Genomic DNA, 56,863 nt, shown 5'->3' on the forward strand with positions numbered 1-56,863 from the left:
CGGGCGCGTCGGCGGCATCCACGCCCGCGCCCACCATCGCGGCCTGGTGGCAGACCAGGTCGACACCGCGCAGGAGCATTACGCGCTGGCGTGGTCGGAGTCGACGGGCGGCTCGGTCGTGGCATTGCGCTACCACAACGTCTACGGTCCGGGCATGCCGCGCGACACCCCCTACTCCGGCGTGGCCGCGATCTTTCGTTCATCGCTGGAAAAGGGTGAGCCGCCAAGGGTTTTCGAGGACGGCGGCCAGATGCGCGACTTCGTCCACGTCGACGACGTGGCCGCCGCCAACGTGTCGGCAGCGTCGGTTTCGGCCGGCGGCTCCGGCTTCACCGCGGTGAATGTCTGCTCGGGACAGCCGATTTCGATCCTGGAGGTCGCCACGGCACTGTGCGATGCGCGCAGGGATTCCGGTGGCGCGGTCAACCCGGTGATCACCGGGCAGTACCGCAGCGGCGACGTGCGCCACATCGTCGCGGATCCCACCCGGGCCGCCGAGGTGCTGGGATTCCGTGCGGCCGTCCACCCTCGCGACGGGCTGCGCGAATTCGCGTTCGCCCCGCTGCGCTAGCGGCCGGCCGGCGGCCGGAAGATCTTGGGTTTCGGGACGGGGATCTGGCGGGTGCCGGAGTCGTCGCCGCGGAAGATCCGGGGCGCCTCGGACCCGCCGCCGACCCGCACACGCGTCGTCGGTGCGGCCGACGGCGGCGGCGCGGCGGTCGGGATGCGGGTGGTCGCCGCGGCCGGAATGCGGGTGGTCCCCGCCTCCTGCTGAGGGCCCGGCTGAGCCCCCGCACCACGCGTGTGCGCGGCGCGGGGCTTCTTGCGTCGCAGCCGCCGGCCGGTGAGCTGACCCGTGACGATCGCGGCGGCCAGTATGCACAGGGCCAGCCCGCACAGCGCCACGTCGAAGGTGCTGGTGATCTGCTGGGCGAGATTGTTTCCGTAGACCGGGTTTTGCGCGGCGGAGTTCGGAATTTCCTCGAACCGCGGAGCCAGCACGACGCCGACCACCACACGCGAAATGCTCAGCGTGGCAACGAGTCCGCACAGCGACGAGATCAGCCGCGCGGACACTGCGTCGTTGGCCAGGTTGACGCGCAGCCAGATCGCGAGGGCGGCGGTGCCCAGATCGAATCCCGCCAGCACGATGCTGTCGTATCGCGAGTACGGGTAGTTCAGCGCCACCCCGACGAATAGGTCGGTAAACCGCATCGCCATGGATCCCACGCACCAGACGACGATCAGCAGCAAGCCATTTCGGGCGGCCGCGCGCCAAACGTTTTCCTGGGTCGTCGAGCGGTTGCGGTCGCCGAACAGCGCCCGGGGCGCGAAGATGGCCGCGGCCGCCGCCCACGCCAGATAGCCCTCGAACCCGACCCCGGCCGTCGACGTGTTCTGCGCGATGCCATGGAAAGCGTCGATGTCACGGCCGGCGGGAAGGCTCCACACACCCAGCCCAGCGACGAGCGTCGACGCGCCAAGCGCGACGGTGGCCAGCCGGGAAGCCTTGGTGCTGCGAAGAAGCCAACGCGACGCGAGGAGCACGGCGACCAATGCCACCACGCCGTACACCACCGCCGTCGCGATGACCGAGATGTTCTGCTTGCCGAAGCCGCCCGATCCGCCGGTCACGGCGTACTTGATCCGCCAGTAGAGGTTGAACGCAAAACTCAGCACCGCCAGCACCACGGACGCGTAACCGATGATCCGGGCGGAGCGCTGCCACCCGGCGAACTTCTCGTCGTCCGCTCCGGCACCCGTGATCGCCGGTTGCGCGCAAAGCAGCGAGCCGGCGATGCCGAACCATGCGCCCGGTCCCACGCCGCCGGGCACGGTCACGGTGCCACCGAAGCGGACGGTCTCGACCGCATCGAAGGCGACGAAGCCGAGCACCAGCAGCAGGTAGGGGACGTTGAGCCAGAGACGAATCCGGTTGGCCGCCGCGGCGTTGTATTGCGGGCTGGACGACCGCCAGGCACCGGCCGCGGCAAGCGAGATCAGGGACAGCAACGTCACCGCGAACAGCACCGCGAACAGGATCCGGCTGCTGCCGGGGATCGCCAGGCCCGAGTACAGATTCCACGGCAGAACCAGCGCGATGACCAGCAACGCGGCGGCGATCAGGTCGCTGACGACGTTTCGGCGCCGCTTCGGCCGCTGCGCCGCGCGCGGAGCCTGACTGGGTGGGTCGACGGCGGTTAGTCGCTGCGTCTGCTCGTGAATCGGGCCGGTGGGCGCGTCGTCGCTGCTCTGGCTCACTGTTCCCCCCGGGTATCGAGGACGGTTGCTGGCGGCGCCGCTTCGGTTGGGTGGCGCGGGAACCACCTGCCCGGCCGACTGCGTTGCTTACTTGGAAACATAATCCCCGTTCGGACGACGCGGCAGTGGCTGCGATGAGAACGTGCGATTCCGCGGATGTTGTTCCGCGGAGACGGTCCCGCGGTCTGGGAACGGTTACGCTGCGCTCGTAGGCGGACGCTGTCGCCCGAATGACTGTTACTGCCGACGTATCGCAGTGTAGTGACGCAGGGACATGCTGGTTGCGGGGTGGCCAGCCGAAGGAGAGTGGGGATGGACGTCGTTTTGGGGGTCGCGGTCACGGGCCCCATTGCCCACTTGGCGCTTGTCGGGCAGGGCGCGCAGGGTGCCGACGTGATCGACCAATCCGAAGTCGAGCTGGCTGACAACCCGGTCGGAACGCTGACCGAGACCGTGGTCGGCACGAATCGGCTGTTGGCTGACCAGAACCATCGGCTGACTGCCACGCGGCTTTGCTGGACCGACCACCCCCAAGCTGACCGGCTGCGGCAGGCGCTGGAAGATTCCGGCGTCAACAACGTCGCGGTGCTGTCCGAATCGCAGGCGGTCGCCGCGCTGATGCGCGCGGCGGGGCGGTCCGGTCCCGCGCTGGTGGTCGGCGACGACGCGGCGACCCTACTGGGCCCTGCGGTGGGGGACGAGAACGCGCCCCCTACCCTGCTGGCCAGCGCACCGCTGGCGGGCGACTCGGGCGATCAAGCCACGGGCACACTCGACACGTTGATGGCCAGGCTGGGCGACCAGCCGAACGCCGCGGGCGACCTCTACCTCGTGGGCGCGTCGTCCGACCTCAACACCGTCGCGAACCAGATTCGCGAGGCGTCGACCATGCGGGTGCAGATCCCCGACGACCCCACCTTCGCGCTGGCCCGCGGCGCGGCGTTGGCCGCCGTGCCGGGGGCGCAGTTGGCGGCCGGAGACGCGACCGCGATGGCGTCCGCGGCCGGGCTCACGGGAGACGAGACGGCCTACTCGCCCGTGACCGGGCGCACCGGAGACGAGACCGCCTTCGCGCCCGCGGCCGAACCGGCCGCCGAGGATCAACAGCTGGCGTATTCGATGGCCGAAGAGGGCGAGCCCCTCGGGGCCGATGAGTTCGACGATGAGTACGGCGAGTTCGACGGCGACGACGCCGAGACCGGGCCGTTGCCCTTGAGCAGGCGGTCGGTCCTGCTCGGCAATGCGGTCATCGCGTTCGCGGTCGTTGGATTCGCGTCGCTCGCGGTCGCGGTGGCGGTCGCCGTCCGGCCGACCGCGAGCGCGCAGCCGGTGGTCGGGCACCAGAACGCCGCCCCGGGCAAGTTCATGCCACTGCTTCCGACGCAACAGCAGGCGCCGGTTCCGCCGCCCCCGCCCGGTCAGCCCAACGCCGGGTTCCAGGGCGGTGTTGTTCCGGACTCCAACGGCTACATTCCCCCGCAGTTGATGTCGGGTGGGGCGCCGGCTGCCCCGGTCAACCCCGCCCCGGGCGTTCCCGGTTTCGTGCCGAACCCGAATCCGTATGTGCCGATCCCGATCCCGATCATCGTTCCGTACCCGCCGTTGGGGCCGACTACGACGACGACCACGACGACGCTGACGACGACCACCACGACGACCACGTCGCTGGGTCCATCGACCACGACCACCACGACGCCGACGACGACTACGACGGAGCCAACGACCACCACGACGCAGCCGACCACGACTACGACGCAGCCGACCACGACTACGACGGAGCCGACGACGACGAAGCAGCAGCAGGTGGTGACGACGACACCGCCGACCTCGACGGTGCAGCAGACAGTTCCGACTCAGACGATTCCGACTCAGACGATTCCGACTCAGACGATTCCGAAGCAGCCGGTCACCCCGCAGCAGCCGGTGACTCCGCAGCAGCCGGTGACCCCGCAGCAGCCGGTGACCCCAAAGGCGCCCATTTTGACCCCGCACCACTGATCGCGTCGTAGCGCTCGAGCGGTTTGCTGACCCGGCCGCTGGGACCGGCAAAAATTTTTGCCCAAATGACTGTTATTGCGGGCGATAACGCAGTGTAATGATCCCTGGGCATGCTGGTTGCGAGTTAGCCAGCCTAAGGAGCGCCGGGATGGACGTCGTCTTGGGAGTCGCGGTCGCAGGTCCCGTCGCACGTATGGCGCTCGTCGGGTCAGGCGCACCAGGATCTGGCGTGCTCGACCAATCCGTGTTCGACATCGCCGACCAGCCGATCGATACCCTGACCCGGGCCGTGGTCGGAACGGATCGGCTGCTGGCCGACGAGGACCATCGCCTGGTCGCGACCCGGCTGTGCTGGCCGGACGCCCCGAAGGCCGACGATCTCCGCCGCGCGCTCGAAGACTCCGGTGTCCACGATGTTGCCGTGCTGTCGGAGTCGGAGGCGGTGACGGCGTTGATGCGTGCGGCCGGGCGGGCCGGCGGTGTGCTCGTCGTCGACGACGACACGGCGACGCTGTCGCTGGTGGGTGCGGACGGCGATGGTCAAGCGCCGACGATGCTGGCCAGGCAGCCCCTTGGGCGCGGTGACGCCACCACCGCGTTGAACACGATGATGGCCACCCTCGACGGCCAGCCGGGGGTCCCGCAGGACGTCTACCTCGTCGGCGCGTCGTCGAACCTCATCGGGGTCGCCGACCAGCTTCGCGACGCCTCAACCGTGCGAGTGGAGATTCCCGAAGACCCCACGTTCGCACTAGCCCGCGGCGCGGCGCTGGCAGCCGGGTTGACGCCCACGATCACGGCGGCAGCGGCGACCTCGATCGCTCCCGTGACCGCGGTCGGCGGAGACTCGACCGCGATCGCCCCCACGTCCGGGCTGACGGATTCGGGTGCGGAGGAACCACAGCTCGCGTACTCGGAGACCGACGATGCCGAACCATTCGCGGACGACGTTGACGAGTACGACGACTTTGATGACGACCCCGCCGCCACCGTTCGGATACCGCTGAGCGGACGGTCGGTGCTGCTCGGCAATGCGGTCATCGCGTTCGCCGTCATCGGATTCGCGTCGCTGGCCGTCGCGGTGGCGGTTGCCGTTCGGCCGACCGCGAGTGCGGCGCCGCTGGTGGGGATCCAGAATGCCGCCCCCGGGAAGTTCATGCCACTGTTGCCGACGCAGCAGCAGGCGCCGGTTCCACCGCCCCCGCCCAATCAGCCCAACGCGGGTTTCCAGGGTGGCGTCGTTCCGGACTCCAAGGGCTACATTCCGCCGCAGTTGGTGTCGCGCGGTGGCGGCACTCCCGCGCGGGTAGTCCAGGTCAACCCGGCCCCGGTTGCTCCGGTCAACCCGGTGCCGGAAGCGCCGGTCAACCCGGCCCCGGCAGCACCGGGCCTTCCGGGTTTTGTGCCCAACCCGAACCCGCTTGTGCCGATCCCGATCATCATTCCGTTGCCGGTGCAACAGGCACCGCCAAACTTGCCGCCCGTAGTCCCGCAGCCGCCCGTGGTGGTGCCCCAGCCCCCCGTGGTACCACCGCCGGTAGTGGTGCCGCTGCCGCCGGTAGCGCCGCAGCAGCCGGTGGTGCCGCAGCAGCCGGTGGTGCCGCAGCAGCCTGTGGTCCCGAAACCGGTGGTGCCCCAGCAGCCGGTGGTGCCGCAGCAGCCGGTGGTGCCGCAGCAGCCGGTGGTGCCGCAGCAGCCGGTGGTGCCCCAGCAGCCGGTGGTCCCGAAACCGGTGGTGCCCCAGCAGCCGGTGGTGCCGCAACAACCTGTGGTGCCCCAGCAGCCGGTGGTCCCGAAACCGGTTGTGCCGCAGCAACCTGTGGTGCCGCAACAACCTGTGGTGCCGCAGCAACCACTCGTCCCGCAGCAGCCGGTGGTCCCGAAACCGGTTGTGCCGCAACAGCCATTGGTCCCGCAGCAGCCTGTGGTCCCACAGCAACCTGTGGTGCCGCAGCAGCCATTGGTCCCGCAACAGCCAGTGGTCCCAAAGCCGGTGGTCCCGCAGCAGCCATTGGTCCCGCAGCAGCCATTGGTCCCCCAGCAGCCGCTGGTCCCGCAGCAGCCACGCCACTACTAAGGGCCCGCCACGGCATCCCGAACCCCGTCGTCGGGCTATTGTCGGCAGCCATGCCCGACGTGGTGACGGTGGTCCTGCCCTGCCTCAACGAGGAGGAGTCGCTGCCGGAGGTGCTGGCGGCGATCCCCGCCGGTTATCGGGCGCTGGTGGTCGACAACAACAGCACCGATGCCACCGCCGCGGTCGCGGGCCGCCACGGCGCTGAGGTGGTCGCCGAGCCGCGGCCCGGCTACGGCTCCGCGGTGCACGCCGGCGTCGTCGCGGCCACGACGCCGATCGTCGCGGTCATCGACGCCGACGGCTCCATGGATCCCGGCGAGTTGCCGCGACTCGTCGCCGCGCTCGAGGACGGTGCCGACCTGGTGATCGGCCGGCGCCGACCCGTTCCGGGGTTGCACTGGCCGTGGGTCGCCCGGATCGGCACGGTCGTGATGAGCTGGCGGCTGCGCACTCGCCACGGCCTCCCGGTGCACGACATCGCGCCGATGCGCGTCGCGCGGCGGGAGGCGCTGCTTGGTCTGGGAGTTGCCGACCGGCGGTCGGGGTACCCGCTCGAACTGCTGGTGCGAGCCGCGGCCGCCGGCTGGCGTGTGGTGGAGCTCGACGTCAGCTATGGCCCCCGGACGGGCGGCAAGTCGAAGGTCAGCGGTTCGCTGCGGGGCAGCATCACCGCGATCGTGGACTTCTGGAAGGTGATTTCATGAGTGGCTTGCCGGTGACCCTGCTGGTGGTCGCCAAGGCGCCGGAGCCCGGCCGGGCCAAGACCCGGCTCGCCGCGACGGTCGGCGAGGGGGTCGCGGCCGACATCGCCGCCGCCGCGCTCCTGGACACGCTGGACGCGGTGGCGGCCGCCCGGGTGGCGGCGCGGGTGGTGGCGCTCACCGGCGATTTGGACGCCGCCGCCGGCGCCGAGGACATCCGGCAACGGCTCGCGTCGTTCACTGTGATCGAGCAGCGTGGTGACGGCTTCGCCGACCGGCTCGCCAACGCACACGCCGACGCGGGCGTCGAGGGATATCCGGTGCTGCAGATCGGCATGGACACCCCGCAGGTGACCGCCGAGGTGTTGACCGGCTGCGCGCGGCGGCTGGTCGAGTCGCCCGCCGTGCTCGGACCGGCGCGCGACGGCGGATGGTGGGTGCTGGGCGTGCGCACGCCGGCGATGGCCGAATGCCTGCGCGACGTCCCGATGTCTCAACCCGACACCGGGGAGCTCACAGCGAAAGCGTTGCAGGACAACGGTATTGACGTCACCGTAGTGCAACGGCTGGCCGACTTCGATGTCGCCGCCGACATCGCCGCGGTCCGCGATGCCTGCGGGCCGGCCAGTCGGTTCGCCCGCGTCACGCGCGCAGCCGGACTCTGACCGCCCGGGTGTGCGTCCTGGGCGGTCAGTGTGCGTCCAGGGCGCCATCAAGGCACACGCGGCAAGCGAATTCAGGCCCGCAACCGCAACGCCACTAACCGCCCGACGATCCCGACGGCGAATACGGTCAGCCCCGAAATCACCGCCTGCCACGGCAAGGTGGCGACCAGCAGCAGGCAACCCGTCACGCCGCAGACGTTCAGGAAGCGGCGGCGGCGCCTGTCGGCGGGCAGCGTGTAGGCGGAGGCGTTGGCGATCGCGTAGTAGATCAATACCCCGAACGACGAGAAGCCGATCACCCCGCGTAGATCGACGGTGGCCACCAGGATGCAGACGATGACGCCGAGTGCGACCTCGGCGTGGTGCGGCACCCGGTAGCGGGGGTGAACGGCCGCCAGCCACGCGGGCAGATCGTGATGACGGCCCATCGCGAGCACGGTGCGGCCGAGCCCGGCGATCAGCGCGAGCAACGCGCCCAGGCTGGCCAGCGCGGCGCCGACGGTGATCACCGGCACCAGCGCCGGGATCCCGGCGGCCCGGACGGCCTCCGCCAGCGGAGCGGCGGCATGTGCGAGGCGGTCGGGTCCCGCGGCGAGCAGGGCCGCCACGCCGACCACGAAATAGATCGCTACCGCGATGGCCAGGGCGAGCGTTATTGCGCGGGGGATGGTGCGGGCCGGGTCGCGAACCTCCTCGCCCATCGTCGCGATCCGCGCGTAACCCGCGAAGGCGAAAAACAGAAACCCCGCCGACTGCAGAACACCGTAGACCGTGCCGGTCGGCCAGTGCATCAACTGCGACGGTGCGGGCCTGGTCACCCCGATCCCGATGACCACCGCGGCGAGCGCAATCACCGTGCAGGCCAACAGTATTCGGGCCAGCAGCGCGGTCTTGGTGACGCCCCGGTAGTTCAGCGCGATCAACAGGACCACTGCTCCCACCCCGATGATTCGCTGCGCCCAGGCCGGCCCCGGAATCGCGTAGCTGGCGACCGTGAGAGCCATCGCCGCGCACGAGGCGGTCTTGCCGATCACGAATCCCCAACCGGCGATGAAGCCCCACCACGGGCCGAGGCGTTCACGCCCGTAGATATATGTCCCGCCCGACGTTGGATAGACCGCGGCCAGTTGCGCTGACGCGGTGGCGTTGCAGTACGCGATGGCGGCGGCCACCGCCAGCCCGATCAGCAGGCCCGCGCCGGCCGCCCGCGCGGCCGGGCCGAACGCCGCGAATACACCGGCGCCGATCATCGAGCCCAGCCCGATCACCACCGCGTCGATCGTGCCGAGCTGACGGGCCAGCCGCGGCTGTTCTTCCATAGTCGCCTACCAGTTCGTGAAGATCACGGAGTTGATCACCAGGGCGCCGGCAGCGTTGAGCGCCAACCACATTCGGTGTGAGCGTACCGGCAGCAGCGCGGGCGCCGCGGTGAGCCAGACGGTGAATGGCAGCCAGATCCGCTCGACCTCGGCCTTGCTCAGCATGCTCAGGTCGGCGACGACGATGGCCGCCAGCATCGCCAGCAGCACCAGGTGAAAACCGGAGCGGCCGCGGATCGCGGCCCGGTCGAACAGCCGGGCGATCCCCGCGACGCTGCCCAGCCCGATCGCGCACACCACGCTCGCCAGGTTGGCCCAGCTCCAGTACGCGAACGGCCGGTCCTTGGCCACTCCCTGCCAATAGCGTTGCTGCACAAGGGTATAGCCGTCGAACCAGTAGAATCCCGCCACGGCGAAGGTCACCGCCACCGCCAGCGCGGCCAAAAACGCCGGGCCGAGCGCCCGCAGGACCGCTCGCCAGCCAGGCGCCGACACCAACACCGCCAACGCCGCAATGCCCATCAGCGCCAGGCCGTAGTTGACGAACACCCCCCACCCGAGCAGCAGGCCCGCGGCGGCGGCAACCAGCGCGGGAAACCGAACCGGCCGGTGCACCGCCACCGCCAGCAGCGCGATGCCCCACGCCGCGACTCCCGCGAAGTAGGCATCGGCGGAGACCGCCACCCAGATTGCCGTCGGCGCCACCGCGACGAACGGTGCGGCCCGTCGCGCGGTCCGCTCGTCGGCCAGCGCGCGAACGCCGATCAGCACGGCCGCCGCCGCGCTGGACCCGGCGAGCAGGCACAGCAGGCCGGCCCAGGCCCCGCCGTGCAGGCCGATCCGGTCCAGCCACACGAAGGTCAACAGCGCACCCGGCGGATGCCCCGAGACGTGGGTGATCCACGAGTTCGGCTGGAAGTCGAGGATCCGGCTGGAGAAGGTGCGCACCGCCGCTGGAATATCGGTGATGCTTCCCACCTGCGACAGGTACTCGTCGCGGGTGGTCAGCCGGCCGGCGAAGCCGCGTTGCCAGCCGTCGATCATCGCCAGCGCAAACGCCCACCCGCACGCGGTTGCCCAGCTGACCAGCACTAGGGCGCGCCACGAAAGACGTTGCGCCACAGCCGGTCCCCATAACACGGCGGCAACGGCGATGAGAATGGCCAGGCCGGTTCCCCAGCCGACATGGGCGTCCCAATAGCCGAAGATCGGCGCGGCGCCCGCCCGCATGGCAAAATGCTCCAGCCCGGTATCCGAACGGGGTTTGACGCCCCAGTTCAACCGCGGTAGCACGAACGCCGCCGCCAGCAGGACGACAGCGAAGGCGACGGCCAGCCACTCCCGGCGAGCAATCCTCACGATCGCCCAGCCTATTGATCGCCCGCGTTGGCGAACTGGCGCACCAACGCCGCCCTATCCACCTTGCCTATCCCACGACGCGGCAGCGCCGCGACGATGTGCAGCTCGCGCGGCGCGGCGGTGGCGTCGAGCGCGCGCGACACGTGCGCGCGCAGCTCGTCCAGCGTCGGGGGCGCGCAACCGTCGCTCACCACGACCGCGGCGACCACGCGCTGGCCCAACGTCGGGTCGGCCAGCCCGAAGACCGCGCAGTCGCTGACGGCCGGATGGGTGCATAGCGCCGCCTCCACCGGTTGCGGCAGCACGGTCAACCCGCCGGTGCTGATCGCGTCGTCGGCCCGGCCGAGCACGGTCAGCACGCCCGCGTCGTCGATGGCGCCGACGTCGTCGGTTCGAAACCAGCCCGGCTCGGCGAACGGATCGGGATCGACCGGGTTGCGATAGCCCTTGGCGAGCGTCGAGCCGCCGATCACGATGCGCCCGTCGGTCACCCGCAGCCGGACCCCGTCCAGCGGGACGCCGTCATAGACGCAGCCGCCGGCGGTCTCGCTCATCCCGTACGTGCGCACCACCGCGATCCCGGCCTCGGCCGCGGCCTCGAGAACCGGCCGCGGAGCCGGCCCTCCGCCGATCAGCACGGCGTCCAGGTTGGCCAGCGCCGCCGTCGCCGCCGCATCGGTCAGGGCCTTGGCCAGCTGCGCGGCCACCAGCGACGTGTACCGCCGGCCGGCGCCCAATCGCCTTACGGCGCCGGGCAATTGGGTGACGTCGAAGCCGGCGGAAACATCCAGCTCGACGGGCGTGGACCCGGCCAGCACGCTGCGTACCAACACCTGTACGCCGGCGATGTGATGGGGCGGCAACGCCAGCAGCCAGCTCCCCGGGCCGCCGAGCCGGTCGTGGGTCGCCGATGCGCTGGCGACCAAGGCGGCCGCGGTCAGCAAGGCTCCCTTGGGCGCGCCGGTGGTTCCCGACGTCGTCGCCACCAGGGCGACGTCGTCGTCTATGGCGTCGCCCACGCGCAACGCGTGCAGCTCGGAATCGCCCTCACCCGCCGGGGCCACGACCAGAGCCGGATCACCGCCATCCAGCACCCCGGCCAGCGCGGGCAGCAGCTCCTTGGTGGCGGAGCCCGGCGCGACGCGCAGCGCCCGCAGAACGGCTATGCGTGGGCCCCGCCGTCGTGTTCTCCATCGAGCGGCCAACCCTTGGCGGCCAACCGGACGCGCACTCGCTCGATGTCGTCCTCGGACGGCAGTTCGTCGGTGAGCTTGCTGATCGCCACACCGATGTCGATCTTGTCGAATTCGCCGCGCGCCATCAGGTCACCGGCCACGGCTTTGACTTCGTCGTTGGTCAGCCGCCGGGATAGCAGCGCGAGCACCGCGAAGGTGTCGGTCGCCGGAACGCCCTCCGGATATCCCGCGCGCAACCACGAGACAACGGAACTCAGGAATCGGTTCACTTGCTATCTCTCCGGGCGAGGGATCGGCAGGTCGGTGGACAACGATTCAATGCTACTTGTGCGGCGGCTTTGCTCCCAGGAAGGGCTGGCCGATCTGGTGCGCGATGAAGTCGCGGGAGATGTACAGCAGAGCGAAGGCAATCACCGCAATCACCACCGCGTAGATCACCCACGCGATCGCCAGCAGCATCGGATTCTTGTGTGGCGCGGTGCCGTCGGTGGTGACCTGCCCGGCCCCGACGGCGTGCAACCGCAGCCCGAGGGCGAACAGTCCCGGCAGCGCGGCGCCGGCCAGCATGGCGAAGACCAGGATCTTCAGGGACGCCTGGTAGTTGAACCAATCGCTGAAGTGGCTCATGAGGGGTTCCCGGCGCTCACGGTGTCCTGCGAGCCGGTGCCGGCCGCGCCCGACCTCGGGCCGGTATCGGACGGCGGTTTTTCGTCCGACCCCTCGAGGCCGGCGGTGAGGCTGCCCTCCCATTCGGCGTTGACGTTCTTGTGGTCGACCTTGACCCTGCGCGACCGCAGGTAGATCGCCGTAGAGGTGGCGATCAGCAGGCCGAAGCCGATGATCGCGCCGGGGAATCCCCCGATGAGGTGCACGATCCAATAGGTGATCGCCCCGACCAGCCCGGCTAACGGAAGGGTCACCAGCCATGCGACCGCCATCCGCCCGGCCACGCCCCAGCGCACCTCGCCGCCGGGCTTGCCCAGCCCGCTGCCCAGCACCGAACCGGTGCAGACCTGCGTCGTCGACAGCGCGTAGCCGAAGTGGGTGGACAGCAGAATGACTGCGGCCGAGGAAGATTCGGCGGCCATGCCCTGCGGCGACTTGATCTCGACGAGTCCCTTGCCCAGGGTGCGGATGATCCGCCAGCCGCCCAGGTAGGTACCCGCCGCCATCGCCAGGGCGCAACAGACGATGACCCAAAGGGGCGGCGCCGCGTCGGTCTTGCTGACCGCGCCGTAGGACATCAGCGCCAGGAAGATGATGCCCATCGTCTTCTGCGCGTCGCCGGTGCCGTGCGCCAGGGAGACCAGCGACGCCGAGCCCCACTGGCCGTACCGGAAGCCGGCCTCGGTGCGGTTGGTCGCAATGCCGCGGGTGATCCGGTAGACCAGCCAGGTCGCAATTGCGCCGACAACGATGGCCAGGATCGCGGCGACGACGGCCGGGATCAGCACCTTGGACACCAGGCCCTTCCAGATCACGCCGTGCGCGCCGACGGCGGCGATCGTCGCGCCGACGATGCCGCCGATCAGCGCGTGCGAGGAGCTGGAGGGGATGCCGAGCAGCCAGGTCAGCAGGTTCCAGACGATGCCGCCGACCAGGCCGGCGAACACCAATTGCAGCGTCACGATGTGGCCGTCGATCAGACCCTTGGCGATCGTGGCCGCAACCGCGGTGGACATGAACGCGCCCACCAGGTTGAGGACAGCGGACAGCGCGACGGCGGCCTTGGGCGCCAGGGCGCCGCTGGCGATGGAGGTCGCCATCGCGTTGCCCGTGTCATGGAAGCCGTTGGTGAAATCGAAAGCGAGTGCCGTGATTACGACGATGATGAGGAGGAACAAATCGATGTTCACAGCGCCTGATTCTGGTAGTTGGGGGATTAAATTGTCGAACGCTGAGATGGCGGAAACGCAGGTGTACCTCGACTCGTCGTTGAATATTAGCGCTTAGTTAACCTTACGTTCCCCACCCCCGCCGCGCGTGTCCCGGCGCAGCGGGTGCTCGGGCGGGACCTCGACGAAAATCAGCGTGATTCCGTCCGGATCGGTCACGTGCATCTCGCGCAGGCCCCAGGGTTCCTGCCGTGCCTCGCGGGCGATCGCCACCCCGCGGCCCTCCAGCTCGGCCTGTGTCGCCGCGACGTCGCGGACCTGCAGCCACAGCGCGCCGGGAAAGGGGCCCCGCGAGTGGTCGGGGCTGCCGTAGCCCGCCAGCTCCAGCAGCGATTGGCCGGCGAAAAACACTGTGCCCGCACCGTAATCGCGGGCGATGGCCAGGCCGATCTTGTCGCGGTAGAAGCTCAACGATTGCTGATAGTCCGCCGGCCGGAGCAGCATCCGGCTGCCCAGGATCTCCATAGCGTCGTGTCTATCACGTGCACCGGCTGCGCAGGGTTTCGACGCCCGGACCGGCGAGATCATCGCACCCGGCGGCACGGCCGGTCATCGCGAGGAGCAACGACAGCAGCGGACCCTCGACCGCCTCGCCCTCTCCGTGCTGCCAGTCGTCGTCGGTGGCCTTCAGGGCGAGCCCGGCGACGCGCTTCTTGGATCCGATCAGCATGTTGGAGCCCTTGAAGAACTCGATCACCTCGCGAACCGCGTCGGGCGGGTAGGCGTGCGCAATGCCCAGCGGCCGCCGCAGGTCCTCGCCATGCACCACCACCTCACCGAGCCAGGAGGTCTTGGGGCCCGGCGGTGCCGAGGTGGAGTCCTGCAAGTCACGGAATTCGCGCAGGGTGGCGGCCGGATCGGGGCCGCGGTGCTTGGCGATCTGGGCGTTGGCGAACTTGTCGAAGCTGAACCCGGCCTTGGCCATGTTGAGAAAGAAGGTGGCCGGGTTCAGTGAGGCGGTCGCCGACAGGTGCGCGACGATGTCGCGGACCGTCCAGCCCGGGCAGAGCGACGGCGTATCCCACTGCGCCGGCTCCAGGTCGGCGAGGTCGTTGGCGAGCGCCCCGCGCTCGGCGGCGATGGTGGCCCACAGATCAGACATGGCGACCTCCCGGAGTTAATGGGAATCGTTGAGGTGGTCGGCGCGGCGTGACATGAGCGCATTGACCCAGCGGGGGCCGACGGTGTTCAACGCGTTGAGGGCGACGGCCATCCGCGGCGCGATCCGCACCGGCCGGGTGCGGGCGGCGGTGACCATCCATTCGGCGGCTTCTTCCGGGCTCAAAGCGGGCATCCCGTCATACGCCTTTGTGGGTTTGATCATAGGAGTTGCGACCAGCGGGTAGTAGAGCGTTGTCGAGTGCACGCCCTTGTGGCCCCACTCGGTTTCCACGACCCGGCCGATGGTTCCCAGCGCGGCCTTCGACGCGTTGTACACCCCGAACATCGGCGATGCCTCCGACATCACTCCCCAGGTCGAGACGTTGATGATGTGGCCGTCGCCGCGCTCGAGCATCCCGGGCGCGAGCCCGCGAATCAGCCGCAGCGGGCCGTAGTAGTTCAGCGCCATGATTCGCTCGACGTCGTGCCAGCGTTCCAGCGATTGGGCCAGCGGCCGCCGGATCGAACGGGCGGCGTTGTTGATCAAAATGTCGACGCCGCTGAGGCGCTCGTCGACCTCGGACACCAGCGCGTCGATGGCGTCCATGTCCGAGAGGTCACACGCCATCGCCGTCGCCTCGCCACCCGCGGCCGCGATCCGGTCGACCAGCGCGTCCAGCAGCTCCTGGCGGCGGGCCACGGCGAGGACGGTGGCCCCGTGTTTGGCGAACAGTTCGGCCCCGGCCTCGCCGATGCCCGACGACGCGCCGGTGAGCAGAATCCGCTTGCCGTCGAGGCTGACCGGTTTGATCGGGGGCCGGTTGACCAGAATCTGCGGCGAAATCGGCGGCCGCATGGTGGCCAGCACCAGCTGGTCGGTCAGGCGGCGAAGGGGACTCTTGCTCACCGAGGGAGTCTAAGCGCGGCCCTCAGAAGTAGCGGGGGAACGGGGTCCAGTCCGGTGGCCGCTTCTCCAGGAACGCGTCGCGGCCCTCGACGGCCTCGTCGGTCATGTACGCCAGCCGGGTGGCCTCTCCCGCGAAGAGCTGCTGACCCACCAGACCGTCGTCGAGCAGATTGAACGCGAACTTCAACATCCGTTGCGCCTGAGGCGATTTCGCGTTGATCTCGCGCGCCCACTGCGCCCCCACGCGTTCGAGCTCGGCGTGCGCGACGACCTCGTTGACCGCGCCCATCTGGTGCATCTGCTCGGCGGTGTACGCGCGGCCGAGGAAGAAGATCTCGCGGGCGAACTTCTGGCCGACCTGACGGGCCAGATACGCGCTGCCGTAACCGCCGTCGAAGCTGCCGACGTCGGCGTCGGTCTGCTTGAAGCGGGCGTGCTCGCGGCTGGCCAGGGTGAGATCGCAGACCACGTGCAGGCTGTGCCCGCCGCCGGCCGCCCACCCGTTCACCAGGCAGATGACCACCTTGGGCATGAACCGGATCAGCCGCTGCACCTCGAGGATGTGCAGCCGGCCGGCCCGGGCGGCGTCGACGGTGTCGGCGGTCTCCCCGCTCGCGTATTGATAGCCCGACCGGCCGCGGATCCGCTGATCGCCGCCGGAGCAGAACGCCCAGCCGCCGTCCTTGGGCGACGGCCCGTTACCGGTCAGCAGCACCACGCCCACGTCGGGCGACATGCGGGCGTGGTCGAGCACCCGGTACAGCTCGTCGACGGTGTGCGGCCGGAACGCGTTGCGCACCTCGGGCCGGTCAAACGCCACCCGCACCGTGGCATCGTCGACGTGGCGGTGGTAGGTGATGTCGGTCAGATCGCCGAAGCCGTCGACGGGCCGCCATGCCGTCGCGTCAAAAGGGTTGTCACTCAAGGCAGACATGACCGCAACCCTAACCGCGCCCGTCGAGCGTGACGCCACAGTCACACTCGACCGCGAACGTGACTGCAGTGTCACGTTCGAGGCAAGCACCTAGCCAACGGCATCCAGCCGTGCGACGGCGTCGGCGCTCAGCGTGACGTTCCCCGCGCCGATGTTCTCCTCGAGGTGCGCGATCGAGCGAGTGCCCGGAATCAGCAATGTGTTCGGTGCATGAGCCAAGATCCAGGCCAACCCGACTTGCGCGGGTGTGACCCCGAGTTCGCCGGCGATGTCGATCACCACAGCGTTGTCGGTGGTCTTGGGGACGCCCGGGAAGGCCGACCCCAGCGGAAAGTACGGAACCCATGCGATGCCCTCAGCCTCACACAGCTCCAGCGCGTCTTCGGCGCTGCGGTCGAGCAGACTGTAGGCGTCCTGTACGCAGGCGATGCCCGCAGGCAACGCCCGACGCACGATGTCGCGCGGCACGCTGCTGATCCCGATCGCCCCGATCTTGCCCTCGTCGCGCAGGGCGATCATCTCGGCCAACTGGTCATCGAGGTCGATCTTCTGGTCTTCCTCGACTTCCGGCCTGGGCCCCAGGTCGTGGCGGCGCAGGTTGACCACGGGTACACAGTCGAGTCCGAGTTGGCGCAGGTCGTCCTCGACAGCCGCGCGCAATTCGGCGGGCTTCTGCGCCGACGCCAGGGGCATCGGTTGTTCGCCGGTCCACCGGGCGCCGACCTTGCTGACGATGACGAGGTCTTCCGGATAGGGGGCCAAAGCCTGTCGGATCCGGCGGTTCACCTCGCCGGGGCCGTAGAACGATGCGGTGTCGATGTGGTTGACGCCGAGCTCGACCGCGCGACGCAGGACCGCCGCGGCGTCGGTATCGGACGTGCCCTCGAACAGCTGCATGGCGCCGTAGCCGACCCGCGCGACGGTATTCGTGCCAATGCTGCTCTGGCCGCCGGGGCGAGCTTTGTCTGTCATGGTGCTCCCAATCTCGTGAGACACTGGAGAAATGCGGAGGCCCCTCCGCTTAGTCGATGGTAGCAGAAACGGAGGACCCTCCGCTTTGTCAGGCAGTGCCCGGTCGGATGCGCGCCGCAACCGCGAAAGGTTGCTCGAGGCGGCGACCGCGGCGTTCACCGCCGCGAACGGTGGGCCGGTCGCGCTCGAGTCGATCGCCCGCGACGCCGGTGTCGGTATCGGCACGCTCTACCGCCACTTCCCGAATCGGGAAGCCCTCGTCGAGGCGATCTACCGTGCGGAGCTCGCTGAGGTGGCGGCCGCGGCCGAGCGGCTGCTCAAGAGGCATCCGCCGAAGACCGCCCTGCGCCGCTGGATGGACCGCTACGCCAGCTTCGTGGCCGCCAAGCGCGGGATGGCCGAGTCGCTGCAGGCCATCTTCGACTCCGGCGCCATGGAGCCGAGCCAGACTCGCAACAGCATTGTCGCCGCGACCGACACGCTGTTGCGGGCAGGGGCGGAGGACGGCAGCCTCCGCTCCGATGTGGCGGCCGACGACGTCGTGTCCAGCCTGATCGGAATCTTTCTCGTTAGCGGTTCGCCGGAGCAGACGGGCCGCATGCTCGACCTGCTGGTGGCGGGGATCGCCGCCTGAGGGAGCGCCCGGCCAGCCGGGCGCCCGGCAACTAACTCAGCCGACCGCGCGTCCCGCGCCTTCCCAGAACTGCGCGCGGACGGCCTTCTTGTCCGGCTTGCCCAGCCCGGTCAACGGCAGGGACTCGGCGATGACCACCCGCTTGGGGGACTGCACCGAGCCCTTGCGGTCTTTGACCGCGGCCTGGATCTCGGCGGTCATCGCCTCGATCGCGGCGTCGTCGCGGGCCGCATCGGAGCGCAGCACCACCACGGCGGTGACGGCCTCGCCCCATTTGTCGTCCGGGGTCCCGACGACACAGACCTGCGCGACGGCCGGATGTTCGGCGACGACGTCCTCGACCTCGCGGGGAAACACATTGAAGCCGCCGGTGACGATCATGTCCTTGACCCGGTCGACGATGAAGTAGAAGCCATCCTCGTCCTCGCGGGCCATGTCGCCGGTGTGCAGCCAACCGTCTTTAAAAGTCTTCGACGTCTCGTCAGGTAAATTCCAGTAGCCGCCGGCCAATAACGGTCCGCTGACACAGATTTCGCCAGGCTCGCCCTGCGGCACCGGCTTGCCGTCCTCACCCAGCAGCGCGACCCGCGCGAAAAGCGTTGGGCGCCCACAGGATGTCAGCCGCTTCTCGTCGTGATCGGCCTTGGGAAGGTAGGTGATCACCATCGGCGCCTCGGACTGCCCGTAGTACTGGGCGAAGATCGGGCCGAACCGCCGGATCGCCTCGGCCAGCCGCACCGGGTTGATCGCCGAGGCGCCGTAGTACACGGTCTCCAGCGACGACAGGTCGCGGGTGTGCGAATCCGGATGATCCATCAGCGCGTACAGCATCGACGGCACCAGCATGGTCGCCGTAATGCGTTGCTCTTCAATGACTCTCAGCACCTCGGCGGGATCGAACTTGGCCAGCACGATCATCTGGCCACCCTTGACCAGGGTGGGCGTGAAAAATGCCGCCCCGGCATGCGACAGCGGCGTGCACATCAGGAAGCGCGGGTTCTCCGGCCATTCCCATTCGGCGAGCTGGATCGACGTCATGGTGGCGATGTTGCCGGTGGTGCCGATCACGCCCTTGGGCTTGCCGGTGGTGCCGCCGGTGTAGGTCAGGCCGCCGATGTGGTTGGGGGGCAGGTCGGCAACGACCAGCGGCTTCGGCTCGTACTTGGCGGCCTCGGCGGACAGGTCGACGGCCACGCCGCTCAAAGCCTCGGGAACCGGGCCGATGGTGAGGATCTGCTTCAAGGAGTCCACCTTTTCCAGCAGTCCCAGAGCGCGCTCGACGAAATTCGGGTTGGGGTCGATGATCAGCGCGCTGGCCCCGGCGTCGTTGAGCACGTAGGCATGGTCGTCGAGCGAGCCGAGCGGGTGCAGCGCGGTGCGCCGATAACCCTGGGTCTGGCTGGCGCCGAGGATCATCAGGACCTCGGGACGGTTGAGCGACAGCAGGCCGACCGTGACGCCGGTGCCGGCGCCCAGTGCCTCGAACGCCTGCGTGTACTGGCTGATCCGCTCGGCCAGCTGGCCGCCGGTCAGCGTGGTGTCGCCCAGGAAGAGCACCGGCTTGTTCTTATGGCGCTTGAGCGAGCCCACCAGCAGGTGGCCGTTGTGGGTCGGGTTGCGCAGCAGCTCGTCACCCATTGCGCCGCTCCTCCTCATCACTTCGTTCTGCATCGTCGCCGGCGTGACTCATGGCCCAAGACTAGAACGTGTTGCAATTCGGGTCGGTCGGACCCTGGGATCACTAGGATTCCTGCACATGGCTGGGGCCGATCTCAAGGCAGATGTCGTCATCACCGGAACCGTGCTGACCGTCGACGACGGGCGCCCCACCGCCGAGGCCGTGGCCGTCGCCGATGGCCGGATCACCGCCGTCGGCACCCGGTCCGACGTCGAGGGCCTGATAGGCCCCGGCACCCAGACCATCGACTTCGGCGACGCCTGCGTCATGCCGGGATTCGTTGAGGCGCACGGCCATCCGCTGATGGAGGCCGTCGCGCTGTCGGACCGGATCGTCGACATCCGCCCGGTCACCCTCCGGGGCGCCGACGACGTCGTCGCGGCCGTCCGGCGCGAAGTGGGAAAGCGCGGCGCGGACGGCGCCTACCTCAACGGCTGGGATCCGCTCCTGCAGCCCGGACTTCCGGAGCCGACGCTGGCCTGGCTCGACGAAATCGCGCCCGACGGGCCACTGGTGATCATCCACAACTCCGGGCACAAGGCCTTCTTCAACTCGCACGCCGCCCGCCTCAACGGGCTGACCCGCGACACGCCGGATCCCAAGGGCGCCCGGTTCGGCCGCGACGCCGGCGGGGAACTCGACGGCACCGCCGAGGAGATCGGCGCGGTGTTTCCCCTGTTGGCCGGCGCCGTCCAGCCCGCCGACTACCCGGCGATGCTGCACGCCGAATGCGCCCGGCTCAACCGCGCCGGGCTGACCACCTGCTCGGAGATGGCGTTCGACCCCGCGTTCCGGCCGCTGGTCGAGCAACTGCGCGGCGAGCTCACGGTGCGGCTGCGCACCTACGAGATCTCCAACCCGCAGATGTCGACCACCGCGGCACCGGGCGGCGGCGACGACATGCTGCGCCAGGTCGGCATCAAGATCTGGGTCGACGGGTCACCGTGGGTCGGCAACATCGCCCTGTCCTTCCCCTACCTGGACACCGATGCGACCCGCACCATCGGCGTGACGCCCGGCTCGTGCGGATGCGCCAACTACACCGCCGAGCAGCTGACCGAAATCGTCGGCGCCTACTTTCCGCTCGGCTGGCAGATGGCCTGCCATGTGCACGGCGACAACGGCGTTGACACCATCCTGGATGTCTACGAAAAAGCACTGCAGCGCTGGCCCCGTCCAGACCACCGGCTGCGGCTCGAGCACGTCGGCGCCATCCGGCCCGAACAACTCAAACGCGCCGCCGAGCTCGGCGTCACCTGCAGCATCTTCGTCGACCAGATCCACTACTGGGGTGACGTCATTGTCGACGGCCTGTTCGGACCCGAGCGCGGATCCCGTTGGATGCCAGCGGGATCCGCGGTCGCCACGGGGATGCGCATCTCGCTGCACAACGACCCACCGGTCACGCCCGAGGAGCCGCTGCGCAACATCAGCGTGGCCGCGACCCGGACGGCGCCCAGCGGCCGGGTGTTGGCGCCCGAGGAGCGCCTGACGGTCGAGCAGGCGATCCGCGCGCAGACCATCGACGCCGCCTGGCAGCTGTTCGCCGACGACGTGATCGGCTCGCTGGAGGTCGGCAAGTACGCGGACATGGTGGTGTTGTCGGCCGATCCCCGCGCCGTGCCGCCCGAGCGGATCGCCGAGCTCGACGTGTGCGCCACGTTTCTGGCGGGCCGCCAGGTCTACCGCCGGTGAAGCCCGCACTGGACGACCTGCTGGACCGCCTGCACGTGGTGGCGCTGCCCATGCGGGTGCGTTTCCGCGGCATCACCACCCGCGAGGTCGCGCTGATCGAGGGCCCGGCGGGCTGGGGCGAATTCGGTGCGTTCGTGGAATACGGGCCCGCCGAGGCCGCCGCGTGGCTGGCGTCGGGTATCGAGGCCGCCTACCGCCGCCCGCCGCCGGCGCGACGCGACCGGATTGCGATCAACGCCACCGTGCCGGCCGTTTCCGCCGATGAGGTCGGCGAGGTGCTGGCGCGGTTCCCGGGGGCGCGCACGGCCAAGGTAAAGGTCGCCGAACCGGGACAGACGATCGCCGACGACGTCGAGCGCGTCAACGCCGTGCGGGAGCTGTGCCCCAACGTGCGGGTGGACGCCAACGGCGGCTGGACCGTCGAACAGGCCGTACGGGCCGCGGCCGCCCTGACCGCCGACGGCCCGCTCGAGTATCTCGAGCAACCCTGCGCCACCGTCGACGAACTCGCCGAACTGCGCCGGCGGATCGACGTGCCGATCGCCGCCGACGAAAGCATCCGCAAAGCCGACGACCCGCTGGCCGTCGTCCGCGCTCGCGCTGCCGACGTCGCGGTGCTGAAAGTTGCTCCGCTGGGCGGGGTTTCGGCGCTGCTCGACATCGCCGCGCGGATCGACATCCCCGTCGTGGTCTCCAGTGCGCTGGACTCGGCGGTCGGCATAAGCCATGGCCTGACCGCCGCCGCGGCGCTACCGCAACTCCGGCATGCGTGCGGGCTGGGCACCGGCGGCCTGTTCGCCGAGGACGTCGCCGAGCGCGCCGCACCCGTCGACGGGAGCCTGGCCGTCGCGCCGGTGACGCCGGATCCCGCGCGGCTGGGGGCGCTGGGCGCGCCGCCGGAGCGGCGGCAGTGGTGGATCGACCGGGTCAAGGCCTGCCACCCGCTGCTTGTAACGTGCTCCGAGTGACCAACCTGGCTTACGACGACCGCGGGACGGGCGAACCCGTCGTCTTCATCGCAGGCCACGGCGGTGCCGGACGCACTTGGCTGCCGCATCAGGTGCCGGCGTTTCTGGCGGCGGGGTATCGCTGCATCACCTTCGACAATCGCGGGATCGGTGCCACCGAGAACGACGAAGGGTTCACGACGCAGACCATGGTCGCCGACACGGCGGCCCTGATCGAAAAGCTGGGCGCAGCACCGGCCCGCCTCGTCGGCGTCTCGATGGGCTCCTACATCGCCCAGGAACTCATGGTGGCCCGGCCCGATCTGGTGAGCGCCGCGGTGCTGATGGCGACGCGCGGCCGCCTGGACCGCGCGCGGGAGTTCTTTCACCAAGCCGAGAACGAGTTCTTCTCGTCCGGTGTCAAGCTGCCCGCCGGCTATGAAGCGAAAATGCGCTTGATGGAAAGCTTTTCGCGCAAGACCCTCAACGACGACGTGGCGGTCGCGGACTGGATCGCGATGTTCAGCACGTGGCCGGCCAAGCAAACCCCGGGAACGCGCTGCCAGCTGAACATCTCTCCGCAGACCAATCGGCTGCCCGCCTACCGCGCCATCTCGGCGCCGGTGCTGGTCATCGGGTTCGGCGACGACCTGGTGACCCCGCCGCACCTGGGGCGCGAGGTGGCCGACGCCATCCCCAACGGCCGCTACGTGCAGATCCCCGACACCGGTCACCTCGGCTTCTTCGAGCGGCCGGAGGTCGTCAACGCCGAGATGTTGAAGTTCTTCGCCGACGACAAGGCCTGAGGCCAGTTCAGCGGCCCTGTGACACCCTGTAGGAGTGAACCCCTCGACGACACAGGCCCGCGTCGTCGTTGACGAGCTGATCCGCGGCGGCGTCCGCGACGTGGTGCTATGCCCCGGCTCGCGCAATGCCCCGCTGGCGTTCGCGTTACAGGACGCCGATCGTTCCGGCCGGCTCCGGTTGCACGTCCGCATCGACGAGCGCACCGCCGGCTATCTGGCCATCGGTCTGGCGATCGCGGCCGACGCGCCGGTGTGCGTCGCGATGACGTCGGGCACCGCCGTGGCCAACCTCGGCCCGGCGGTGGTGGAGGCCAACTACGCGCGGGTGCCGCTGATCGTGCTCTCGGCCAACCGGCCCTACGAATTGCTCGGCACCGGGGCCAACCAGACCATGGAGCAGCTGGGCTACTTCGGCACCCAGGTTCGCGCCACCATCAGCCTGGGCCTGGCCGAGGACGCGCCCGAGCGCCTGCCCGAGTTCAACGCCACCTGGCGATCGGCCACCTGCCGAGTGTTGGTGGCCGCCACGGGTTCTCGCACCGCCAACGCCGGTCCCGTGCACTTCGACATCCCGCTGCGCGAGCCGCTGGTGCCGGATCCGGAACCACAAGCGGTGACGCCGCCCGGCCGGCCCGGCGGCAAACCGTGGACCTACACCCCTGCGGTCAGCTTCGACCAGCCGCTCGACATCGACCTGTCGCCCGACACGGTCGTCATCGCCGGGCATGGGGCGGGCGCGCAGCCCGAGCTGGCGCAGTTGCCTACCGTCGCCGAGCCGACGGCCCCGCCGCCGGCCAACCCGCTGCATCCGCTGGCGCTGCCGCTGCTGCGCCCCAAGCAGGTGATCATGCTGGGCCGCCCGACCCTGCACCGGCCGGTGTCGGCGCTGCTTGCCGACCCGCAGGTGCCGGTGTACGCGCTGACCACCGGGCCGCGCTGGCCCGACGTCTCGGGTAACTCGCAGGCCACCGGCACCCGGGCCGTCACCACCGGGACGCCGAATCCGGCGTGGCTGCACCGCTGCGCGGAGATGAACCGCCACGCCGTCACCGCGGTCCGGGGCCAGCTCGCGGCCCACCCGCTGACCACCGGCCTGCATGTCGCGGCCGCGGTCGCCGACGCGCTGCGCCCGGGCGACCAGCTGGTGCTCGGGGCGTCAAACCCGGTGCGCGACGCGGCCCTGGTCGGCCTGAACACGCACGGCATCAAGGTCCTGTCCAACCGTGGCGTCGCCGGCATCGACGGGACGGTCTCGACCGCGATCGGGGCGGCACTGGCCCATGAGGGGCCCCATGACGGGCGCACCGTCGCGCTCATCGGTGACCTCACGTTCGTCCACGATAGCTCCGGGCTGTTGATCGGCCCCACCGAGCCGACACCGCGGCGCCTGACCATCGTGGTGTCCAACGACAACGGCGGCGGCATCTTCGAACTCCTCGAGCAGGGCGACCCGCGGTTCTCCGACGTGTCGTCGCGGATCTTCGGGACGCCGCACGATGTCGACGTGGGCGCGCTGTGTCGCGCCTACCACGTGGAGAGCCGGCAGATCGAGGTCGAAGAGCTCAACGCGGCCCTCGACGAACCCGGGGCCGGTATGCGGGTGCTGGAAGTCAAGGCGGACCGGTCTTCCCTGCGGCAGCTGCACGCCGCCATCAAGGCGGCCCTATGAGGATCGGTGTGATATCGCCGAAGACGTTGTTGCGCATCCTCATTCACGGCCGCAGTGATGAACCGCCGAAGACCCGCGCGAGAATCGCGTTGCGGTGGGTGCGCATTGCCGTGCTGATCGTGGCCGGCTTGGTCACGCTGCAGTCGGTGCTGCTGGTCGCCGGCGCCTGGCGCGACGACATTGCCATCCAACGCAACATGGGCGTCGCGCAGGCCGAAGTGCTCAGCGCCGGGCCACGGCGATCCACGATCGAATTCGTCACGCCCGAGCGAATCACGTATCGGCCCGAGCTGGGCGTGCTGTATCCGTCGGAATTGTCTACCGGCATGCGGATTTACGTCGAATACAACAAACGGGATCCGAACCTGGTCCGCGTGCAGCACCGCAACGCCGGGCTCGCGATCATCCCGGCGGGCTCCATCGCGGTGGTGGCCTGGCTGGCCGCCGGCGCCGTGTTGGCCGTTCTGGCGCTGCTGGACAGGCGGCTGGACGGACGCGCCAAGGTCGCCTCGGAGCCCGGAGAATCGCCGTCGTAGGGCGTTAAGCAGCAGATTTCGCGCCCCGTATGCCCGTCGGCAACCTTGGCGACAGCCAATGCTGGCATGGTGATGGCGTGCGCGTTGCAATCGTCGCCGAATCATTCCTCCCCAATGTCAACGGTGTCAGCAATTCGGTGCTGCGCGTCCTGGAGCATCTGCGCCGCACCGGTCACGAAGCCCTTGTGATCGCACCGGACAATCCGCCGGGCCAGCCCCGGGCGGATCGGGTTCACGACGGCGTGCGGATACATCGGGTGCCGTCGCGGATGTTCCCCAAGGTGACCACGTTACCGCTCGGTGTGCCGACGCCCCGGATGCTCAGCGTGCTACGCGGTTTCGATCCCGACGTCATGCACCTCGCGTCTCCGGCGCTGCTCGGTTACGGCGGAGTGAAGGCGGCCCGGCGGCTGGGGGTGCCGACGGTCGCGGTGTACCAAACCGACGTCCCCGGTTTTGCGGCCAGCTACGGGATTCCGATGACGGCACGCGCGGCGTGGGCGTGGTTCCGCCACCTGCACAGCCTCGCCGACCGCACCCTGGCCCCATCCAGCGTGACAATGGAATCTCTTGTGGCCCATCGGTTTCCGCGGGTGCACCGATGGGCACGCGGCGTCGACGTGCTGCGATTCGCGCCGTCGGCGCGCAGCGAGGCCCTGCGCCGGCGGTGGTCGCCGCAGGGCAAGCCCATTGTCGGGTTCGTCGGCCGCCTCGCGCCGGAAAAGCACGCCGAGCGGTTGGCCGCGCTGAGGACCGACGACTCGGTGCAGCTCGTCATCGTCGGCGACGGCGTCGACCAACGCAAACTGCAGTTGGCAATGCCCACAGCGGTTTTCACCGGTGCGCTGTATGGCGAGGAGCTCGCCGAAGCATATGCCAGCATGGACGTCTTCGTGCACACCGGCGAGCACGAGACGTTCTGCCAAGTCGTGCAGGAAGCGCTGGCGTCGGGACTGCCGGTGATCGCCCCCGACGCCGGCGGACCGCGTGACCTGATCGCTCCTTGGCGGACCGGACTCCTGTTGGGAGTCAACGAGTTCGAGGCGCGGTTACCCGGCGCCGTCGCGCACCTGCTCCAAGAACGCCACCGCTATTCGCACGCCGCTCGGCGCAGCGTACTCGGCCGCAGCTGGCCGGTCATCTGCGACGAGCTGCTCGGCCACTACGAGGCCGTTCTTTCGCCATACGCCCCGGCGCGCATGTCGTTCCGGCGGCACGCGCAGGGTGAGTGAAGATCGCCGGATACGACGAAAGTATTTGTGTCCGGGCGGTTTGGGCGCTACGGAGTCTTCGCCTGATCGTCGGTGGGCCACGTCAATATCCCGCAGCAGACCGAATGGCTCGATGCCGGTTCCACCACGCCCGGTCGGCGTACCCACCCCGTGATGTCAAAACCTGCCTCAGCCGCGATCCCGACGATCGTGTCCTGTCCCTCGCGGAACGCGGTGGCGAGCGAACGCTCCAAATCGAGGACACGGAGCTTTTCTTCCGGGTGGTCGACGAGGTAGTGGAGAAACCCAGCCATGGCCGATTCGCTCATGAACGAGGCCTTTCTGTGTAGGCGCCGGTGCAATCGTAATGAGGCATGCGTCAATCGATCAAGGCGGCGGACAAGATCATCGGCAAGAGCGGCGCAGCTGTGCACGGCAGGCCATCCAGTAGCGCCAGGCCCACGCCCGCCGCGCCTTGAAACAGTCCGAGGACCTCGCCGAAGCTGAACGCATCTCGTGCGCGCCGATTTGCGAGCACCTGGCCCTCGAGGTTGTCGGCTGCTTCGGTCCAACGCGGGTCGCCGTCACGACGACCGGCGGCACGCAGAATGGCCGCCCGACCAGAGCGACCGCAGCACAAGGAGTCCTCCGGCCGGGTGAGGTCGGTCGTCGCGTTCAGTGCGTGTTCGAGATCCGCATTGACCGCGTCGTCCCACAGCGGTGTGGTCTTGAGGCACAGCCGGGCCAACGCGATTCCGGGTGCTCCATGGCACCAGCTGAGCATGAATCGCGGCTCCTCCGACTCGATCTCGGTGCGCCTGTAGTCCGGCCAATTGCCCTCGGCCGGGACAAATTGCGATCGCTCATACCCCAACGCTCGCTCGGCGGCTTCGCGATAGCTACCCTGCCCCGTCACGGCGGCGAGACGCCCGAGCGCGGCGGCCCTGCCCGACGCTCCGTGGGAAAACCCGGTGAGCGCGCGGCCTCCCGTCGACGGCACCACCCAGCCGCCGTCCTTGCCCTGCCTATCGACGAGGTGGTCGCCGGCCACCCGTGCGAGTTGAACCGCAAGGTGTGTGCCGATCTTCAGCAGGGGGCCGATCAGTCCGGCGCACCCGAAGATGACGTCCAGATCCTCGTCGGCGCGGACAGTTTCCGGATCCAGCGAATTCAAAAGTACGGGTAATCCGGTGACCGCCGCGCGACTTAAATCAGGCAGTTGGTCAATGAGCAGGATAAGCGCGAGCAGCTGGCCACCGGCTCCCGCCAGGCCGAGCGGTTGTTCCCGCCACCACCGCTGCTTGTCGGGCGCCGAATCCGCGAGCAACCGAACCAGATCGGCGCAGGCGCCCGCGGCCGCCCGGGCGTACACGCCATAGGCTCGCTGGTCCGATTGCGCACGCGCCAGTGCGGCGAGAAACAGTGCGATCCCCGTCCGGCCGCTGTAGAGCGATGGGCCGAGGGGCCCGTAGCAGGAGTGTTCCGCGTCGACCGCGGAGTCGATGCCGAGCCATTCCATGCTGCCGGTATCGTCGGATACCGCTGTGCGAGATAGCAATTCGCCGATCGCAATGGCGGCGCCGAGACGGGTACCGGCCGTTGGCAGCTCGACGGTGGCGTCGGCCAACGACAAGTCGGGCTGCTGGTCGCGATGCGCCAGCCTGTCCTTAACGGACAGCAGTCCGTTGATCAGTGTCAGCTGCAGGTGGATTTCCTCGGAATCGAGTGATTCGATCCGGCGGCGTGCGCTGGCGAGACCGCTGCTGGAGAAGAAGCCCGCCGCGCAAGCACCATCTCCGAGCCGGAGGTCGCGTTCGGTGTTGGAGTGCTCGAAGAAGGGGACATCGAGGTCGCGCAGCTGAGCCAGCTCGGCATCGAATACGGCGTCGTCCGTTACCCCGGCCGCGGTCGCAATCGACTGTCCGAGGCGTTCCAGAACCTCTCGTTGGGCGGTTTCGCTCGTCATGGCCGCCGGCTCGAGCAACTGCCCACGCGCTTTCATGTAGGTCCACGTCGGCCGCCGAATGAAACGGCATCGCTGATCGCGGAACCGTTCGAGGTACCCGTTGCTGGCCAACCATGAGTCTTTATTTGCCACAACGACTTTGAGTTGCCCTTCGAATCCCGCGCAATAGTCGCGGGAGAACTTGTTGAGCGGGTTGAGGGTACCGATACCGACCGGCAACGACATGGGCTGGGCCGCGGTCCGTTCCGCGTCGCCGGTGACCATGCCGTCGGTGTTCAACGCCAGCCAACCCGTGAACTTCTCGTGAGCGGATTTCCGCGACTCGATTCCGAGCGCGCTGAAGTCGCGAGGCATGCGCTCTGGGCCGACGAAGAACCAGTGCGGCAGCAGCCCAATCCTGACGACAGAGTCGGCGAGACGCGTATCCAGTGCGGCGCGTGCGGTCGCCACGCCGGCGCCCGAAAACCCGGGGTGCAGGGTGCCCTGGAACAAGGTTTCGCCGTCGACGAGAATCAGCTGGTCGCCGTGGGCGATCACGTTCTCGTAATGGCAGTCATTGCAGCCCAGGATGTAGAGGATGGCGGTCAGACGTCCCGCGTTGCGATAGAAGCCGCGTAACTCTTCGTCACTCTCGCAGATTCGATGTCCGACATATTCCGCGTAACCGTAGCCTTCGCGCGGCAGAACGGTCAGGCTGCGGAGAGGCGGAGCGCCAGGGGTCGCCCGCGACAAGTCGGATATCAGCGCGTTATAGGCGGCATCGACCTCGAGATCCTTCGGCTTGTACACGACGGCTCGGGTGTCGGCGGCCGTCGCGAACGTCAGGATCGCGACGGTACGCCCGCCGCGGTGGGGATCGCTGAGGCCGGTCCGCACCCCGACGAGTCCGGCTTCGGATGGCAGGCCGAACGTTTCCGTCAGCACATTGCGATCGCGTCGGACTCGCTCAAGAAGCTCTCGGCTTGAATCCAGCCACGATGCGACCGTCATGCCGAGATGGCGCGCTAGCACCGGGTATTCGTCGGTCAGCTGCACCAGACCGTCCGCGCGGAGCGCTTCGAGCGCGCGACAATACAGCGTCCGCGGAAACCCGGCGTCCGAGGCTAGCAGATGCGCCTTGACTAACTCGGGAAGCGTTCGGTGGGTGTTGAAGAACTGCCAGACGACCGCCTCGCCGACCTCCGATAGCCGACCTGTCAGCTCGTCGCGCAGGTCCTGGATAACCCCCGGCTCGGGTCCGTCGGTCAGGCTCGAAGCCAAGACCGCACCGGCACCGGCGGCGATCGGCGCCCAAAGTTCAGCGAAAGAGGGTGCCGGGCCCGGTCGTGTGCCATCGTCTCGAATGGGCGGCGATTCGCGCAACCACGCCTGAATCGCTGAAAACCGCACCCGCCCAACCGATCACCAGAACGACGAAGTCCCCACCGCGCAACAGGTCAGTGAGCAGTGCGTCTGATGGCCAGACGGCTCGGGCTTGCCATCGGATGGCCGCTTGGCCCATTCGCTCAGGTCGAAGCCGGCCTGGGCAGCAATTGCGGCGATAGCGTCGGATTCGCGCCGCATGCGTCTGTCGGCCTCCTGCTCAGCCTGTACGACGCGTTCCCTGAGCGCCGCGTCGGACGCAAGGGCCTGAAAGAATTGCTCCAAGCTGTATTCGCTCATTCGCTGTCGCCCTTTCCTCGAGCCTGAGCGTACTGATCTCGGAAAATTGAGGCAAGACATGGAGCGGACGTGCTGAGCGCCAGGCTGGACCGTTCGCGAAAATTGGTCGCAATTCTGAATTTTCACGGCCCCCCGACCCGCTGCGCGGGCTGCGTTGTCGCTGGGCGTAGCGTCGACGGCGTGAGCCGCGCGGCGCTGGACAAGGACCCCCGCGACGTTGCGTCGATGTTCGACGGCGTCGCCCGCCGCTACGACCTGACCAACACCGTGCTGTCGCTGGGCCAGGACCGGTACTGGCGTCGCGCAACCCGTGCGGCGTTGAGGCTCGCGCCCGGCCAGAAGGTGCTCGACCTGGCCGCCGGCACCGCGGTGTCGACCGTGGAGCTGGGCAAGTCCGGGGCGTGGTGTGTGGCGGCCGACTTTTCGATCGGGATGCTCGCCGCCGGCGCCGCGCGCACGGTGCCGAAGGTCGCCGGCGACGCCACCCAGCTGCCGTTCGGTGACAACGTATTCGATGCGGTCACAATCAGTTTCGGCTTGCGCAATGTGGCCGACCCGCAGGCGGCGCTGCGCGAGATGGCGCGGGTCACCCGGCCCGGCGGTCGATTGGTGGTGTGCGAATTTTCCACTCCCACCAACGCGCTGTTCGCCACCGCCTACAAGGAATATCTGATGCGCGCGCTGCCGCGGGTGGCGCGGGCGGTGTCCAGCAACCCCGACGCCTACGTGTATCTCGCGGAGTCGATCAGGGCCTGGCCCGACCAGGCGACGCTGGCGGGTCGAATTTCGGCCGCGGGTTGGTCAGCGGTGCGGTGGCGCAACCTGACGGGCGGCATTGTCGCCTTGCACGCCGCGTACAAGGCCCTGCGGTGACCGGGGCCTAGCGACCGGCGCTTTGTACGAAGCCGACCTGGTCGGGGCAGTAGTGGTCGACCGCGGCGCCGAGGAACTGGAACGCCTGCCCCTCGGTGGTGCCGCGCGGCAGGTTGCGCTGGATGAAGTTGGCCGACTTGTACGGGTCGGTGTCCACGCCCCTGCCGATTCGGTCACAGGTGATCTTGCCCAGCCACGCCAGTTGGTCCTGCGGCTGGTAGATGCCGAACCCGTTCACGGTGTTCTTGAACGGAGCGTCGTAGTCGCTGGGCGGCGACGGCGTCCGCGGCGTCGGATACGGCGCAGTTGGCGGTGGATCGGCGTACACCGGCGCGGCCAGCGCGATGGCTGCGGCCGCCATGGTGACGCTTGCAAGCAGCTTGGTACCCCTCATTAGCAGGACTATACACCTCGGTGATGGCTCGAAATTGGCAAATCAGTCCCGGTGCGCGGACAACAGCCAGGCACCGACGGACCGCAGGCCGCTGGGTTCTTCGCGGAATCCAGCGAACGGCATATCGGGAAAGCTGTCGGGCAGGTTGGCGTGGATACGGGCCGGCCGGATCTCGTCGACCACCCAGTACTTGCGCACGGCGTCGCGCAACTCGTCGGCGGTGACGGCATTGATCGGACCCTCGGGCACGGCCGCTTTGTCGAAGACCAGGGCGAAGTACGAGGCGCCGGGCGCGGCGGCGCGGCTGATCGACCGCTGGTAGCCCTCGCGCGCCTCCACCGGGATGGAGTGGAACAGGGTGCTGTCGACGATGGTGCCGAACCGGCCGTCATATCCGCTGAATTCGCTGATGTCGGCGACCTCGAAGGTGACGTTGGTCAGGCCCCGCTTCTCGGCCTCGCGACGTGCCAGATCGACGGCGGTGGGCGACAGGTCAAGTCCCACCGTGTTGTAGCCGCGCTCGGCGAGCGCCAGCGAGATGGCGGCCTCCCCGCAGCCCACGTCGAGGACGTCGCCGTGGAACCTGCCCTGCTCGATCAGCGCGGCGAGCTCCGGCTGCGGGGCGTCGATGCTCCATGGCGGCCGCACGCCCGCACCGAACGGGGATTCACCGCGGTAGGCCGCCTCGAACTGGAAATCTGTTGGCTGAGTCATGGCCCATGTATATCAAGTGCCCTGATACATGTCAATGAACTTGATATAAACCCGCCTCAGCTGAACGGCGTGCGGCGGTCGATCAGTCGCGACAGCCGGCCCCCGCCGCGCCATACCCGCGCCACCCAGTCGGCATCATCGTCGGTGACCAGGTTGGCCATCACGCGCACGGCGATGGTCATGAGTGTTGTGGAGCGCATCGCGATCGGCCCGGTGGCGGGCAGGAAGCGTTGGAAGGTGAGCAGCAACGCCAGCCTGCGCGCCACTGAGAACCCGCGGCCGTAGTGGTGTTGCAGCAGCGAGGGCCACACCCGCGATAGGTCGCGGATGTCCAGCAGTTCGGCCGCCAGGCGTCCGGTCTCCAGGCCGTAATCGATGCCTTCGCCGTTGAGTGGGTTGACGCAGGCCGCGGAGTCGCCGATCAGCATCCAATTCGGCCCGGCCACCCCCGACACCGCACCGCCCATCGGCAGCAGCGCCGAAGCCACCGCGCGGGGCTGGCCGGTAAAGCCCCACTCGTCGCGGCGCAGGTCGGTGTAGTACGAAATCAGCGGCCGCAGCGCCAGATCCGCCGGGCGCTTGGACGTCGACAACGCTCCCACGCCGATGTTCACCTCGCCGTTGCCGAGCGGAAAAATCCAGCCGTAGCCGGGCAGCACGGCGCCGTCGGGGGAGCGGAGTTCCAGATGCGACGTCAGCCAGGGGTCGTCGCTGCGGGGGGTGGTCAGGTAGCCGCGGGCGGCCACGCCGTACACCGTCTCTTGATGCCAGCGCCGGCCCAGTTTGCGCCCCAACGACGACCGGGCCCCGTCGGCGACGATCAGCTGCCGACAGCCCACCTCGGTGCCGTCGGCCAATGTCAGTGACGTCACCCGTCTCGATGAGTCATGGTGGGTGGCAACGGCTTTGGTCCCGAGCAGCATCCGCGCGCCGGCGTCTTCGGCGACCTTGCGGATCCGGTCGTCCAGCTCGAAGCGGGCCACCGCGCTGCCGGTCGACGGGAACGACGGTCCGGGCCAATCCACTTCCAGCTCGCCGCCGAATCCGCTCATCCGCAGACCCCGATGCCTGATGCGGCTATCCAGCCAGTCGCCCAGGCCCAGCCGTTCCAGCTCGGCGACGGCGCGCGGGGTCAGCCCGTCACCGCAGGCCTTGTCGCGGGGGAAGCTGGCCGAGTCGACGACCAGGACGTCGCGGCCCGCGCGCGCGGCCCAGGCTGCCGCGGCCGAACCCGCGGGCCCGGCGCCCACGACTACCACGTCGGCCTTGGTCTCCACGCTCACCAGTATGTTGGTCGAGTGAGTACTCCGGCGAACAGCGGGTGGGTCGGGTGAGGACTCCCGCAACGGTGGTGGCGGGCGTGGACTTCGGCGACGCCGCGTTCGCCGCGACGGTCCGCGACGGTGTCGCGAAAATCGAGCAGCTCATGGACACCGAACTGCGCAGCGCCGACGCGATCATGACCGACTCACTGACCCACCTGTTCAAGGCCGGCGGCAAGCGGTTCCGGCCGCTTTTCACCGTCCTGTCCGCGCAGATCGGACCCCATCCGGAGGCCGCGGAGGTGACGATCGCCGGCGCGGTCATCGAGCTGGTGCACCTGGCCACGCTTTACCACGACGACGTGATGGACGAGGCGGAGGTGCGCCGCGGCGCCCCGACGGCGAACGTGCGCTGGAGCAACAACGTCGCGATCCTGGCGGGCGACTATCTGTTCGCGACGGCGTCGCGGCTGGTCTCGCGGCTGGGCCCAGAGGCAGTGCGGCTCATCGCCGAAACCTTCGCTCAGCTGGTCACCGGCCAGATGCGCGAGACCCGCGGTGTCGCCGAAGCATCGGATTCGATCGAGCACTACCTGAAGGTGGTGTACGAGAAGACCGCCTGCCTGATCTCGGCCGCCGGCGAGTTCGGCGCCATGTTCTCCGGGGCGGACGACGACCAGGTCGCGCGGCTGAGCCGGCTCGGCGGCCTGGTGGGCACCGCGTTTCAGATCTCCGACGACATCATCGACATCGACAGCGACTCCCGCGAATCGGGGAAGCTGCCCGGGACCGATGTGCGCGAAGGGGTGCACACCCTGCCGATGCTCTACGCGCTGGCCGAAACCGGACCCGAGGCGGCGCGGCTGCGCGAGCTGCTGGCCGGGCCCGTCGACGATGACGACGCCGTGACCGAGGCCCTGATGCTGTTGCGGGCGTCGCCTGGCATGGCCAAGGCCAAAGATTTCCTGGCGCAATATGCCGCTAAAGCCCATCATGAGCTGGCCCTTTTGCCCGACGTGCCCGGGCGGCACGCGATGCAGGCGCTGGTCGACTACACCATCAGCCGGCACGGTTAGCGCTGATTGCGGAACTCCGCCCGCCGTTTCAGGCGTTCAATAGGCTGAAGTCCGCGACAGAGTGGTCCGAGGAGGACACCGATGACCTGGCATCCCCATGCCAACAGGCTGAAGACCTTCGCCCTGTTGGTCGGTATGTCCGTGTTGATCGTGCTGGTGGGCTCGCTGTTCGGCAGGACTGCGATGTGGCTGGCGGTCCTGTTCGCGATCGGCATGAACGCCTACACCTACTTCAACAGCGACAAGCTGGCGCTGCGGGCGATGCACGCGCAGCCCGTCTCCGAGCTGCAGTCACCGGCGATGTACCGGATCGTGCGCGAACTGGCCACCTCCGCGCACCAGCCGATGCCCAGGCTGTACATCAGCGACACGAACGCCCCCAACGCTTTCGCCACCGGACGCAACCCGCGCAACGCCGCGGTGTGCTGCACCACCGGCATTTTGGGCATCCTCAGCGAGCGTGAGCTGCGCGCCGTGCTCGGGCACGAACTTTCGCACGTCTACAACCGCGACATCCTGATCTCTTGTATCGCCGGCGCCCTGGCGTCGGTGATCACGGCACTGTCCTACATAGCGATGTTCTTCGGCGGTGACGACCGGGATGGCGAGAATCCCTTTGCGCTGCTGCTGGTTTCGCTGTTGGGCCCGATCGCCGCGACGGTCGTGCGGCTGGCGGTGTCGCGTTCGCGCGAATACCAGGCCGACGAGTCGGGTGCCGTCCTGACCGGTGACCCGCTGGCGCTGGCATCGGCGCTGCGCAAGATCTCCGGCGGCGTGCAGGCGGCGCCGCTGCCGCCGGAGCCGCAGCTGGCCAGTCAGGCGCACCTGATGATCGCCAACCCGTTCCGTGCGGGTGAGCGAATCGGGTCGCTGTTCTCGACGCACCCGCCGATCGAGGACCGCATCCGCCGGCTGGAAGCGATGGCGCGGGGTTAGGGCCTTCTTGGATTTGATAGCGCATGCGCTATCAAATTTTGAGCAAGCCTCATGGTCCGGACAGCCCGGCTCCGGCTGGGGATGAGTGAGTCACGAAATCGATAGCGCATGTGCTATCAATTCCGGCGTGAACCGCTGTGCCTATCGCATCGAATGGTCGCCCGATCGCGACGAATACGTAGGTGTGTGCATTGAGCTGCCTTACTTGAGGCGCGAAGCACCGACCGCGGCACAAGCCGTCGTCGCGATCGAGAACGCTGTCGATCAGCAGGTGGACAGCCTGCGGGCCTGCGGAGAATCAGTCCCCACACCACTCTCCGAACGCGGCTATAGCGGCACATTCGTCGTCAGGACGTCCCCTGAGCTCCATGGGCGCCTTGCCGTCGAGGCCCGCCGAGCAACGGGTTTCGATGGATCAGTGGGTTGTTCAGAAGCTCAGCGGGCGAGACCTGAGCGGCGGCCTCGGGCCCTACGGGTTCGATTAGGTCTTGACGGGTGGAAACCAGGGCGCTCCCCGAAGAGGGCGGTAGTCGGCGACGGCGAATGCGGTTGCAGTTGCTGAGATCAGCGCGACGAAGACGCCGGGCTGCCGCGTCGCGTGTTCAGGAAAGTTAAAGGGAATCAGCCAGGCGAGCAGCAACATTGAGGTGGTGTTCAGCAGGTCGGTTGCGGCGATAAGCGATAGATCAGGGCGGCCCGCCCCATACTGTCCGCCGGTGATCGCCGTGGCGATCCCGAGCACGCCGGCGGCCACGAACAACGCGGCGGCTACTGCGTTGAGCTCCCAACCGGTGCGGTAGACGCCCTGAACGCCTGCCCAGGGTAAAAACACCGCGACGATTAACGAGGCGCCGCCGGCGCCGGCGATCAGCCGTCGGTATATGGATGTTTTCGTGGCCATGTCCGTCCTCCGGGTGAGTGCGGTGGGTCAGTCCCGCGTCGCATAACAACTGTTATTCCCTGTCACGAACATAACGGCCGTTATGGCATCATGTCAATGATGCGTTCGGCCGACACCACGTTGAACACCCGCGACCGTCTGGTCGCCGCCGCTTTGCTCGTCCTCGAGAGAGACGGACCGGCGGCGATTCAAGCGCGCACGCTAGCTGGCGAGATCGGCACGTCCACAATGGCGGTGTACACACACTTTGGGGGAATGCCCAAGCTGATCGAAGCGATGATGCGTGAAGGCCTTGCGCGCTTCGCCGAGCACACTCGCGGGGTTCCCCACACCGACGACCCGATGGCTGATCTCCTCGCCGGCGGACTTGCCTACGGCGAGTTCGCACTCCAAAACCCGCAGATGTACCGGTTGTTGTTCGGTCTCACCGACCTTGGAGTCGACAAACTCCCTGAGGGTGTCGCCACACCCTGGGATCTCGCCGAGGGAGTCGACGCATTGTCGGTGCTGGTCAGCGCCGTCGAGCGGGTCATTGAAACGGGGCGGATCCGACCGCAGGAGCCGACCGCTGTGGCCACCCAAATCCTAAGTGCCACACACGGATTCGTGCTCCTGGTGATGAGTGGAATAGTCGACTCCCGCGGAGCGCAGGACGTGATGGCACCGTTGGCGATCAACTTGATGGTGGGTCTCGGTGACACGCGCCGGCGCGCCGAACGCTCCCTGGCCGCCGCGATCAAAGCGCGCGCGTCGTAGCAATAAAACGAATCACGCCGAATCAATACGTACCATGGGCGTTACGGATCGATTGGCTACATGGAAGCAGTGATTCCGATGCCGGAAGCTAACTCAATGGATATCCACGAAGCCGGATTGTCACTGGACCTGCCCGATTTGATATTCGAGACGCGCGTCGGCGCAGGCATGAACCAGGCCCAGCTGGCCGATGCACTGGGTATCGACAAGGACGTGGTCGCTGCCTGGGAGAAGGGGAGTGACGTGCCGCGCATCGATGTGCTGGAACGCCTGGCCCAAGTGTGCGGCAAGCGCCTGCACATCAGGATCGACGTCGACTAGGCCGCTGCTTCGGGTCTTTCGGGTTCGACCAGCTCGCGAACGGGCCGGCGGGCATGGCCCGTCTCGAACTCACCGTGGATTCGGATGCTGCCGCCCGTGGCCTCATACTGGTGCCGCCAATCGGTAATCGCTTGGTGCGCGGCATGATCCATGTAATTGACTGAAATGCTGACCGACACCGTGTGGCCGGTCGGGACCGACGCCAGCACGCGGGTCAGCCGGGGCAGGGCGAGAAATGTGCACGCGGTGCCCTCGATGATCACCTGCCATTCGTCGCGGACGGCCTTCGCCTCGACCTTGACACGGATCACCCGCCATCCGGTCAACGCGATCGCCAAAGCGAGTCCGATCATCACGCCGTGCAGCAGATTGAGGAAGATGACGCTGACCGCCGTCACCACGTACACGGCGAGATCCCGGTGCTTCATTGCGGTTTCGATGTGCGCGGGCTTGAGCAACTGAATGCCGATGACGATGAGCAGTCCGGCAAGGGCGGCGGCCGGGATTTTCTCGACCAATTCCGCGAATGGAACCGTGAACAGCAAGATCCAGACGCCGTGCAGCATCGAGGAGGCGCGGGATTTCGCGCCCGCGTAGACATTCGTTGAGCTGCGCACGATTACGCCGGTGATCGGCAGCCCGCCGATGCTGCCCGACACGATGTTTGCGGCACCCTGTCCGATCAATTCGCGGTCGAAGTCGGTGCGCGGGCCGTGGTGCATCCGGTCGACGGAAACCGCCGACAGCAGGCTTTCGACGCTGGCGATGAGTGCGACCGTGATCACGCCGATTGCCACCGCGCCCCAGTTGCCATGCGGAATGTCGGGCAGCCGCAACGCGTTCAGCGGCGACTCGTCGATCTCGATCCGCCTCACGTGGAACGGGAAGGCCAGGGAGATGATCGTCGCCGCCACGATGGCGACCAGCGGGCCTGGGATGAAGCGCAGGCGCCCCGGAACCCAGCGCCAGGCGACCATGATGACGATCACCAGAACGCCCAGCAGCACCCCCGGCCGATGCGCGCCGATGATTTGGCCCGGCAGGCCGATGAGGTTGTGCCAGGCCGTGCTTTTGGATCTGCCGCCCAGCAACACGTGCGCCTGCTGCAGCGCGATCGTGATCCCGATGCCGGCCAGCATGGCGTGCACGACGACCGGCGAGATCGCCAGGGCCGCTCGCGCGATGCGGCTGAGCCCCAACAGAACCTGCAGGACGCCCGCGGCGGCGGTGATCAAACACGTTACGCCCCAACCGAAATCGGAGATGAGGCCGGCGACCACCACCGTCAGGCCGGCGGCGGGTCCGCTCACCTGCAGCGGCGATCCGCCGATGGCGCCGACAATGATGCCACCGACGATCGCGGCGATCAGACCGGCCAGGACCGGGGCGTTCGACGCGATGGCGATTCCGAGCGACAACGGAAGCGCGACCAGGAAAACCACGAGCGAAGAGGGCAAGTCGTGCCGCAGAATCGATCGCAATCGGTCGGAGGACAGCGCCTCGATATGGTGCATCGGTTGCTCCCTCGTTAGGACTAGCGGGGGACGTTCCGATATCCCGCCCTTGCGTTCAGTAACGTCTGCGTAACTGATTGGCGCACAAACGATTACACCCAGCGCAGCACGATGGGAACGCTTGGCTACCTCGTTCGACGGTATGGGCCGGCAAAACCTCGGTCAAGCTGACGGGGCGGGCGCATATGGAATGCAAATGTTTTCGTAACGCCCCGTTCAGCAGGCCAGTTAGAAGCCCGAGCCGTGTACCTCGTGCCCCGGTACCTCGGCGATCAGCCCGTGATAGGCCTGCTCGACGGACGAGCCGTGGTTGATGACCGCGTCGACCTCACGGGCGATCGGCATGTTCAGGCCGAACTCGTTGGCGAACTCCATGATCACGCTGGCGGCCTTGACCCCCTCGGCGACCTGGTTCATCGACGCGATGATCTCGTCGATCGGCTTGCCGGCTCCCAGCTGCTCGCCTACGTGGCGGTTCCGGCTGCGCTGGCTGGTGCAGGTGACGATCAGATCGCCCAGGCCGGCGAGCCCGGGGAAGGTGTCGGGATGACCGCCGATGGCCACGCCGAGCTTCGTCATCTCGCGCAAGGCGCGCGCGATGACCAGCGCGCGGGTGTTCTCCCCGATGCCCAGCGAGTAACCCATCCCCACCGCGATCGCGAAGACGTTCTTCAGAGCCCCCGCCATCTCCGCGCCGACGACGTCGTCGGTGGTGTAGACGCGGAAGCGCCGGGTGCGGAACAACGCCGCCAGCCGGGTAGCCAAATGCTGGTCGGGCATCGCCAGCACCGCCGCCGCGGCATACCCTTCGGCCACCTCGCGGGCGATGTTCGGGCCGGCCAGGATCCCCGCCGGGTGCCCGGGCAGCACCTCCTCGACGATCTGCGACATCCGCATGTTGGTGCCCTGCTCGAGCCCCTTGACCAGGGATACCACCGGCACCCACGGCCGTAGCTCTTTCGTCAGCTCGGTCAGCACGCCCCGGAAACCGTGCGAGGGCACACCCATGACGACCACGTCGGCGGCGTTGGCGGCCTCGGCGAAGTCGGTGGTCGCGCGCAGGGTGTCGCTCAGCACGACGTCGTTGCCGAGGTAGCGGTGATTGCGGTGGTTGTCGTTGATGTCCTTGGCGGTCGCCTCGGAGCGCACCCACTGCAGCGTCGGTCCGCGGCGCGCACAGATCGACGCCACCGTGGTTCCCCAGGAACCGCCACCGAGGACTACGACTTTGGGTTCGCGCTTCGTAGCTGCCATGGCGATCAGCGTATTGCCGACACTCGCGATTTAGAAGCAGTTCATCCGGCCAGGGGCGCCCGGTCGCCGGCCCGGCCGAACACCATCGCCTCCTCGATACGGTCGAACCGGTAGTCGATCGCGTCGGCGAGGTAGTTCTGCCGGACATTCCACGGCCGCTTGGTGCCCGACTTGGGCAGCGCGTGCAACGACCGCTTCACATAGTTGGCCTGAATGTCCCAGGCCGGCTTCTCGGCCATGGGCTGATCGCCCAGGTGCGGAGCGGCGTGCGTGTAGCCGTGAGAGGCCATGTGCGCCATCAGCTTTGCGGTTGCCCGAGCGGTGATATCGGCCCGCAGCGTCCACGACGCGTTGGTGTAGCCCACGCACCAGAACAGGTTGGGCACGTCTTCGAGCATGTGCGCCTTGTAGACGAAGCGGTCCCGCGGGTTGATCTCGACGCCGTCGATGCTGATCGTGGCCCCGCCCAGCGCCTGCAGCTGCAGGCCGGTGGCGGTGACGATGACGTCGGCGTCGAGGTGGCCGCCCGATTGCAGCGCGATGCCGGTGGCGTCGAAGTGGTCGATGTGGTCGGTGACCACCTCGGCGCGGCCTGACGCGATCGCGGTGTACAGGTCGGCGTCGGGAATCAGGCACATCCGCTGGTCCCACGGGTTGTATCGCGGCTTGAAGTGCGTGTCGATGTCGTAGCCGTCGGGCAGATAGCGGGTCGCCACGTATCGCAGCAGCCGCTTGATCAGCCCGGGCGTCTTGCGGGAGAAAAACCAGAACACCGCCTCGGTCAGGGCGGAGTATGTCCGCGTGACCAAGTGGGCAGCCCTGCGCGGCAACACTTTACGAGCCGCCGCGGCGACCCTGCTGTATTTCGATGCCGCCATCATGTAGGTCGGCGAGCGCTGCAGCATGATCACTTTCGCCGCGCGTTCGGCCAGTGCGGGGATGAGGGTGATCGCGGTGGCGCCGCTGCCGATGACCACGATCTTCTTGCCGCTGTAGTCCAGGTCTTCCGGCCAGTGCTGCGGATGCACGACGGTGCCGCGGAAGTCCTCGATGCCGGGGAAGTCGGGGGTGTAGCCCTCGTCGTAGTTGTAGTAGCCGCTGCCGAAGAACACGAACCGGCTGCGGTAGTGCTGCGTCGCGCCATTTTGCTCGACCGTGACCGTCCAGGTGTCGGTGGACGAATCCCAGTCCGCGGAACGCACGTAGCTGCCGAACCGGATGTGCCGGTCGATGCCGTACTTGCGCGCGGTCGCGATCAGGTACTCGCGGATGTGGGTGCCGTCGGCGACGCCCTCCCGGCGGGTCCACGGCTCGAATGGATAGCTCAGCGTGAAGATGCTGCTGTCGGAGCGCACCCCGGGGTAGCGGAACAGGTCCCAGGTGCCCCCGATCCGCTCGCGCCGCTCCAGGATGGCGTAGGTCGTGTGGGGGTTGCGCTCGGTGATCCGGTACGCCGCGCCGATGCCGGAGATACCCGCGCCCACGATCACGACGTCGAAGTACCCGGCGTCGGCCGCGCCGTCGCCGGCGGCCTCCTGGGGAGTCACGGTCATCGTGAACCTCGCTTGATTCGTGGGACTCGGCACTACCTTAGGCACCCACCGGTTGGTTGGGCCAGCAGCCAGATCCCCCGCGCTACCGGTAGTTGACGAACTGCAGCGCTACGTCGAGGTCGGCCTTCTTCAGCATCGCGATCACGGCCTGTAGGTCGTCGCGCTTCTTGCTGGTGACGCGGACCTCATCGCCCTGGATCTGCGTTTTGACGTTCTTGGGCCCCTCGTCGCGGATCAGCTTGGTGATCTTCTTGGCGTTCTCGCTGTTGATGCCCTGCTTCAGGGTGCCGGTGACCTTGTAGGTCTTGCCCGAGGCCTGTGGCTCGCCGGCCTCGAAGGCCTTCATGGAGATGTCGCGGCGGACCAGCTTTTCCTTGAAGACGTCGACGGCGGCCTTGACGCGCTCCTCGGTGGACGACGTCAGCTCGACCGCCTCGTCGCCCTTCCAGGCGATCTTGGTGTCGGTGCCACGAAAGTCGAACCGGGTGGCCAGCTCCTTGGCGGCTTGGTTGAGCGCGTTGTCGACCTCCTGCCGGTCGATCTTGCTGACGATGTCGAACGATGAGTCCGCCATTCGATCCGTCCCTTCATCAGGTGATAGCCGTTTGTGCCCTGTCTACCCGTTCGTTGTAACCTGTCTGGCGGCAGGTTGCCCGAGCGGCCAATGGGAGCGGACTGTAAATCCGTCGGCTTACGCCTACACAGGTTCGAATCCTGTACCTGCCACCAAGGTCAGCGCCGGAAGATTCAGAACCACGGACCGGGGTAATGACCCTCCTGGTCCTGCACCATCACGATCTCCTTGCACTCGCCGGCGGAGTCCGCCGCGGTCTCACCGCGGCAGACCAGCGTCCAGCCGTTGATCCGCGCGAAGGGGCGCACCGACCAGTTCGGGGCGACCGGATCGGGACCGGGCAACGCGATGACCGAGAACGTGTTGCCCACGTTCGTGATGTAGAGGTGATCACCGAAGAAAGCCACCTTGGCGATCGGTTGCTTCAAGGCGTCGTCGCGGTTCTTCAGAAAGTCCCAGTGCTGTGTTCGCAGGTTCCAGACCCCGAACCCGAACTGCGAATTCTCCGACACGCGGCCGTCGACGAACAATTTCCCGTCCGACAGCGTCGTCGCCAGGCCACCGCCCGAGATCCGGTCGGTGTCGCCGATATTGATGACGGTCTTGGAGTTCAGGTCGAAGAACATGGTCGACACGGCCGTGGGGGAGTCCTGATGTGTGATCTTCACGAGTTTGTCTGGGCCATCGGATAATTCGGCGTCGACGGACACAACGTCGTTGTCCTGGTATATCGCTTCCCCGTTGGGCCGGCGCAGCTCGGCTCCCGTCGTCTTACCCTCCGTCGTGTTGCGCTGGAATGCGAGAACGTCCTGCCAGGTCCGGGCTGGCTGCGGGTCGTTCCACGTCGCGGAAAGGTCTGCGCCGGACAGGATTACGGTCCGCGGCGGTGATGCCGCGGTGTGGCCGTCGGTGAAGGCGTTCACCCACGCCACTCCGGATGCCGTTGCGCCGAGCCCCCATCCGTTCGGTGCGGTCAATTTCAGGTCAGGGGTGGGCGGCTGCAGCTCCTTGGTGGCCACCGGCTGGCCGGACTTGAAATCGAAGGCATACGCGGTCGTCTTGGTGACTTCGGGGGCGGGCGCTTGGGCCGGCTTGACGGTGGTTACCAGGTAGACGACTTTCATGTCGTCGGCGACGCCCGTCAGCGCGCAGATCGCGCCGGTGAGATTCTCACCCGCGGGCACCGTGGGGACAGCAGGTGCTACATATTGTCCGGTTTTGGTATCGAAGACCTTGGGGCGGATGTCCTCGAGTGCCGACTTGGCGACCGAGAACCTTTCGGGACACCCGAAGTAGGCGGTGCCGCCGTAGCTTTTCCAATCCTTTTCCAACGGACCCGTTATCGGGGCTGGCGGGGGCGCCGCGCTGGCGGTCGTCGTGTGAGACGTCGTCGACGAGGTGGTCGGCGTGAACGGGGGCGGCGACACCGTCGCCGAACACGCGGCGACGGCAAGACAGATGCCGGGCACGGCGAGGGCGACCTTGCCTCCGGGCATAACCAACGAGCGTAAAGGCGGGCGGGTGCAATCGCGACTTCTGCACGGCGGTTTTGATCACACGTGATAGACCAAGAGCCATGAGCAAACTTGCCGACGAGACACGGTGGATGGATGCCACGGACCAGGCCGCGCTGGTGTCGAAAGGCGAGGTCACGGCCGGTGAGTTGGTGGACGCGGCGATTGAGCGGATCGAGCAAGCCAACCCGTCGTTGAACGCCGTGGTCATCGAGTGGTTCGAGCATGCGCGGTCGGTGGCCGCCGATCCAGGCCTGCCACAGGGGCCGTTCCGCGGCGTCCCGTTTCTGCTCAAGGACCTCTACACGAGTTTCGCCGGTCAGACCCTGTCGAACGGCAACGTGGCGCTCAAAGAAGCGGGCAAGATCGACGCCGCCGACACGACGCTGGTGGCCCGGTTCAAGGCGGCCGGGCTCGTGATCGCGGGGCGGACCAATAGCCCGGAGATGGGCAGCCTGCCGACCACGCAGCCGGTGGCTTGGGGGCCGACGCGCAATCCGTGGGCGCTGGATCGCACGCCGGGCGGGTCGAGTGGGGGCGCCGCCGCGGCCGTCGCCGCCGGGATGGTGCCGTTCGCCAACGCCTCGGACGGCGGTGGCAGCATCCGGATCCCGGCGTCGTGCTGCGGGCTGGTGGGACTCAAGCCGAGCCAGGGACGGATCACGGCCGGGCCGCTGCGCACCGAGGCGGGCCTGGGGGTCGAACTGTGCGTCAGCCGCACGGTGCGCGACACGGCGAGCCTGCTCGACGCGGTGCACGGTCCGGGTGTCGGCGACAGCGTGATCGCGCCGGCGCCCGAGCGGCCGTACGCCACGGAGGTCGGCGCCGATCCGGGCCGGCTGCGCATCGGCCTGCTCGACGTCCATCCGCGCGGCGACTTCTTGCATCCGGACTGCGTCGCGGCCGTGCGGGCGGCGGCGTCGATGCTGGAGGGGCTCGGCCACATCGTCGAGCCCGCCTGGCCGGCGTGCCTCGCCGATACCTCGTTGGTCGAAAAGTTCATGGCGCTGTGGGCGACGCAGATGGCCATGGCGGCCCGCGGATTCGGCGAGACGCTCGGGCGCGAAATGACGGCCGACGACATCGAGCCGGTGAACTGGGTGCTGGTCCAGCAGGCGGGCCGGTTGACCGCCGTCGACTACGCCGACGCCCAGGCCGCGGGATGGGCCTTCCGCAGGGCGGTGCAGGGGTGGTGGGCCGACGGCTGGGACCTGCTCCTCACCCCGACGCTCGCGGAGCCGCCTCTGCCGCTGACGGAGTTCGAGAACAATCCCGAGCAGCCCACCGCGCCCATGCGCCGTGCCGGCCAATTCGCTGCGTTCACACCGCCATTCAACATGAGCGGTCAGCCGGCGATCAGCCTTCCGCTGCACCGCAACGGCGAGGGTCTACCCATCGGAATCCAGCTCGCCGCCGCCTACGGCCGCGAGGACGTTCTGATTCGCGTTGCGGCCCAACTGGAATCGGCCCACCCCTGGGCATCGGTTCACCCGCCGATCCCGTGACGTTGGAGCAGAGATCAACTTCGCCCGACGGTCGATACATAGTCTGCGTCGACCCGTTCGAGGCACGCGCTTCCCAATGGGTGGAGACGCCCGAATTGATTGATTCCGCTACCGACAGAGCACTTCTGGCCCTGACGGATCGCTACTGGCACCTGGATTCGGCCGACTGGCGAAGCCAGTCCTTGGTGATCATGGATTTGCGGCACTTCCCGGATGGTCGCCCCCAGTACCGGGTCGACATCGACTGCGAGCAACTCACCGCAAGCGTTGATGGCGATGGGCCCTACCCCCTAGGGCAACTCGGCAAGGCGCTGGAGCGCGCCAGCGGGGCGCCCTCGCCGGCGCCGGGCCCCGGCGATCCCATTTGAGGCGGATGCCTCATGTGCCGTAACGGCGTCGGGGTGGACCATTTCACCATGATTGACGGCAAGACCCCGCGCCAGACCGCGCCGGTGACCCCGGAGCAGCGGTGGGACAAGGTGTTGACCGAAGGTCACGCGCCTTTGGTGAGCGCGCGGCGGGTGTTTCGCCACCTGCCGTCGGCCCCACGTTGCAAGCTGTGCAACAACCCCTTTGGTGGCCTGATCGGCCGCGCTTTCGCCGCGGCCGGGTTCCGACCGTCGCGCAAGAACCCCAACCTGTGCAGTCGTTGTTGTGATGTGCTGCCCCCCGGTGGCGCGGAGGTCGATATCGCGGTGTTGTTCGCCGACGTTCGCGACTCCACCGCGCTGGGCCAGCGCGCGGTTGCCGCAGATTTCGCCGCGTTGCTCAACCGGTTCTACGTCGTTGCGACACAGACCCTGCTGCGGCACGACGCGGTGATCGACAAACTCATCGGCGACGAGATCATGGCGTTCTTTGTTCGGGGCATCAGCGGTCCGCAATACCGGCGGCGCGCGGTTCTGGCCGCGACGGAGCTGATCGAGGCGGTCGGGTACGGCAGCGCCGAGGGGCCTTGGCTGAAGCTAGGGGTAGCGGTCAATGCGGGGGTCGCATACGTCGGCAACGTCGGGGGCGCGGTGGTCGATTTCACCGCCCTCGGTGATCCGGTCAACGTGTCGGCCCGGATGCAACAACACGCCGCCGGCGGGGAGTTGCTCGTCGCATCCGGAGTGGCCGACGAGCTGATGGGAATGGCGCCGCGGCGGCGACTCGACCTGCGCGGGCACGACCAGCCGATCGATGCCTTCGTTCTGGATTCGGCCTCGCGCGGTGGCCAAGCTAGTCTTCAACGTCGTGACACCGCCGACGCGGGCCAAGCTGGCCGACGGCCGTGACCTGCTTTTCTTTTCGCTGCCCGGGCACCGACCGGCCCCGGTCGAAGACCGCAGGCCGCTGCCGCCGCGCGACCCCGACCAGTCGCACTTGCGGTTCGACCGCTCGACCGGACAGTGGGTGATCATCGCGGCGCTACGCCAAGACCGCACCTATAAGCCGCCGCCGGACCAGTGCCCGCTGTGTCCGGGCCCGACCGGGCTGACCAGCGAGGTGCCCGCCCCCGATTACGACGTCGTCGTTTTCGAGAACCGCTTCCCGAGCCTGTCCGGCGCCTCAGCCGGTCATCCGGCGCCGGTGCCGCCCGCCGGTGACGGCTTCGTGTCCGCTCCCGCGCATGGGCGCTGCGAGGTGATCTGCTTTTCCAGCGACCACACCGGGTCGTTCGCGCAGCTGCAACCGCCGCATGCCCGGCTCGTCGTGGACGCATGGCGGCACCGCACGGCCGATTTGATCGCAAAGCCCGGCATCGAGCAGGTGTTCTGTTTCGAAAACCGCGGCGAGGAAATCGGGGTCACTCTGACCCATCCGCACGGTCAGATCTACGGCTACCCGTATCTGACGCCGCGCACCGCTGCCATGCTCGGCCAGGCCCGCGAACATCGAATGCGCCACGGCAGCAACCTCTTTGCCGACCTCCTGGCGCGCGAGATCGCCGACGGCAGCCGCGTGATCGCGCGCACCGAGCTGTTCACGGCGTTCGTGCCGTTCGCGGCGCGCTGGCCGGTCGAGGTGCACATCTACCCGAACAGGTTCGTGCACAACCTTGCCGACCTCGACGAAGACGAACTGAACGGGTTCGCCCAGATCTACCTCGACGTGCTGGGACGGTTCGACCGAATGTATTCGGCTCCGCTGCCATACATTTCGGCGCTGCACCAGTTCGCAGACACGCACGACCAGGCCGACGGCTACTTCCACGTCGAGCTGATGTCGATCCGGCGCAGCGCCACCAAGCTGAAGTACCTGGCGGCCTCCGAATCGGCGATGGACGCGTTCATCGGCGACGTCACGCCCGAAGCGGTGGCCCAGCGGCTGCGGGAGCTCGGCCGATGACCGACTCGAGCGTGCGGTACGCCGCCCCCGGGCGGATCAACCTGATCGGGGAACACACCGACTACAACCTCGGGTTCGCGCTGCCGATCGCGCTTCCGCAACGCACCCTGGTGACTTTTCTTCCCGACGGCGGCGACGCGATCACCGTGGGCAGCGATCGCGCGGACGGCTCGGTGCGCATTCCTCTCGACACCGCTCCCGGCGGGGTGACCGGTTGGGCCGGCTACGTGGCCGGGGTGATGTGGGCGCTGCGACAGGCCGGCCACCCGGTGCCCGGCGGCGCGATGTCGATCACCAGCGACGTGGAGATGGGGTCGGGCCTGTCGTCCTCGGCGGCATTGGAATGCGCAACCCTCGGTGCGATCGCGGCGGCCGCCGGTGTGCGCATCGACGCAACGGAGCAGGCGCGGCTGGCTCAGCGCGCCGAAAACGAATACGTCGGCGCCCCAACGGGTTTGCTCGACCAGCTGGCCTCGCTGTTCGGGCGGCCCGCTACGGCACTGCTGATCGACTTTCGCGATGTCACGGTCGAACCGGTGGCCTTCGACCCCGAAGGCCGCGGCGTCACGCTGCTGCTGATCGACTCCCGGGCACGCCACCGTCACGCCGGCGGTGACTACGCGGCCCGGCGCGCCTCGTGCGAGCGTGCGGCCGCCGACCTGGGCGTGTCAACACTGCGTGATCTGCAGGATCGCGGCCCGTCGGTTCTGGCGAGAGTGACCGACCCGACGGACGCCCGTCGTGCCCGTCACGTGCTCACCGAGAACCGCCGGGTAACTGATTTCGTTGGCGCCCTGGGTGATTCGGACTTCGTCGAAGCCGGTCGCATCTTTACCGCCTCGCACGCCTCCATGCGCGACGACTTCGAAATCACCACCGAGCACATCGACCTGATCGCCGATGCCGCGGTGGGCGCGGGCGCCCTGGGTGCCCGGATGACCGGCGGCGGGTTCGGGGGCTGCGTGATCGCCCTGGTCCCTACCGACCGGACGGATTCGGTCGGCGCGGCGGTGCGACGGGCCGTGTCCGACGCGGGGTTTGAGCGGCCGGTGATCACCAGAACCCATGCGGCCGCGGGCGCGGGGCCCGAATAGGTGAACGGACCGCCGGGAGTCGGCTACGTCGAGGTTCGGGCGTATGCCGAACTGAACGACTTCCTGGCGCCCGAGCTCCGCGGCGCCACCGTGCGCCGCCCGTTCCGTTCCCACCAGACCGTCAAGGACGTGCTGGAGGCAATGGGCATTCCGCACACCGAGATTGACCTGATCCTGGTCAACGGTGATCCGGCCGGCTTCGACCACCGGCCCACGGCGGGCGACCGCATCGCCGCGTACCCGATGTTCGAGGCGCTCGACGTCGCGTCGACCGCAAAACTTCGGCCGGTGCCGTTGCGCGATCCGCGATTCGTCGTCGATGTGAACCTCGGCCGGCTCGCGCGGCTGCTGCGCGTCCTCGGCTTCGACGCGTGGTGGTCGAGGGATGCCGACGACGTGGCCCTGGCCCGCATCAGCCTCGACGAGCAGCGAATCCTGCTGACCCGCGATCGCGGCCTGCTGAAGCGCCGGGCCATCACGCATGGCCTCTTCGTCCACTCCCAGGATCCCGAGCAACAGGCCCTCGAGGTGATTCGGCGACTGGACCTCCGCGAACGGCTGGCGCCGCTCACCCGCTGCCTGCACTGCAACGGCGCATTAGTCGCGGTCGACAAGCGCGACGTGATCGACGAGCTCGAGCCGTTGACCGCCCAGTACTACGAGGAATTCAGCCGCTGCGCCGGGTGTGGCCGCATCTACTGGGCCGGCTCGCATTTCGCAAAGTTGCTCGGCCTCGTCGAACGGCTGCGCGCGCAGCTTTGATCGGCGCCTATACGGGAGTCAGCCGGACCGCTCCCAGGTGCATCCGGTCGACGGCCTCGGCGAATTCGTCGAGGGTCGGGATGCGCTGGTCGCGAAATTTCAATCCGATCATCCGCTGCGCACGCTGGACGCCGTAGGCCTGGGCGCAGCGCAGGTAGAGGTCGGAGACGACCGCGCGGTCCCGGATGAGCTCACCGCGCATGGTCGTCGTCTTGCCGTCGTAGACGACCTCGGCGGTGGCGCCGCCGCGGAAGTTCTGCTTCCAGGGCGCGCCGGTCAGCGCGTAGAGGTCGTTGTCAATCATGTGGGCGCTCACCGGAAGTGAGTACGGCTTCCCCGTCTTTCGTCCGGTGAAGCTCAACACCATCAGCTGCTTGCGCGCGGACCCGGCCAGCGGGGTGCGCAGCAGGGAGCGCAGCATCGGGTTGACGATGCGAAGTAGAGCCGACGGTGGGTGCCCGACGTCTATCGCGGGCGACTGTTCTGCCATGCCAACACCGTAGGACCAATCGGGGTCCGGGGGAACACGCGATCGCGCCGCGGAGAAGAACATTCCGCGGCGCGATCCGGTGCTCAGACGGAGATGGTGGTTTGGTCGTCGACGATGTTCATCCCGTCGATCAACGTCGCCTTGTCGGTGGCGAGTGCGTCGGCGTTGAGCTGCAGCACGAAGAGGGCGCCCTGGCCGGGGATCACCACGGTCTTCTGTCCGACGAACCGGGTCTTGCCGTCCTTGACGTAGGTGCCGCTGATCTGCCACGCCTGGAAGCCGCTGAGGGTGGACGCGGATCCGTCGCCGGAGACCTGGGCGCCCGGCAGATTCTGCACCTCGCCCGGGGCGTACTGGATGATCTTCGCCGGGTCGGCGTTACCGTCCAGCTTGGCGACCAGCGCCGAGATCGTCGGCGGATCGGAAGGATCCGACGGCTGAGAGAAGGCGATGGTGCCGTAGGAGGCGCTGCTTTCGTTGGCTACCTGCCAACCCGGGGGCATCGGCAGACTGATCGTGGGGGAGCCTGGATCGCCCCGGCGAACGGGGCTCTGCGTGATGTGGTTCTCGTTGAAGTAGTCGGCGATGGACTTGTGGGCCTGGCCGGAAGATGTCGCGCTGGTTGTCGTCGTGGTCGTCGACGTCGACGTGCTCGTCGATGTTGATGTCGACGTGGATGTCGATGTCTTGTTGTTGGATCCGCAACCCACGAGCGCCACAATCAGGGTCACGGTAATGGTTGCTGCGGTCAAGTGTTTCATCAATCAACTCTCCCGAAAATTGGGGCCGGCACCAGCGCCAGCCGCGCGGATTGAGACTAGCCGAAGTCGCTGCAGAAAGTTGCTAGACCATCTCGTTTGCGGTCAGCCACCGCATCACCGGCCACCCGACGAATACGGGCAGCCAGCAGGTGAGCACCCGATACAGCAGAACCGACGGCACACCGACGGCCGCGGGCACGCCGAATGCGGCCAGACCACCGATCAATGCCGCTTCCACGGCGCCGACGCCGCCGGGCGTCGGCGCGGCCGAGGCGAGCGTTCCCCCGACCATCGTCACCACGGTGCAGGTGACGAACGTCGCGCCGCCGCCGAAAGCCTCGACGCTTGCCCACAGCGCCAGGGCGGCACCGAGAGTCGTTCCGGCGCAACCGAGCACGATGAGCCCCAAGCGTTTTGGTTGTCGGGTGACTTCGATGACGTCGCGGGTGACCTCCTTCAGTTTCGGGCGCAGGTCCGTTGCCAGCCAGCGTCGCAGCCTGGGTACCAAGAGAAATGCGCCGACGATGCCCAGCGCCACGCCCGCGATCAGGTACAGCACTGTGGCGTTGGGGACGTAGTGCGCCAGGTCCATCGACGCGCCCGCGACGGTGCTGAACAAGATCAGCAATATAAGGTGCATGATCACCTGCATCGCTTGCTGCAGCGCCACCGCGGTCGTGGCTCGCACCGCGGACAGGCCGCCCCCTTTCTGCAAGTACCGTGTGCTCAGCGCGAGCCCGCCGACACCGGCCGGGGTGGTGGTCGCGGCAAAAGTGTTGGCCACCTGCGCGATTGATAGCTTCCAAAAATTCACCGATTCGTCGGCGCTGGCCCATAAAGCGGCGGCCGCGCCCACATACGTCAGCGCGGATATCACCACGCCCAGGAGTGCCCACCACCAGTTCGCCCTACTCACGTGGGATACAAATGTCGGCACGGTGCTGATGAACGGATATGCGACGTAGACCAGTGCGACGAGCAGCACCAGCTGAATGACCTGCCTGCGGGTGAACCGGGTGATCGTCTCGGTTTTGATCTGATCCGCGCCGGTTTGCCGCTGCACCTCCTCGCGGGCGGCGGAAATGACGGCCCCGGCGTCCGTTACCGACTGTCGAACACGTTTCGGCACAGCGGCTTTGGTGAGCCTGCGGGAGGCGGTCAAGACGGCGTCTTTGCCGAATACGTCGATCGCGGCGGTCACCGCGGATTTCGGGTCATATAGCGCCGACGTGGTCACCAGGAGTTGTGCGACGTCGGACTGCAATTGGGCCTCGGTGGCGCCGTATTCGGCGCTGCCGAATCCCCCGAAGAACACGGTGCCGTCGCGCACCGTGATCTCGTCGCCGCGCAAATTTCCGTGCGAAATCTGCTGTCCCTGCAGGGTTTTCAGCGACTCCCACACTGCGGCGACGGGTGTCGCGGAGGCGCATTCAACCAGGGGAAGCCCTTGCACCGGCCGGTGCGCGTACATGATCCAGCCGCGGTCGAGTTCGGCGACCGCAATCGTCGCCGTGTTGGCAACTCCCACTTGGCCGATGGCGATGGCCATCAATGCGCGGTGCTCGACGATACGACGCATCGAGGTCTGAAAGGGCGCGGTCTCGGAGCCGCGCAGCCTTAGCTTCCACCACAATTGGCGCAATGCGCCACCGCTGCGCTGATGCGGGCCGTACAACTCGACAACGGCGGTGTCGGAGTCCGAATCGGAGTCCTGACATATTGCGTTAAGTACTAGCGGCCCCTGTCCGGCCGGCTGGATCACGCGCAATCGGGTGACCACGCAGCCGCGTTTGGCCAGCGCACGCGCGGCACCGTCCAGCGGCACCTCCAGAGCGGGTGTGCCGACGACCAGAACCACCAGCGCGCCGACGAACCAACCCACCGCCAGTCCCAGCAGGGAGCGGGCCGGGATTATCGCGCTGATGAACAGGTGGATCGGCACGAACGCCAGCAGCAGCGCCCACCACCAACGTCGCCAGCGCGCGGGAAGCCAGGGACCGGATACCGTCAGCACGGCCGCGAGCAGGGCGATCCACCGTGGGTCGTCCAGGATCTGGGCCAACACGGTTTGGGGTCGATCAGTCAGGTCGAAGTGCCATCGGGGCGCCGCGATGCCGTTGCCGCCGATCGAGAGCGGAAGAACGGCCAACAGCCCCGCGGCCGCGTAGGCGCCGAGCAGTTTCCACTGCCGGGCTGCGATCAATCCGATCAGGATCGCGAACGGCAGCACCAGTATCGCGATGCCGTACGCCAGGTAGACCAGATCGGATTGTGTCGGTGTCAGCACGCCGACGATCTCGGAGATCGACTTTTCCAGCGCGACCCACTGCGGGCGGGTGATCAACGAACCGGCGATGACGATCCCGAAGAACACCACGGTGGCGCCGAGCCGCAGGATGTCGTTGGTCCGTCGGGTCAGTGGTTGCAGCAAGTCGCCCGAGACGCTGATGTCACGCCCGTCAACCCGCATGTCCGACAACTTAACCGGATACCTCCGGGTCAGCGGGGGAGAACCTGACGTACAGCTGGCTCACACGCAGCGCGCGTACGGTCGCTATGTAGGCGTGCTAGCAAATTGGAGGACGTGAGCGTGGCGAGAACCGACAACGACACCTGGGACATCACCGAGAGCGTGGGCGCGACGGCGCTGGGCGTGGCGGCGGCCCGCGCGGCCGAAACCGAGAGCGAGAACCCGCTGATCAGCGACCCGTTTGCGCGGGTGTTCCTCGACGCTGCGGGAGACGGTATGTGGAACTGGTTCGCCGCACCGGACCTGCCCGCCGAGATCGCCGAGGCCGAACCCGACCTACAGCCGCGCATGCAGTCAATGGTCGGCTACATGGCCGCGCGGACCTTGTTTTTCGACCAGTTCTTCCTGGATGCCGCCCGCTCGGGCGTGCATCAGGTGGTGATCCTGGCGGCAGGGTTGGACTCGCGGGCGTGGCGGCTGCCCTGGCCCGACGGCGTCACGGTCTACGAGCTCGACCAGCCCCGGGTGCTGGAATTCAAGTCGTCGACGTTGCACGACAGCGGTGCCGAGCCGAAGTGCAACGCGGTGCATGTCCCGGTGGACCTGCGGCACGATTGGCCGGCGGAGTTGCAGCAGGCCGGTTTCGACGCCTCCGCGCCGAGCGCGTGGTCGGCCGAGGGGCTGTTGCCGTTCTTGCCGGCGGCGGCACAGGAGTTGCTCTTCGAGCGCGTTCAGGCGCTCGGTGCCGCCGGCAGCCGGATCGCGGTGGAGGCACCCGGCCCCGACTTCGTCGACCCGGACGCCATCGCAAAGCGGCGCGAGACGATGCAACGGGTGCGCGAGCTGATGGCCAAACTTGAGCCGAAGCGGGAGATCCCCGAGGTTCAGGACCTGTGGTACCTGGAGGAGCGCGAAGACGTCGACGCCTGGTTGCGCCGCCACGGCTGGGACACCACGGTGACGCCGGCCGAGGAACTGATGGCCCGCTACGACCGGACTCCGCCGCAGCACATCGAAGGCGCCGCCCCGCGGACCCTGTTCGTGACGGGCGAGCGGACGGAAGGGAACTGAGCGTGGCCAGAACCGACAACGACACCTGGGAGATCACCGAGAGCGTAGGGACGACGGCGCTGGGGGTGGCATCGGCCCGCGCGGCGGAAACCGAGAGCGACAACCCGATGATCCGCGACCCGTTCGCACGCGTGTTCCTCGATGCGGCGGGTGATGGGCTGTGGAACTGGTATTCGGCATCGCAGCTGCCCTCCAAGCTCCTCGACGCCGAACCCGAGATTCGGCTGCAGATGCAGGCGATGGTCGGCTACATGGCATGCCGCACGGCCTTTTTCGACGAATTCTTCATCGACGCGACGGGCGCGGGCATCCGCCAGGCGGTGATCCTGGCCGCGGGACTGGACTCCCGGGCCTGGCGGCTACCCTGGCCCGACGGCGTCACGGTCTACGAGCTGGACCAGCCAAGGGTGCTGGAGTTCAAATCGGCGACACTGGACGAGCACGGGGCACAGCCGGCCTGCAACCGGATCGCCGTCCCGGTGGACCTGCGTCAGGACTGGCCGACGGCGTTGCGCCAGGCCGGTTTTGACGCGTCGGCGCCCAGTGCCTGGTCGGCCGAGGGGTTGATGCCCTACCTGCCGGCCGCGGCCCAGGACCTGCTCTTCGAGCGCGTTGACGCGCTGGCGGCCAACGGCAGCCGTGTCGCCGTGGAGGCGCTGGGCCCCCGATTTCACGACCCGGAGTTCCGCGCCAAGCGTCGGGCGCGGATGGAGCGGATCCGTGCCGTCATGACCGAAGTAGACCCGCAGCGGGAGGTTCCCAACAACGAGGAGCTGTTCTACTTCGAGGAGCGCGAAGACGTCGGTGACTGGTTCCGGCGCCACGGCTGGGGCGTGACGGTGACGCCGTCCAACGAGCTGATGGCCGGCTATGGGCGCAGCGCCCCCCACGAGGTCGCGGACACCATGCCGGGAAACCTGTTCGTGGCCGCGCAACGGTAGGCAAGCCAGCGGCGCGTCGCCGAACGTGCGGCTGGCCGCACACTCGAGCCCGAACGTGCGGCCAGCCGCACGCTCGCCGGCCCAATGCGGTACGAAACTCACGCGGCGAAAGATTCGCGACACGCCGGTGGTCTGACCACTTTACAAGCGTCACACCAGCCACACTGGCCGCATGCCGTTACCGCCGGTACGCCGATCCGTGCCGGAAAAGGTATTCGAGGAGATCGCCGCCGATGTGCTCAGCGGCGAGATGCGGCCCGGTCAGGCCTTGCCCAGCGAGCGCCGGTTGGCGGAGGTTTTCGGGGCATCGCGCCCCGCCGTCCGCGAGGGACTGAAGCGGCTCTCGGCGGCCAGCCTGGTCGAGGTGCGCCACGGCGGCGTCACCACCGTGCGCGATTTCCGGCGGCACGCCGGCCTTGACCTACTGCCCCGGTTGCTGTTTCGCGACGGCGAGGTCGACCCCGCCGTTTTCCGCAGCATCCTCGAGACCCGCCTGCGCATCGGTCCGAAGGTCGCGGAGCTGGCAGCCGAACGGCACGAACCGGAACTGGCCGAATTGCTCGAGGATTCGTTGCACCTCCTCGAGGCCGACAGGGACCCGGTCCAGTGGCAGCGCGACACGCTCGCGTTCTGGGATCACGTGGTCGACGGCACCGGCTCGATCGTATTTCGGTTGATGTACAACGCATTTCGCGCCGCGTACGAGCCTGCGCTCGCCGCGCTGGGCCGCGCGATGGCCGCCGACGCCAAACGCCCGGACGCCTACCGAACATTGGCCGCCGCGATATGCGCAGGCGATACCGCCGGGGCGAAGCAAGCCGCCCACGACGCACTCGAACTCGCCAACACCACGATGATCGCCGCCCTCGACCGCCAAGGGATCCGGCGATGAGCACCGCCACCGTGATCACCACGTATCTCCGTGGCCAGCTCCAGCCCGGGGTCGATGCGGTCGGCGGGTTCTACCGGACCTGCGTGCTCACCGGTAAGGCGCTGTTTCGGCGCCCTTTCCAGTGGCGGGAGACCATCGAGCAGGGCTGGTTCATCACGAGTGTCTCGTTACTGCCGACCCTCGCCGTCTCGATTCCGCTGACCGTCCTGATCATCTTCACGCTCAACATCTTGTTGGCCGAGTTCGGCGCCGCCGACATCTCGGGCGCGGGCGCGGCGCTCGGCGCGGTCACGCAGCTGGGCCCGCTGACCACCGTGCTGGTGATCGCCGGGGCCGGCGCCACCGCCATCTGCGCCGACCTCGGTGCCCGCACCATCCGCGAGGAAATCGACGCGATGGAGGTCCTCGGCATCGACCCCATCCAACGGCTGGTGGTGCCGCGGGTGGTCGCCGCGACGATCGTTGCCACACTGCTGAACGGCGCGGTGATCACCATCGGCCTGGTCGGTGGTTTCGTCTTCGGTGTTTTCATCCAACACATTTCGGCCGGCGCCTACGTCGGCACCCTCACCCTTGTCACCGGCTTACCCGAGGTGGTCATCTCGGTGGTCAAGTCCGCCACGTTCGGAGCGATCGCCGGCCTGGTCGGGTGTTATCGCGGCCTCACCACCAAGGGCGGTCCCAAAGGCGTCGGCACCGCCGTCAACGAAACGC

General features: G+C 68.1%; 55 protein-coding genes, 1 tRNA gene and 1 pseudogene (1 of these 57 cut by a window edge). 29 read left to right on the forward strand and 28 right to left on the reverse strand.

Translation table 11 applies throughout. The features are described 5' to 3' along the window. A partial coding sequence (locus A5744_RS10835; RefSeq protein WP_139331309.1) for an NAD-dependent epimerase/dehydratase family protein occupies nt 1-571 on the forward strand: 571 nt, incomplete at its 5' end. On the opposite strand, the gene A5744_RS10840 is transcribed toward A5744_RS10835, so the two are convergent. Then, on the reverse strand, nt 568-2,127 hold the full coding sequence (locus A5744_RS10840; protein WP_240563020.1) for a hypothetical protein: 1,560 nt from the start codon (nt 2,125-2,127) through the stop codon (nt 568-570). The two genes, A5744_RS10835 and A5744_RS10840, sit on opposite strands and share 4 nt — an antisense overlap. A gap of 447 nt (nt 2,128-2,574) precedes the next feature. Here A5744_RS10840 and A5744_RS24645 point away from each other — a divergent pair, with 447 nt between their 5' ends. The 4 genes from A5744_RS24645 (at nt 2,575) to A5744_RS10860 (ending at nt 7,703) form a co-directional block, all read left to right on the forward strand. After that, nucleotides 2,575-4,260 (forward strand): hypothetical protein, encoded by a 1,686-nt coding sequence (locus tag A5744_RS24645; protein WP_076060840.1) that lies wholly within the window; start codon nt 2,575-2,577, stop codon nt 4,258-4,260. A 148-nt stretch (nt 4,261-4,408) separates the two neighbouring features. Beyond that, the gene (locus A5744_RS10850) at nt 4,409-6,337 is read left to right on the forward strand and encodes a hypothetical protein (protein ID WP_205866302.1); all 1,929 of its coding nucleotides are present in this window, start codon (nt 4,409-4,411) and stop codon (nt 6,335-6,337) included. 50 nt (nt 6,338-6,387) lie between these two features. Beyond that, a complete protein-coding gene (locus tag A5744_RS10855; protein ID WP_076060843.1) occupies nt 6,388-7,041 on the forward strand; it encodes a glycosyltransferase family 2 protein in 654 nt (217 codons plus the stop codon). After that, nucleotides 7,038-7,703, forward strand: coding sequence for a DUF2064 domain-containing protein (locus A5744_RS10860; RefSeq protein ID WP_076060845.1), 666 nt, complete (start codon nt 7,038-7,040; stop codon nt 7,701-7,703). Before A5744_RS10855 ends, A5744_RS10860 begins: the two co-directional genes overlap by 4 nt. A gap of 71 nt (nt 7,704-7,774) precedes the next feature. Here the strand turns inward: A5744_RS10860 and A5744_RS10865 are convergent, their stop codons facing one another. From A5744_RS10865 to A5744_RS10915, 11 genes are all read right to left on the reverse strand, one after another. Beyond that, complete coding sequence (locus tag A5744_RS10865; RefSeq protein WP_076060847.1) at nt 7,775-9,022, reverse strand: APC family permease; 1,248 nt, start codon at nt 9,020-9,022, stop codon at nt 7,775-7,777. A gap of 6 nt (nt 9,023-9,028) precedes the next feature. Then, a complete protein-coding gene (locus tag A5744_RS10870) occupies nt 9,029-10,381 on the reverse strand; it encodes a hypothetical protein (protein WP_076060848.1) in 1,353 nt (450 codons plus the stop codon). Between the two features lie 11 nt (nt 10,382-10,392). Further along, complete coding sequence (gene menE / locus A5744_RS10875; protein WP_276206965.1) at nt 10,393-11,484, reverse strand: o-succinylbenzoate--CoA ligase; 1,092 nt, start codon at nt 11,482-11,484, stop codon at nt 10,393-10,395. 59 nt (nt 11,485-11,543) lie between these two features. Continuing rightward, nucleotides 11,544-11,846 carry a DUF3349 domain-containing protein gene (locus tag A5744_RS10880; RefSeq protein ID WP_076060850.1) on the reverse strand — a complete coding sequence of 101 codons (303 nt, stop codon included), beginning with the start codon at nt 11,844-11,846 and terminating at the stop codon, nt 11,544-11,546. A 52-nt stretch (nt 11,847-11,898) separates the two neighbouring features. Next, nucleotides 11,899-12,204, reverse strand: coding sequence for a hypothetical protein (locus tag A5744_RS10885; RefSeq protein WP_076060851.1), 306 nt, complete (start codon nt 12,202-12,204; stop codon nt 11,899-11,901). After that, nucleotides 12,201-13,433, reverse strand: a complete 1,233-nt coding sequence (locus A5744_RS10890) for an inorganic phosphate transporter (protein WP_076060853.1) — start codon at nt 13,431-13,433, stop codon at nt 12,201-12,203. Before A5744_RS10890 ends, A5744_RS10885 begins: the two co-directional genes overlap by 4 nt. Before the next feature lie 93 nt (nt 13,434-13,526). Continuing rightward, entirely contained in the window at nt 13,527-13,937 is a 411-nt protein-coding gene (locus tag A5744_RS10895) for a VOC family protein (RefSeq protein ID WP_076060854.1), read from the reverse strand. A gap of 13 nt (nt 13,938-13,950) precedes the next feature. Further along, complete coding sequence (locus tag A5744_RS10900; protein ID WP_076060856.1) at nt 13,951-14,574, reverse strand: maleylpyruvate isomerase family mycothiol-dependent enzyme; 624 nt, start codon at nt 14,572-14,574, stop codon at nt 13,951-13,953. 15 nt (nt 14,575-14,589) lie between these two features. Then, nucleotides 14,590-15,480, reverse strand: coding sequence for an SDR family oxidoreductase (locus A5744_RS10905; protein WP_076060857.1), 891 nt, complete (start codon nt 15,478-15,480; stop codon nt 14,590-14,592). Nucleotides 15,481-15,502: 22 nt separating this feature from the next. Next, the gene (locus A5744_RS10910; protein WP_076060964.1) at nt 15,503-16,405 is read right to left on the reverse strand and encodes a 1,4-dihydroxy-2-naphthoyl-CoA synthase; all 903 of its coding nucleotides are present in this window, start codon (nt 16,403-16,405) and stop codon (nt 15,503-15,505) included. 99 nt (nt 16,406-16,504) lie between these two features. Beyond that, on the reverse strand, nt 16,505-17,386 hold the full coding sequence (locus A5744_RS10915) for an aldo/keto reductase (protein ID WP_076060859.1): 882 nt from the start codon (nt 17,384-17,386) through the stop codon (nt 16,505-16,507). Between the two features lie 85 nt (nt 17,387-17,471). On the opposite strand from A5744_RS10915, the gene A5744_RS10920 reads away from it, so the two are divergent. Continuing rightward, nucleotides 17,472-18,020: a TetR/AcrR family transcriptional regulator gene (locus A5744_RS10920; RefSeq protein ID WP_076060861.1), complete on the forward strand. Its 549-nt coding sequence runs from the start codon at nt 17,472-17,474 to the stop codon at nt 18,018-18,020. A 36-nt stretch (nt 18,021-18,056) separates the two neighbouring features. Here the strand turns inward: A5744_RS10920 and fadD8 are convergent, their stop codons facing one another. Beyond that, nucleotides 18,057-19,658 (reverse strand): fatty-acid--CoA ligase FadD8, encoded by a 1,602-nt coding sequence (fadD8, locus tag A5744_RS10925; protein WP_076060862.1) that lies wholly within the window; start codon nt 19,656-19,658, stop codon nt 18,057-18,059. A gap of 118 nt (nt 19,659-19,776) precedes the next feature. On the opposite strand from fadD8, the gene A5744_RS10930 reads away from it, so the two are divergent. The 6 genes from A5744_RS10930 to A5744_RS10955 all read left to right on the forward strand — a co-directional run bounded on the left by A5744_RS10930 (nt 19,777) and on the right by A5744_RS10955 (nt 26,583). Next, the gene (locus tag A5744_RS10930; protein WP_076060864.1) at nt 19,777-21,393 is read left to right on the forward strand and encodes an amidohydrolase; all 1,617 of its coding nucleotides are present in this window, start codon (nt 19,777-19,779) and stop codon (nt 21,391-21,393) included. Continuing rightward, a complete protein-coding gene (locus A5744_RS10935) occupies nt 21,351-22,361 on the forward strand; it encodes an o-succinylbenzoate synthase (RefSeq protein ID WP_276206964.1) in 1,011 nt (336 codons plus the stop codon). The genes A5744_RS10930 and A5744_RS10935 overlap by 43 nt, the downstream gene beginning before the upstream one ends. After that, nucleotides 22,358-23,146 carry an alpha/beta hydrolase gene (locus tag A5744_RS10940; RefSeq protein ID WP_076060966.1) on the forward strand — a complete coding sequence of 263 codons (789 nt, stop codon included), beginning with the start codon at nt 22,358-22,360 and terminating at the stop codon, nt 23,144-23,146. The genes A5744_RS10935 and A5744_RS10940 overlap by 4 nt, the downstream gene beginning before the upstream one ends. A gap of 34 nt (nt 23,147-23,180) precedes the next feature. Beyond that, complete coding sequence (gene menD / locus A5744_RS10945; RefSeq protein ID WP_076060868.1) at nt 23,181-24,815, forward strand: 2-succinyl-5-enolpyruvyl-6-hydroxy-3-cyclohexene-1-carboxylic-acid synthase; 1,635 nt, start codon at nt 23,181-23,183, stop codon at nt 24,813-24,815. An 8-nt stretch (nt 24,816-24,823) separates the two neighbouring features. Beyond that, entirely contained in the window at nt 24,824-25,351 is a 528-nt protein-coding gene (locus A5744_RS10950) for a DUF3592 domain-containing protein (RefSeq protein ID WP_076060870.1), read from the forward strand. 77 nt (nt 25,352-25,428) lie between these two features. After that, the gene (locus A5744_RS10955; RefSeq protein WP_076060968.1) at nt 25,429-26,583 is read left to right on the forward strand and encodes a glycosyltransferase family 1 protein; all 1,155 of its coding nucleotides are present in this window, start codon (nt 25,429-25,431) and stop codon (nt 26,581-26,583) included. A gap of 47 nt (nt 26,584-26,630) precedes the next feature. Here the strand turns inward: A5744_RS10955 and A5744_RS10960 are convergent, their stop codons facing one another. The 3 genes from A5744_RS10960 to A5744_RS10970 form a co-directional block, all read right to left on the reverse strand. Next, entirely contained in the window at nt 26,631-26,891 is a 261-nt protein-coding gene (locus A5744_RS10960) for a hypothetical protein (protein ID WP_076060871.1), read from the reverse strand. Nucleotides 26,892-26,941: 50 nt separating this feature from the next. Continuing rightward, entirely contained in the window at nt 26,942-29,788 is a 2,847-nt protein-coding gene (gene lanM / locus A5744_RS10965; protein WP_170874473.1) for a type 2 lanthipeptide synthetase LanM, read from the reverse strand. A gap of 141 nt (nt 29,789-29,929) precedes the next feature. Further along, nucleotides 29,930-30,190, reverse strand: a complete 261-nt coding sequence (locus A5744_RS10970; RefSeq protein ID WP_076060875.1) for a Nif11 family protein — start codon at nt 30,188-30,190, stop codon at nt 29,930-29,932. 180 nt (nt 30,191-30,370) lie between these two features. On the opposite strand from A5744_RS10970, the gene A5744_RS10975 reads away from it, so the two are divergent. Then, nucleotides 30,371-31,063, forward strand: a complete 693-nt coding sequence (locus A5744_RS10975; protein WP_076060876.1) for a demethylmenaquinone methyltransferase — start codon at nt 30,371-30,373, stop codon at nt 31,061-31,063. A gap of 7 nt (nt 31,064-31,070) precedes the next feature. On the opposite strand, the gene A5744_RS10980 is transcribed toward A5744_RS10975, so the two are convergent. Genes A5744_RS10980 through menJ form a run of 3 tightly spaced genes read right to left on the reverse strand, consistent with a single transcriptional unit; the run spans nt 31,071 to nt 33,454 of the window. Next, nucleotides 31,071-31,457: a DUF732 domain-containing protein gene (locus A5744_RS10980; RefSeq protein WP_076060878.1), complete on the reverse strand. Its 387-nt coding sequence runs from the start codon at nt 31,455-31,457 to the stop codon at nt 31,071-31,073. Between the two features lie 42 nt (nt 31,458-31,499). Continuing rightward, nucleotides 31,500-32,171, reverse strand: coding sequence for a class I SAM-dependent methyltransferase (locus A5744_RS10985; protein WP_076060880.1), 672 nt, complete (start codon nt 32,169-32,171; stop codon nt 31,500-31,502). A gap of 56 nt (nt 32,172-32,227) precedes the next feature. Beyond that, nucleotides 32,228-33,454, reverse strand: coding sequence for a menaquinone reductase (gene menJ, locus A5744_RS10990; RefSeq protein ID WP_076060881.1), 1,227 nt, complete (start codon nt 33,452-33,454; stop codon nt 32,228-32,230). Nucleotides 33,455-33,501: 47 nt separating this feature from the next. Here menJ and grcC1 point away from each other — a divergent pair, with 47 nt between their 5' ends. From grcC1 to A5744_RS25310, 3 genes and pseudogenes are all read left to right on the forward strand, one after another. Next, complete coding sequence (grcC1, locus tag A5744_RS10995; protein ID WP_076060883.1) at nt 33,502-34,509, forward strand: nonaprenyl/(2E,6E)-farnesyl/geranylgeranyl diphosphat synthase; 1,008 nt, start codon at nt 33,502-33,504, stop codon at nt 34,507-34,509. An 81-nt stretch (nt 34,510-34,590) separates the two neighbouring features. Further along, nucleotides 34,591-35,445 (forward strand): zinc metalloprotease HtpX, encoded by an 855-nt coding sequence (gene htpX / locus A5744_RS11000; RefSeq protein ID WP_076060885.1) that lies wholly within the window; start codon nt 34,591-34,593, stop codon nt 35,443-35,445. 127 nt (nt 35,446-35,572) lie between these two features. Continuing rightward, a pseudogene (locus A5744_RS25310) lies at nt 35,573-35,930 on the forward strand (type II toxin-antitoxin system HicB family antitoxin). On the opposite strand, the gene A5744_RS11010 reads toward A5744_RS25310, so the two are convergent. After that, nucleotides 35,927-36,346: a hypothetical protein gene (locus tag A5744_RS11010; protein ID WP_076060886.1), complete on the reverse strand. Its 420-nt coding sequence runs from the start codon at nt 36,344-36,346 to the stop codon at nt 35,927-35,929. The pseudogene A5744_RS25310 and the gene A5744_RS11010 overlap by 4 nt on opposite strands. A gap of 99 nt (nt 36,347-36,445) precedes the next feature. Between A5744_RS11010 and A5744_RS11015 the strand changes: the two genes are divergently transcribed. Both A5744_RS11015 and A5744_RS11020 read left to right on the forward strand, forming a co-directional pair. Next, nucleotides 36,446-37,102 carry a TetR/AcrR family transcriptional regulator gene (locus A5744_RS11015; RefSeq protein ID WP_076060970.1) on the forward strand — a complete coding sequence of 219 codons (657 nt, stop codon included), beginning with the start codon at nt 36,446-36,448 and terminating at the stop codon, nt 37,100-37,102. A gap of 60 nt (nt 37,103-37,162) precedes the next feature. Further along, complete coding sequence (locus A5744_RS11020; protein WP_076060888.1) at nt 37,163-37,423, forward strand: helix-turn-helix transcriptional regulator; 261 nt, start codon at nt 37,163-37,165, stop codon at nt 37,421-37,423. On the opposite strand, the gene A5744_RS11025 is transcribed toward A5744_RS11020, so the two are convergent. From A5744_RS11025 to A5744_RS11040, 4 genes are all read right to left on the reverse strand, one after another. Next, complete coding sequence (locus A5744_RS11025; protein ID WP_076060889.1) at nt 37,420-38,937, reverse strand: SulP family inorganic anion transporter; 1,518 nt, start codon at nt 38,935-38,937, stop codon at nt 37,420-37,422. The two genes, A5744_RS11020 and A5744_RS11025, sit on opposite strands and share 4 nt — an antisense overlap. A 228-nt stretch (nt 38,938-39,165) precedes the next feature. After that, nucleotides 39,166-40,191, reverse strand: coding sequence for an NAD(P)H-dependent glycerol-3-phosphate dehydrogenase (locus tag A5744_RS11030; protein WP_076060891.1), 1,026 nt, complete (start codon nt 40,189-40,191; stop codon nt 39,166-39,168). Nucleotides 40,192-40,232: 41 nt separating this feature from the next. After that, on the reverse strand, nt 40,233-41,744 hold the full coding sequence (locus tag A5744_RS11035) for an NAD(P)/FAD-dependent oxidoreductase (RefSeq protein WP_076060893.1): 1,512 nt from the start codon (nt 41,742-41,744) through the stop codon (nt 40,233-40,235). Nucleotides 41,745-41,826: 82 nt separating this feature from the next. Beyond that, the gene (locus A5744_RS11040) at nt 41,827-42,318 is read right to left on the reverse strand and encodes a YajQ family cyclic di-GMP-binding protein (RefSeq protein ID WP_076060895.1); all 492 of its coding nucleotides are present in this window, start codon (nt 42,316-42,318) and stop codon (nt 41,827-41,829) included. A gap of 69 nt (nt 42,319-42,387) precedes the next feature. On the opposite strand from A5744_RS11040, the gene A5744_RS11045 reads away from it, so the two are divergent. Further along, nucleotides 42,388-42,473 (forward strand) — tRNA-Tyr (locus A5744_RS11045). A gap of 18 nt (nt 42,474-42,491) precedes the next feature. Here the strand turns inward: A5744_RS11045 and A5744_RS11050 are convergent. Beyond that, a complete protein-coding gene (locus A5744_RS11050) occupies nt 42,492-43,814 on the reverse strand; it encodes a hypothetical protein (protein ID WP_076060897.1) in 1,323 nt (440 codons plus the stop codon). Nucleotides 43,815-43,894: 80 nt separating this feature from the next. Between A5744_RS11050 and A5744_RS11055 the strand changes: the two genes are divergently transcribed. The 6 genes from A5744_RS11055 (at nt 43,895) to A5744_RS11080 (ending at nt 49,524) form a co-directional block, all read left to right on the forward strand. Continuing rightward, entirely contained in the window at nt 43,895-45,337 is a 1,443-nt protein-coding gene (locus A5744_RS11055; RefSeq protein WP_076060899.1) for an amidase, read from the forward strand. Nucleotides 45,338-45,432: 95 nt separating this feature from the next. Continuing rightward, a complete protein-coding gene (locus A5744_RS11060) occupies nt 45,433-45,705 on the forward strand; it encodes a hypothetical protein (protein ID WP_139331311.1) in 273 nt (90 codons plus the stop codon). 48 nt (nt 45,706-45,753) lie between these two features. Then, nucleotides 45,754-46,614: an adenylate/guanylate cyclase domain-containing protein gene (locus A5744_RS11065; RefSeq protein WP_083679273.1), complete on the forward strand. Its 861-nt coding sequence runs from the start codon at nt 45,754-45,756 to the stop codon at nt 46,612-46,614. Further along, a complete protein-coding gene (gene galT, locus A5744_RS11070; RefSeq protein ID WP_076060903.1) occupies nt 46,520-47,668 on the forward strand; it encodes a galactose-1-phosphate uridylyltransferase in 1,149 nt (382 codons plus the stop codon). The genes A5744_RS11065 and galT overlap by 95 nt, the downstream gene beginning before the upstream one ends. Next, on the forward strand, nt 47,665-48,762 hold the full coding sequence (locus tag A5744_RS11075) for a galactokinase (RefSeq protein ID WP_076060905.1): 1,098 nt from the start codon (nt 47,665-47,667) through the stop codon (nt 48,760-48,762). Before galT ends, A5744_RS11075 begins: the two co-directional genes overlap by 4 nt. Next, entirely contained in the window at nt 48,763-49,524 is a 762-nt protein-coding gene (locus tag A5744_RS11080) for a Mut7-C RNAse domain-containing protein (protein WP_076060907.1), read from the forward strand. Nucleotides 49,525-49,531: 7 nt separating this feature from the next. Here the strand turns inward: A5744_RS11080 and A5744_RS11085 are convergent, their stop codons facing one another. The 3 genes from A5744_RS11085 to A5744_RS11095 all read right to left on the reverse strand — a co-directional run bounded on the left by A5744_RS11085 (nt 49,532) and on the right by A5744_RS11095 (nt 53,245). Next, entirely contained in the window at nt 49,532-50,014 is a 483-nt protein-coding gene (locus tag A5744_RS11085; RefSeq protein WP_076060908.1) for a hypothetical protein, read from the reverse strand. A gap of 83 nt (nt 50,015-50,097) precedes the next feature. Then, nucleotides 50,098-50,775, reverse strand: a complete 678-nt coding sequence (locus A5744_RS11090; RefSeq protein ID WP_076060910.1) for an LpqN/LpqT family lipoprotein — start codon at nt 50,773-50,775, stop codon at nt 50,098-50,100. Nucleotides 50,776-50,857: 82 nt separating this feature from the next. After that, on the reverse strand, nt 50,858-53,245 hold the full coding sequence (locus A5744_RS11095; RefSeq protein ID WP_076060912.1) for a lysylphosphatidylglycerol synthase transmembrane domain-containing protein: 2,388 nt from the start codon (nt 53,243-53,245) through the stop codon (nt 50,858-50,860). 120 nt (nt 53,246-53,365) lie between these two features. On the opposite strand from A5744_RS11095, the gene A5744_RS11100 reads away from it, so the two are divergent. The 4 genes from A5744_RS11100 to A5744_RS11115 form a co-directional block, all read left to right on the forward strand. Beyond that, on the forward strand, nt 53,366-54,316 hold the full coding sequence (locus A5744_RS11100; protein ID WP_076060971.1) for a class I SAM-dependent methyltransferase: 951 nt from the start codon (nt 53,366-53,368) through the stop codon (nt 54,314-54,316). Nucleotides 54,317-54,318: 2 nt separating this feature from the next. Continuing rightward, nucleotides 54,319-55,257, forward strand: coding sequence for a class I SAM-dependent methyltransferase (locus A5744_RS11105; protein WP_076060913.1), 939 nt, complete (start codon nt 54,319-54,321; stop codon nt 55,255-55,257). A 172-nt stretch (nt 55,258-55,429) separates the two neighbouring features. Then, a complete protein-coding gene (locus tag A5744_RS11110; protein ID WP_076060915.1) occupies nt 55,430-56,149 on the forward strand; it encodes a FadR/GntR family transcriptional regulator in 720 nt (239 codons plus the stop codon). Then, a protein-coding gene (locus A5744_RS11115) for an ABC transporter permease (RefSeq protein WP_076060917.1) crosses the window boundary here: on the forward strand, nt 56,146-56,863 show its 5' portion. It continues 80 nt past the right edge of the window; the window shows 718 of its 798 coding nt (coding positions 1-718); the start codon lies at nt 56,146-56,148; its stop codon lies off the right edge, out of view. Before A5744_RS11110 ends, A5744_RS11115 begins: the two co-directional genes overlap by 4 nt.

This window comes from Mycobacterium sp. IS-1264 (assembly GCF_001954195.1).
In the GTDB taxonomy this organism is placed as follows: domain Bacteria; phylum Actinomycetota; class Actinomycetes; order Mycobacteriales; family Mycobacteriaceae; genus Mycobacterium.

Bases quoted from the DNA above. Each gene is read 5' to 3' on its own strand.
- A5744_RS11010 (WP_076060886.1), bottom strand. From the start codon at position 36,346: ATGGCCACGAAAACATCCATATACCGACGGCTGATCGCCGGCGCCGGC.
- A5744_RS24645 (WP_076060840.1), top strand. From the start codon at position 2,575: ATGGACGTCGTTTTGGGGGTCGCGGTCACGGGCCCCATTGCCCACTTG.
- A5744_RS11085 (WP_076060908.1), bottom strand. From the start codon at position 50,014: ATGGCAGAACAGTCGCCCGCGATAGACGTCGGGCACCCACCGTCGGCT.
- fadD8 (WP_076060862.1), bottom strand. From the start codon at position 19,658: ATGGGTGACGAGCTGCTGCGCAACCCGACCCACAACGGCCACCTGCTG.
- A5744_RS11075 (WP_076060905.1), top strand. From the start codon at position 47,665: ATGACCGACTCGAGCGTGCGGTACGCCGCCCCCGGGCGGATCAACCTG.
- A5744_RS11020 (WP_076060888.1), top strand. From the start codon at position 37,163: ATGGAAGCAGTGATTCCGATGCCGGAAGCTAACTCAATGGATATCCAC.
- A5744_RS10900 (WP_076060856.1), bottom strand. From the start codon at position 14,574: ATGTCTGATCTGTGGGCCACCATCGCCGCCGAGCGCGGGGCGCTCGCC.
- A5744_RS10915 (WP_076060859.1), bottom strand. From the start codon at position 17,386: ATGACAGACAAAGCTCGCCCCGGCGGCCAGAGCAGCATTGGCACGAAT.
- A5744_RS10980 (WP_076060878.1), bottom strand. From the start codon at position 31,457: ATGAGGGGTACCAAGCTGCTTGCAAGCGTCACCATGGCGGCCGCAGCC.
- A5744_RS11090 (WP_076060910.1), bottom strand. From the start codon at position 50,775: ATGAAACACTTGACCGCAGCAACCATTACCGTGACCCTGATTGTGGCG.
- A5744_RS10970 (WP_076060875.1), bottom strand. From the start codon at position 30,190: ATGAGCGAATACAGCTTGGAGCAATTCTTTCAGGCCCTTGCGTCCGAC.
- galT (WP_076060903.1), top strand. From the start codon at position 46,520: ATGCCTTCGTTCTGGATTCGGCCTCGCGCGGTGGCCAAGCTAGTCTTC.
- A5744_RS10930 (WP_076060864.1), top strand. From the start codon at position 19,777: ATGGCTGGGGCCGATCTCAAGGCAGATGTCGTCATCACCGGAACCGTG.
- A5744_RS11055 (WP_076060899.1), top strand. From the start codon at position 43,895: ATGAGCAAACTTGCCGACGAGACACGGTGGATGGATGCCACGGACCAG.
- A5744_RS11040 (WP_076060895.1), bottom strand. From the start codon at position 42,318: ATGGCGGACTCATCGTTCGACATCGTCAGCAAGATCGACCGGCAGGAG.
- A5744_RS10885 (WP_076060851.1), bottom strand. From the start codon at position 12,204: ATGAGCCACTTCAGCGATTGGTTCAACTACCAGGCGTCCCTGAAGATC.
- A5744_RS11065 (WP_083679273.1), top strand. From the start codon at position 45,754: ATGATTGACGGCAAGACCCCGCGCCAGACCGCGCCGGTGACCCCGGAG.
- A5744_RS10860 (WP_076060845.1), top strand. From the start codon at position 7,038: ATGAGTGGCTTGCCGGTGACCCTGCTGGTGGTCGCCAAGGCGCCGGAG.
- A5744_RS11035 (WP_076060893.1), bottom strand. From the start codon at position 41,744: ATGACCGTGACTCCCCAGGAGGCCGCCGGCGACGGCGCGGCCGACGCC.
- A5744_RS10865 (WP_076060847.1), bottom strand. From the start codon at position 9,022: ATGGAAGAACAGCCGCGGCTGGCCCGTCAGCTCGGCACGATCGACGCG.
- A5744_RS10855 (WP_076060843.1), top strand. From the start codon at position 6,388: ATGCCCGACGTGGTGACGGTGGTCCTGCCCTGCCTCAACGAGGAGGAG.
- A5744_RS11095 (WP_076060912.1), bottom strand. From the start codon at position 53,245: ATGCGGGTTGACGGGCGTGACATCAGCGTCTCGGGCGACTTGCTGCAA.
- htpX (WP_076060885.1), top strand. From the start codon at position 34,591: ATGACCTGGCATCCCCATGCCAACAGGCTGAAGACCTTCGCCCTGTTG.
- A5744_RS10960 (WP_076060871.1), bottom strand. From the start codon at position 26,891: ATGAGCGAATCGGCCATGGCTGGGTTTCTCCACTACCTCGTCGACCAC.
- A5744_RS11030 (WP_076060891.1), bottom strand. From the start codon at position 40,191: ATGGCAGCTACGAAGCGCGAACCCAAAGTCGTAGTCCTCGGTGGCGGT.
- A5744_RS11050 (WP_076060897.1), bottom strand. From the start codon at position 43,814: ATGCCCGGAGGCAAGGTCGCCCTCGCCGTGCCCGGCATCTGTCTTGCC.
- A5744_RS10985 (WP_076060880.1), bottom strand. From the start codon at position 32,171: ATGACTCAGCCAACAGATTTCCAGTTCGAGGCGGCCTACCGCGGTGAA.
- A5744_RS11015 (WP_076060970.1), top strand. From the start codon at position 36,446: ATGCGTTCGGCCGACACCACGTTGAACACCCGCGACCGTCTGGTCGCC.
- A5744_RS10895 (WP_076060854.1), bottom strand. From the start codon at position 13,937: ATGGAGATCCTGGGCAGCCGGATGCTGCTCCGGCCGGCGGACTATCAG.
- A5744_RS11025 (WP_076060889.1), bottom strand. From the start codon at position 38,937: ATGCACCATATCGAGGCGCTGTCCTCCGACCGATTGCGATCGATTCTG.
- A5744_RS11110 (WP_076060915.1), top strand. From the start codon at position 55,430: ATGCCGTTACCGCCGGTACGCCGATCCGTGCCGGAAAAGGTATTCGAG.
- A5744_RS10850 (WP_205866302.1), top strand. From the start codon at position 4,409: ATGGACGTCGTCTTGGGAGTCGCGGTCGCAGGTCCCGTCGCACGTATG.